57 protein-coding genes (1 of these 57 running past the window's edge) are annotated in these 55,595 nt (G+C 67.3%); 38 read left to right on the forward strand and 19 right to left on the reverse strand.

The genetic code is table 11. The features are described 5' to 3' along the window. Positions 1–329: 329 nt before the first annotated feature. On the reverse strand, positions 330–1,373 hold the full coding sequence (locus tag CG716_RS25670; protein WP_094483963.1) for an FkbM family methyltransferase: 1,044 nt from the start codon (positions 1,371–1,373) through the stop codon (positions 330–332). A 346-nt stretch (positions 1,374–1,719) separates the two neighbouring features. Further along, on the reverse strand, positions 1,720–2,568 hold the full coding sequence (locus CG716_RS25675) for a RecB family exonuclease (protein ID WP_094483964.1): 849 nt from the start codon (positions 2,566–2,568) through the stop codon (positions 1,720–1,722). A 77-nt stretch (positions 2,569–2,645) separates the two neighbouring features. On the opposite strand from CG716_RS25675, the gene CG716_RS25680 reads away from it, so the two are divergent. Then, positions 2,646–3,506 (forward strand): tRNA (adenine-N1)-methyltransferase, encoded by an 861-nt coding sequence (locus CG716_RS25680; RefSeq protein WP_094483965.1) that lies wholly within the window; start codon positions 2,646–2,648, stop codon positions 3,504–3,506. Here CG716_RS25680 and CG716_RS25685 read toward each other — a convergent pair. The 3 genes from CG716_RS25685 to CG716_RS25695 are packed head-to-tail and all read right to left on the reverse strand — an operon-like array spanning position 3,503 to position 4,893. Next, on the reverse strand, positions 3,503–3,796 hold the full coding sequence (locus CG716_RS25685; RefSeq protein WP_094483966.1) for a DUF503 domain-containing protein: 294 nt from the start codon (positions 3,794–3,796) through the stop codon (positions 3,503–3,505). The genes CG716_RS25680 and CG716_RS25685 overlap by 4 nt on opposite strands. Next, positions 3,797–4,387, reverse strand: coding sequence for a lipoprotein LppK (gene lppK / locus CG716_RS25690; RefSeq protein ID WP_094483967.1), 591 nt, complete (start codon positions 4,385–4,387; stop codon positions 3,797–3,799). It abuts the gene before it with no gap. Between the two features lie 14 nt (positions 4,388–4,401). After that, positions 4,402–4,893, reverse strand: coding sequence for an MTB12 family secreted protein (locus tag CG716_RS25695; protein ID WP_094483968.1), 492 nt, complete (start codon positions 4,891–4,893; stop codon positions 4,402–4,404). A 147-nt stretch (positions 4,894–5,040) separates the two neighbouring features. Here CG716_RS25695 and arc point away from each other — a divergent pair, with 147 nt between their 5' ends. After that, positions 5,041–6,852 (forward strand): proteasome ATPase, encoded by a 1,812-nt coding sequence (arc, locus tag CG716_RS25700; RefSeq protein WP_165774303.1) that lies wholly within the window; start codon positions 5,041–5,043, stop codon positions 6,850–6,852. A 160-nt stretch (positions 6,853–7,012) separates the two neighbouring features. Here the strand turns inward: arc and CG716_RS25705 are convergent, their stop codons facing one another. Both CG716_RS25705 and CG716_RS25710 read right to left on the reverse strand, forming a co-directional pair. Next, entirely contained in the window at positions 7,013–7,417 is a 405-nt protein-coding gene (locus CG716_RS25705; RefSeq protein WP_207760779.1) for a hypothetical protein, read from the reverse strand. 20 nt (positions 7,418–7,437) lie between these two features. Further along, a complete protein-coding gene (locus CG716_RS25710) occupies positions 7,438–8,658 on the reverse strand; it encodes a hypothetical protein (RefSeq protein WP_094483969.1) in 1,221 nt (406 codons plus the stop codon). Between the two features lie 115 nt (positions 8,659–8,773). On the opposite strand from CG716_RS25710, the gene dop reads away from it, so the two are divergent. From dop to CG716_RS25735, 5 genes are all read left to right on the forward strand, one after another. Next, positions 8,774–10,282: a depupylase/deamidase Dop gene (gene dop, locus CG716_RS25715; protein WP_094483970.1), complete on the forward strand. Its 1,509-nt coding sequence runs from the start codon at positions 8,774–8,776 to the stop codon at positions 10,280–10,282. A 104-nt stretch (positions 10,283–10,386) separates the two neighbouring features. Continuing rightward, the gene (locus CG716_RS25720; protein WP_094483971.1) at positions 10,387–10,581 is read left to right on the forward strand and encodes a ubiquitin-like protein Pup; all 195 of its coding nucleotides are present in this window, start codon (positions 10,387–10,389) and stop codon (positions 10,579–10,581) included. Beyond that, positions 10,578–11,456: a proteasome subunit beta gene (gene prcB, locus CG716_RS25725; RefSeq protein WP_094483972.1), complete on the forward strand. Its 879-nt coding sequence runs from the start codon at positions 10,578–10,580 to the stop codon at positions 11,454–11,456. Before CG716_RS25720 ends, prcB begins: the two co-directional genes overlap by 4 nt. Continuing rightward, positions 11,457–12,239 (forward strand): proteasome subunit alpha, encoded by a 783-nt coding sequence (gene prcA / locus CG716_RS25730; RefSeq protein WP_094483973.1) that lies wholly within the window; start codon positions 11,457–11,459, stop codon positions 12,237–12,239. Positions 12,240–12,287: 48 nt separating this feature from the next. Then, a complete protein-coding gene (locus CG716_RS25735; RefSeq protein WP_094483974.1) occupies positions 12,288–13,169 on the forward strand; it encodes a chymotrypsin family serine protease in 882 nt (293 codons plus the stop codon). 9 nt (positions 13,170–13,178) lie between these two features. Here CG716_RS25735 and CG716_RS25740 read toward each other — a convergent pair whose 3' ends face one another. Both CG716_RS25740 and CG716_RS25745 read right to left on the reverse strand, forming a co-directional pair. Beyond that, positions 13,179–14,888 (reverse strand): alpha/beta hydrolase, encoded by a 1,710-nt coding sequence (locus CG716_RS25740; protein WP_094483975.1) that lies wholly within the window; start codon positions 14,886–14,888, stop codon positions 13,179–13,181. After that, positions 14,885–15,154, reverse strand: a complete 270-nt coding sequence (locus tag CG716_RS25745; RefSeq protein WP_094483976.1) for a DUF7162 family protein — start codon at positions 15,152–15,154, stop codon at positions 14,885–14,887. The genes CG716_RS25740 and CG716_RS25745 overlap by 4 nt, the downstream gene beginning before the upstream one ends. A 117-nt stretch (positions 15,155–15,271) precedes the next feature. Here CG716_RS25745 and pafA point away from each other — a divergent pair, with 117 nt between their 5' ends. The 7 genes from pafA (at position 15,272) to CG716_RS25780 (ending at position 23,577) form a co-directional block, all read left to right on the forward strand. Next, a complete protein-coding gene (pafA, locus tag CG716_RS25750) occupies positions 15,272–16,630 on the forward strand; it encodes a Pup--protein ligase (protein WP_094483977.1) in 1,359 nt (452 codons plus the stop codon). 48 nt (positions 16,631–16,678) lie between these two features. Then, the gene (locus CG716_RS25755) at positions 16,679–17,668 is read left to right on the forward strand and encodes a helix-turn-helix transcriptional regulator (RefSeq protein ID WP_094483978.1); all 990 of its coding nucleotides are present in this window, start codon (positions 16,679–16,681) and stop codon (positions 17,666–17,668) included. Then, positions 17,665–18,636: a helix-turn-helix transcriptional regulator gene (locus tag CG716_RS25760; RefSeq protein ID WP_094483979.1), complete on the forward strand. Its 972-nt coding sequence runs from the start codon at positions 17,665–17,667 to the stop codon at positions 18,634–18,636. Before CG716_RS25755 ends, CG716_RS25760 begins: the two co-directional genes overlap by 4 nt. Before the next feature lie 65 nt (positions 18,637–18,701). Then, positions 18,702–18,965 carry a Sec-independent protein translocase subunit TatA gene (gene tatA, locus CG716_RS25765; RefSeq protein WP_094484024.1) on the forward strand — a complete coding sequence of 88 codons (264 nt, stop codon included), beginning with the start codon at positions 18,702–18,704 and terminating at the stop codon, positions 18,963–18,965. Between the two features lie 117 nt (positions 18,966–19,082). Then, positions 19,083–19,946, forward strand: coding sequence for a twin-arginine translocase subunit TatC (gene tatC, locus CG716_RS25770; protein ID WP_420093228.1), 864 nt, complete (start codon positions 19,083–19,085; stop codon positions 19,944–19,946). Continuing rightward, positions 19,930–22,734, forward strand: coding sequence for a DEAD/DEAH box helicase (locus CG716_RS25775; RefSeq protein WP_094483981.1), 2,805 nt, complete (start codon positions 19,930–19,932; stop codon positions 22,732–22,734). Before tatC ends, CG716_RS25775 begins: the two co-directional genes overlap by 17 nt. A gap of 72 nt (positions 22,735–22,806) precedes the next feature. After that, entirely contained in the window at positions 22,807–23,577 is a 771-nt protein-coding gene (locus CG716_RS25780; RefSeq protein WP_094484025.1) for a DUF4333 domain-containing protein, read from the forward strand. Between the two features lie 81 nt (positions 23,578–23,658). Here CG716_RS25780 and CG716_RS25785 read toward each other — a convergent pair whose 3' ends face one another. Continuing rightward, positions 23,659–24,615, reverse strand: coding sequence for a 5'-3' exonuclease (locus tag CG716_RS25785; RefSeq protein ID WP_094484026.1), 957 nt, complete (start codon positions 24,613–24,615; stop codon positions 23,659–23,661). 29 nt (positions 24,616–24,644) lie between these two features. Between CG716_RS25785 and CG716_RS25790 the strand changes: the two genes are divergently transcribed. After that, a complete protein-coding gene (locus tag CG716_RS25790) occupies positions 24,645–25,037 on the forward strand; it encodes a VOC family protein (RefSeq protein ID WP_094483982.1) in 393 nt (130 codons plus the stop codon). On the opposite strand, the gene CG716_RS25795 is transcribed toward CG716_RS25790, so the two are convergent. Continuing rightward, positions 25,022–25,873 (reverse strand): hypothetical protein, encoded by an 852-nt coding sequence (locus CG716_RS25795; protein WP_094483983.1) that lies wholly within the window; start codon positions 25,871–25,873, stop codon positions 25,022–25,024. The genes CG716_RS25790 and CG716_RS25795 overlap by 16 nt on opposite strands. 35 nt (positions 25,874–25,908) lie before the next feature. Between CG716_RS25795 and CG716_RS25800 the strand changes: the two genes are divergently transcribed. Next, complete coding sequence (locus CG716_RS25800) at positions 25,909–27,030, forward strand: M24 family metallopeptidase (protein WP_094483984.1); 1,122 nt, start codon at positions 25,909–25,911, stop codon at positions 27,028–27,030. On the opposite strand, the gene CG716_RS25805 is transcribed toward CG716_RS25800, so the two are convergent. Both CG716_RS25805 and CG716_RS25810 read right to left on the reverse strand, forming a co-directional pair. Beyond that, a complete protein-coding gene (locus tag CG716_RS25805; RefSeq protein WP_094483985.1) occupies positions 27,027–27,440 on the reverse strand; it encodes a F420-dependent biliverdin reductase in 414 nt (137 codons plus the stop codon). The two genes, CG716_RS25800 and CG716_RS25805, sit on opposite strands and share 4 nt — an antisense overlap. Positions 27,441–27,498: 58 nt before the next feature. Beyond that, the gene (locus CG716_RS25810) at positions 27,499–28,716 is read right to left on the reverse strand and encodes an RNA-guided endonuclease InsQ/TnpB family protein (protein WP_094483986.1); all 1,218 of its coding nucleotides are present in this window, start codon (positions 28,714–28,716) and stop codon (positions 27,499–27,501) included. A 176-nt stretch (positions 28,717–28,892) separates the two neighbouring features. Between CG716_RS25810 and CG716_RS25815 the strand changes: the two genes are divergently transcribed. From CG716_RS25815 to CG716_RS25830, 4 genes are read left to right on the forward strand one after another with little or no spacing between them, the layout of a single operon-like run. Next, on the forward strand, positions 28,893–29,642 hold the full coding sequence (locus CG716_RS25815) for a decaprenylphospho-beta-D-erythro-pentofuranosid-2-ulose 2-reductase (protein WP_094483987.1): 750 nt from the start codon (positions 28,893–28,895) through the stop codon (positions 29,640–29,642). Beyond that, complete coding sequence (gene cbiE / locus CG716_RS25820; protein ID WP_094483988.1) at positions 29,639–30,844, forward strand: precorrin-6y C5,15-methyltransferase (decarboxylating) subunit CbiE; 1,206 nt, start codon at positions 29,639–29,641, stop codon at positions 30,842–30,844. The genes CG716_RS25815 and cbiE overlap by 4 nt, the downstream gene beginning before the upstream one ends. Further along, positions 30,841–31,596, forward strand: a complete 756-nt coding sequence (gene cobM / locus CG716_RS25825; protein WP_094484027.1) for a precorrin-4 C(11)-methyltransferase — start codon at positions 30,841–30,843, stop codon at positions 31,594–31,596. The genes cbiE and cobM overlap by 4 nt, the downstream gene beginning before the upstream one ends. Beyond that, complete coding sequence (locus tag CG716_RS25830) at positions 31,596–32,324, forward strand: cobalt-precorrin-6A reductase (RefSeq protein WP_094483989.1); 729 nt, start codon at positions 31,596–31,598, stop codon at positions 32,322–32,324. The genes cobM and CG716_RS25830 overlap by 1 nt, the downstream gene beginning before the upstream one ends. Here CG716_RS25830 and CG716_RS25835 read toward each other — a convergent pair. The 3 genes from CG716_RS25835 to cobG are packed head-to-tail and all read right to left on the reverse strand — an operon-like array spanning position 32,312 to position 35,512. After that, positions 32,312–33,769: a precorrin-2 C(20)-methyltransferase gene (locus CG716_RS25835; RefSeq protein WP_094483990.1), complete on the reverse strand. Its 1,458-nt coding sequence runs from the start codon at positions 33,767–33,769 to the stop codon at positions 32,312–32,314. The genes CG716_RS25830 and CG716_RS25835 overlap by 13 nt on opposite strands. Beyond that, complete coding sequence (locus CG716_RS25840; protein WP_094483991.1) at positions 33,766–34,392, reverse strand: precorrin-8X methylmutase; 627 nt, start codon at positions 34,390–34,392, stop codon at positions 33,766–33,768. The genes CG716_RS25835 and CG716_RS25840 overlap by 4 nt, the downstream gene beginning before the upstream one ends. Positions 34,393–34,408: 16 nt before the next feature. After that, positions 34,409–35,512 carry a precorrin-3B synthase gene (gene cobG, locus CG716_RS25845; protein ID WP_165774308.1) on the reverse strand — a complete coding sequence of 368 codons (1,104 nt, stop codon included), beginning with the start codon at positions 35,510–35,512 and terminating at the stop codon, positions 34,409–34,411. Between the two features lie 39 nt (positions 35,513–35,551). Between cobG and CG716_RS25850 the strand changes: the two genes are divergently transcribed. From CG716_RS25850 to CG716_RS25875, 6 genes are read left to right on the forward strand one after another with little or no spacing between them, the layout of a single operon-like run. Further along, positions 35,552–35,803, forward strand: a complete 252-nt coding sequence (locus tag CG716_RS25850; protein WP_133067023.1) for a hypothetical protein — start codon at positions 35,552–35,554, stop codon at positions 35,801–35,803. After that, entirely contained in the window at positions 35,804–36,745 is a 942-nt protein-coding gene (locus tag CG716_RS25855) for a DUF4129 domain-containing protein (RefSeq protein WP_094483994.1), read from the forward strand. It abuts the gene before it with no gap. 8 nt (positions 36,746–36,753) lie between these two features. Then, positions 36,754–37,215: a hypothetical protein gene (locus CG716_RS25860; RefSeq protein ID WP_275987860.1), complete on the forward strand. Its 462-nt coding sequence runs from the start codon at positions 36,754–36,756 to the stop codon at positions 37,213–37,215. Beyond that, positions 37,212–38,180, forward strand: coding sequence for an AAA family ATPase (locus CG716_RS25865; protein WP_094483996.1), 969 nt, complete (start codon positions 37,212–37,214; stop codon positions 38,178–38,180). The genes CG716_RS25860 and CG716_RS25865 overlap by 4 nt, the downstream gene beginning before the upstream one ends. After that, positions 38,180–39,421 (forward strand): DUF58 domain-containing protein, encoded by a 1,242-nt coding sequence (locus CG716_RS25870; RefSeq protein ID WP_094483997.1) that lies wholly within the window; start codon positions 38,180–38,182, stop codon positions 39,419–39,421. The genes CG716_RS25865 and CG716_RS25870 overlap by 1 nt, the downstream gene beginning before the upstream one ends. Beyond that, positions 39,418–39,837, forward strand: coding sequence for a hypothetical protein (locus CG716_RS25875; protein WP_094483998.1), 420 nt, complete (start codon positions 39,418–39,420; stop codon positions 39,835–39,837). The genes CG716_RS25870 and CG716_RS25875 overlap by 4 nt, the downstream gene beginning before the upstream one ends. Here CG716_RS25875 and CG716_RS25880 read toward each other — a convergent pair. Next, positions 39,834–40,775, reverse strand: coding sequence for a TauD/TfdA dioxygenase family protein (locus tag CG716_RS25880; protein ID WP_094483999.1), 942 nt, complete (start codon positions 40,773–40,775; stop codon positions 39,834–39,836). The genes CG716_RS25875 and CG716_RS25880 overlap by 4 nt on opposite strands. Before the next feature lie 96 nt (positions 40,776–40,871). On the opposite strand from CG716_RS25880, the gene cobN reads away from it, so the two are divergent. From cobN to CG716_RS25915, 7 genes are all read left to right on the forward strand, one after another. Continuing rightward, entirely contained in the window at positions 40,872–44,474 is a 3,603-nt protein-coding gene (cobN, locus tag CG716_RS25885) for a cobaltochelatase subunit CobN (protein ID WP_094484000.1), read from the forward strand. A gap of 29 nt (positions 44,475–44,503) precedes the next feature. Then, complete coding sequence (locus CG716_RS25890; RefSeq protein WP_094484001.1) at positions 44,504–44,884, forward strand: PPOX class F420-dependent oxidoreductase; 381 nt, start codon at positions 44,504–44,506, stop codon at positions 44,882–44,884. 3 nt (positions 44,885–44,887) lie between these two features. Next, positions 44,888–45,271, forward strand: a complete 384-nt coding sequence (locus tag CG716_RS25895; RefSeq protein ID WP_094484002.1) for a PPOX class F420-dependent oxidoreductase — start codon at positions 44,888–44,890, stop codon at positions 45,269–45,271. Between the two features lie 67 nt (positions 45,272–45,338). Beyond that, positions 45,339–45,824 (forward strand): FxsA family protein, encoded by a 486-nt coding sequence (locus tag CG716_RS25900; RefSeq protein ID WP_094484028.1) that lies wholly within the window; start codon positions 45,339–45,341, stop codon positions 45,822–45,824. 4 nt (positions 45,825–45,828) lie between these two features. Beyond that, complete coding sequence (locus CG716_RS25905) at positions 45,829–47,460, forward strand: amidohydrolase (RefSeq protein WP_207760781.1); 1,632 nt, start codon at positions 45,829–45,831, stop codon at positions 47,458–47,460. After that, positions 47,453–49,189 carry an apolipoprotein N-acyltransferase gene (gene lnt / locus CG716_RS25910; protein ID WP_094484003.1) on the forward strand — a complete coding sequence of 579 codons (1,737 nt, stop codon included), beginning with the start codon at positions 47,453–47,455 and terminating at the stop codon, positions 49,187–49,189. The genes CG716_RS25905 and lnt overlap by 8 nt, the downstream gene beginning before the upstream one ends. Beyond that, positions 49,186–49,959, forward strand: coding sequence for a polyprenol monophosphomannose synthase (locus CG716_RS25915; protein WP_094484004.1), 774 nt, complete (start codon positions 49,186–49,188; stop codon positions 49,957–49,959). Before lnt ends, CG716_RS25915 begins: the two co-directional genes overlap by 4 nt. Before the next feature lie 3 nt (positions 49,960–49,962). Here the strand turns inward: CG716_RS25915 and CG716_RS25920 are convergent, their stop codons facing one another. After that, complete coding sequence (locus CG716_RS25920) at positions 49,963–50,301, reverse strand: RNA polymerase-binding protein RbpA (protein ID WP_094484005.1); 339 nt, start codon at positions 50,299–50,301, stop codon at positions 49,963–49,965. A 142-nt stretch (positions 50,302–50,443) separates the two neighbouring features. On the opposite strand from CG716_RS25920, the gene CG716_RS25925 reads away from it, so the two are divergent. The 5 genes from CG716_RS25925 to CG716_RS25945 all read left to right on the forward strand — a co-directional run bounded on the left by CG716_RS25925 (position 50,444) and on the right by CG716_RS25945 (position 54,596). Beyond that, positions 50,444–50,773: a hypothetical protein gene (locus tag CG716_RS25925; RefSeq protein WP_094484006.1), complete on the forward strand. Its 330-nt coding sequence runs from the start codon at positions 50,444–50,446 to the stop codon at positions 50,771–50,773. A 122-nt stretch (positions 50,774–50,895) separates the two neighbouring features. Continuing rightward, the gene (locus CG716_RS25930) at positions 50,896–51,714 is read left to right on the forward strand and encodes an ABC transporter permease (RefSeq protein WP_420093227.1); all 819 of its coding nucleotides are present in this window, start codon (positions 50,896–50,898) and stop codon (positions 51,712–51,714) included. Then, on the forward strand, positions 51,711–52,448 hold the full coding sequence (locus tag CG716_RS25935) for an ABC transporter ATP-binding protein (protein ID WP_094484008.1): 738 nt from the start codon (positions 51,711–51,713) through the stop codon (positions 52,446–52,448). The genes CG716_RS25930 and CG716_RS25935 overlap by 4 nt, the downstream gene beginning before the upstream one ends. A gap of 23 nt (positions 52,449–52,471) precedes the next feature. After that, on the forward strand, positions 52,472–53,488 hold the full coding sequence (locus tag CG716_RS25940) for an ABC transporter substrate-binding protein (RefSeq protein ID WP_410430764.1): 1,017 nt from the start codon (positions 52,472–52,474) through the stop codon (positions 53,486–53,488). A gap of 10 nt (positions 53,489–53,498) precedes the next feature. Further along, the gene (locus CG716_RS25945; RefSeq protein WP_094484010.1) at positions 53,499–54,596 is read left to right on the forward strand and encodes an LLM class flavin-dependent oxidoreductase; all 1,098 of its coding nucleotides are present in this window, start codon (positions 53,499–53,501) and stop codon (positions 54,594–54,596) included. On the opposite strand, the gene CG716_RS25950 is transcribed toward CG716_RS25945, so the two are convergent. After that, positions 54,593–55,595: the 3' portion of a polyamine aminopropyltransferase gene (locus tag CG716_RS25950; RefSeq protein WP_094484011.1), read on the reverse strand. Its footprint extends 581 nt past the window's final position; the window shows 1,003 of its 1,584 coding nt (coding positions 582–1,584); its start codon lies beyond the right edge, outside the window; the stop codon is at positions 54,593–54,595. The two genes, CG716_RS25945 and CG716_RS25950, sit on opposite strands and share 4 nt — an antisense overlap.

Here is a 55,595-nt window from a genome sequence, read left to right on the forward strand (position 1 = left end):
GAATACGAAGCAATCATGACCACACCGGCCAGTCAGGCCGCGTGACCGTAACTGTCACCTGATCGTGCAGCAGACCCGTGCGTGCGGTTTCGGGCGGCGTCGACACATGAGTGGTGCTCGGCTGTGGTCTAGCGGGCTGTGCCCTACGCCGGACGGTGATCTCAGCAAGCCGTGGGGAGTGGGTCGCTAGTCCTTGGTTGTGTCGCGCTGGCGCGGACACGCGAAGATGTCTACGGCACGTTGCTGCCGGTGACCCTGAGCGCGATGTGGGGTGGGCTCTGGGTTGTGTTGCCTTGGAACTGCTTTCGGGCGCGAGCTATGGGACGGTATCAGCGGTGTTGGGCTTCGATGTCCAGGGAGTCGCCGTTGTGGCGGGATAGTACGAGGTCAAGTCGTGCGACTCGCTTGGTGAGGTAGTCCTCGTGCACGCGGGTGGGGTTCTTGACGTCGTTCGGCCACAGGTATCGCCACGGCGAATAGTCGTTAGTCATCTTGTAGACGTTGAAGCCGGCCGAGATGAACGGGCGCAGCACGTCAATGGGTTCTACGTCGGGGTTGGGCCACCATTGAGGGGAGAGTTCGATGGCGATCTCGGCGTCGGGGCGAAGCGATTCGATCAGGTTGCTCATCCCGGCCAACACGTCGGGCTCAGCGCCTTCGACGTCGATCTTGATGATCCGAGTTGCCGCGATCTCATCGATGGTCAGAATCTGGTCGAGCGGCATGGCCTCGACAGTCGATTCGGCGTGCAGACCACGGGTGGGCAGTGTTGTCGACATGCCGACGTTGTGGCTCGGGCCGCTGAAAACCGTCACCGTCCCGGATGTCGCGGCCGCGGCTTTATTCACCAGGCGGACGCGATCACCGAGTGCGTCGGCCTGGGTGTTGGCACTCAGATCGTCGAACATCGCAGGGGAAGCCTCCACCGCGACCACGGCGCCCCTGCCGCCCACCGACCGTGCGGCCAGCATTGAGTAGTAGCCGACGTTCGCCCCGACGTCGATGAAGACGTCACCGTCGCGCAGTCGGCTGGCGATGAAACGGGTCAGGTCGGGCTCCCACTCGCCGAAAATCCAGATGTAACCGCCGATCATGTCGGTAATCCGACACATCATCGCGAACCCCAGTTGCGTCGACCTAGGCAGAGTCGTCGAGATGTTAAGGCGCGCAGCACCTCTCAGGATAAGCGCGGCTGGTATGTAAAGCGGAAGGAACAGTGCGGTGCGGATCAGTTTCTCCAGCACTGGGACGCGGCGCTTGGAGGTGCGCAGCCGCATGACCGCGGCGCGCGTGAAGTGCAGGCAAGTCACGACGAAGCGCAGAACGACACTCCGTTCCCACGGGTCGGCTACGGCCAAGTGTGGAGACACCATTCAGATATGTATCCGTCCCTGAATATCAACGTGTGTGCGACGGCCAGTACTGGAGTCAGTAGTCATCGATGTGTTCCCGGCAGATCTGGCGAACGCGGATCCAAGCTTGACCCGCAGACCAGCCTGATGGGAATCCGCCAGTTGGCTACGAGCGACATCCATCCGGCCACAACGGCCTTCGCTTGCGGACCGGTCTGGTTTGGCTGGGCACCGTCCGGGATGGGGTCGCGGTGATGGTGATAGCGGTTCGCCTGCTTGGTCTTTCGCTGGTGCCGGCACGCTGCCGCATCGTTTGGGCTGTCAGTGCCGAGTAGCCCCTAGTAACACTCGTTCGTGCTCGAGGCGCTCATGCGGCCGGCTCACGGCCGAGTTCTTCGGGCCAGCCAGGATACGGCGGCGGCGTGCCACCGTAAGCCGGGCACAACGACTGGTGACTGCACCAGCTGCACAGCCGTGACGGGTTGGGCCGGAAATCGCCGGTGGCGCCCGCAGATTGGATTGCCCGCCAGATCGCCATCAACGTCTTCTCGAACCGCAGCAATTCGTCGAGCTCGGGCGTGTAGTCCAGCAGCTGACCGTCGGCCAGGTAGATGAGCCGCAACCGGGTCGCCAGCACGTCACGGGAGCGCAGCAGCGCGACGGCGTAGAACTTCATCTGGAACAGCGCCTTGAACTCTGCCAGTGCCCTTGCCGCGGGCGGCGCCTTACCTGTCTTGTAGTCGACGACCCGAAGCTCGCCGGTACCGGCCACGTCGATCCGGTCGATGTACCCGCGCAGCAGCGTCCCGTCGGCGAGTTCCACTTCGATGCGCTGCTCGCAACTCTGCGGATCGAACTTCGTCGGGTCTTCGAGCCGGTAATAGCCGGTCAGCAAGGCCCGCGCCTCGGTCAGCAGCTGGCCGCGCTGCTGGTCGGTGAAGCCCTCGGCGAAGTCGGGGTGCTCGCCGAGAACGCGTTCCCACGCTTGGTCGACCAGCGACAACGCGGTCTCCGGACCGCGGTCGGCGGCCGGCATGCCATAGAGCTGCTCCAGGGCGGCGTGTACCACCGAGCCGCGCAGCTGAGCCGTCGAGGGCGCCTCGGGTAGCCGGTCGACCGCCCGGAAGCGGTACAGCAGCGGGCACTGCTTGAAATCGGCGGCCCGTGAGGGTGACAGCGCGGGCCGCGGTCGATCCGCAGGTCCGGCGTCACTCATGTCAGCAGCCTAGGACGGTGTGCCGACAACCAGACGGCACGTCCGGCGGCGAGTCCGCTATGGCAGGCTGAACGGCTGTGACTGACGACGTTGCCACCCCGCGAAGGACCGGTCCCTTCGTCGTGGGCGACCGCGTGCAGCTCACGGACGCCAAGGGCCGCCACTACACGATGCTGCTGAACCCGGGCGGCGAGTTCCACACCCATCGCGGAGCCATCGAGCACGACGCGGTCATCGGCCAGCCGGAAGGCAGTGTGGTCAAGTCGACGAGCGGTGACGCGTTCCTGGTGCTGCGGCCACTGCTCATCGACTACGTGCTCTCGATGCCGCGCGGCGCCCAGGTCATCTACCCCAAGGACGCCGCCCAGATCGTCCACGAGGGCGACATCTTCCCCGGTGCCAGGGTCCTTGAAGCCGGCGCCGGCTCGGGGGCGCTGACGTGCTCCCTGCTGCGTGCCGTCGGGCCCACCGGGCAGGTGATCTCCTACGAGGTGCGCGACGACCACGCCGTGCACGCCAAGCGCAACGTGGAGACGTTCTTCGGACAGGAGCCGGACAACTGGCGGCTGATCATCGGGGACATCGTCGACTCCGACCTTGCCGAGGCCTCGATCGATCGGGTGGTGCTGGACATGCTGTCCCCGTGGGATGTGCTCGACACCGTTGCCCGATTGCTGATCCCCGGCGGCGTGCTGATGGTGTACGTGGCGACCGTGACCCAGTTGTCCAAGGTTGTTGAGACGCTGCGCGAACAGCAATGCTGGACCGAACCCAGGGCCTGGGAATCGCTCCAGCGCGGCTGGAACGTTGTCGGCCTTGCGGTGCGTCCGCAGCACAACATGCGTGGTCACACCGCGTTCCTGGTGTCGGCGCGCAGGCTGGCGCCGGGCACTGTCACGCCGACGCCGCTGCGGCGCAAACGTCTGGCGCCGCCCTAGTCGTCGCTGCGCTGTAACCCGCGTCGCACCGACAGCAGCTCGATCTCGGGCCGCGCGGCCACCAGCCGTTCGGCGGCGTCGAGCACGTCGACAACGTGGGCGCGATCACCGGCCACCGCGGCCACTCCGATACCAGCCCGCCGATGCAGGTCAGTGGAGCCGGTCTCGGCCGCCGAGATCGAGAACCGGCGTCGCAGTTCGGCGACGATAGGGCGCACCACCGCCCGCTTTTCCTTCAGTGAGTGGACGTCGCCGAGCAGGACATCGAATTCGAGCCAGCCGACCCACATTCAGGGTGTCGGGGTCGGGCTCGCCGGGCCAGGCGGTGGCGCCGGGCTCGCGGGACTGGCTGCGCTGGTCGGGCTGCCGCCCCTGGCATTGCCGAACGCCATCAGCATGTTCGCGGTTTCCCGGGATAGCTGCCAGCCGCCGCCGTCCTGGTGGAACTCCATGGGGAAGGTGAAGCCCCCGGGGTTGGCCGGATTCGACGTACTCACACTGACCGAGGCCAGAGCATCGGCGGGCTGACGGTCTGACCAGCGGATTTCGGTGGCGGTGAACGTCAGCGGGGTGAAGCCCCCGTCGCGCAGCGCGGTCGCGAACTTGTCGATGGTCGCGGCGTCGTCGGGCGTCGTGGACTCGACGAGCTGCAGCTTGTCCGCGCCTTTGACCGCCGGGTCGGAGAGCCGGTAGAGCACGTCGGTCAACGCATCGGGGGTGGGCAGAGTGGCCGCGGCGGGTACCGGCGGTGCCGGCGCCGCTGACGATTGTTGGAAGGGGCTCTGAGCCGACTTCGATTCGTCGTGGTCAGAACACCCGGAGAGGCTGAGCGCCACCACGATTGTGGCGGCGCTCAGGACTCCGAACAGTGGATGACGCATCCAGTGGCAGTGACTCAGCTGGCGCCGGACATCAGCGCAAGCGCCGACTGCTTCGTCAGCTGCCAGCCGGTGGGGCTGGGGCCCGCGATGAACTGAATGTTCTGGGTGGCGGTTTGGCCGTTGGCCGCGGTCGCGGTGACATCGGCCGTCGCCGTCGGGCCTTCCTGGTCGATGTTGACCACATTGAAGCTCAGCGGGAACAACCCCTTGGCCGAGGCGTTGTTGAACGCCCGGTCAGCGGTGATGCCCTCGATGCGCCCCAGCCCGCCCTCGATGTAGGAGGCCTTGGAGCCAGAGAACGATCCGCCCCCCTGAAGGCCGTTGAGGGTGGCGACAAGCTGGCCTTGGAGCTCAGGTGCCGGCGTCTGCGGCATCGGTGCGCCGAAGACGACGGGCTGCACCGCCGGCGCCACCGGCGAGCTAAATGCAACCGACGTCACACCGGCGGCGGCGCCGCCGACGATCGCGGCGGCGGCAACGCCCGTGGCTAGCAGTTTCAAGGTCACGGCTGTCCTCTCGTTCGGCCCGACTCATTAGAAAGATTAACAGTGTTGCCAGTGTGTCGACATTCCCTGAACGCACATGATCGTGGTTGGGCCGGTAGCGTTGAGGTATCCGCCGCACCAACTCTCGGTGTGGGAGAGGAGCGCAACATGAGTGAGGCACAAGACCCCCAACTGTCGAGCGAGGATGCTGCCGAGCTTGAAGAGCTGCGCCGTGAGGCGTCAGTCCTTCGCGAGCAGCTGGAAAATGCAGTGGGACAAGGCGGTGCACGCAGCGCTCGTGATGCGCATCAGCTCGAGGCGCGCATCGACTCTCTCGCAGCGCGCAATGCCAAGCTGATGGACACCCTCAAAGAGGCTCGTCAGCAACTCCTCGCCCTGCGCGAAGAGGTCGACCGGCTGGGTCAGCCGCCGAGTGGGTACGGGGTGCTGCTGGGCTCTCATGAGGACGACACCGTCGACGTGTTCACCTCCGGCCGCAAGATGCGGCTCACCTGCTCGCCGAACATCGACGTCAAGTCGCTCAAGCAGGGCCAGACGGTTCGGCTCAACGAGGCGTTGACGGTGGTCGAGGCCGGCAACTTCGAATCCGTCGGCGAAATCAGCACGCTGCGCGAGATCCTCGCCGACGGTCATCGCGCGCTGGTCGTGGGGCATGCCGACGAAGAACGCATCGTGTGGCTGGCCGAGCCGCTGGTGACTCAGGAAGATCTGCCGCCGGAACTCGCTGCCGGCCTGTCCGAGGCGGAGCTGAACCAGCGGCCCCGCAGACTCCGGCCGGGCGACTCGCTGCTGGTCGACACCAAGGCCGGGTACGCCTTCGAACGTATCCCGAAGGCCGAGGTCGAGGACCTGGTGCTGGAAGAGGTGCCCGACGTCGCCTACAGCGACATCGGCGGCCTGACCCGCCAGATCGAGCAGATCCGCGATGCCGTCGAACTGCCGTTCCTGCACAAGGAGCTCTACCGCGAATACGCGCTGCGGCCGCCCAAGGGCGTGCTGCTCTATGGCCCGCCCGGCTGCGGTAAGACGCTGATCGCCAAGGCGGTGGCGAATTCGCTGGCCAAGAAGATGGCTGAGGTCCGTGGTGACGACGCCCGCGAGGCGAAGTCATACTTCCTCAATATCAAGGGCCCCGAGCTGCTGAACAAATTCGTCGGCGAGACCGAGCGGCATATCCGCCTGATCTTCCAGCGCGCTCGCGAAAAGGCTTCCGAGGGAACGCCCGTGATCGTGTTCTTCGACGAGATGGACTCGATCTTTCGCACCCGCGGCACCGGCGTGAGCTCTGACGTGGAGACGACGGTCGTGCCTCAGCTGCTCTCCGAGATCGACGGTGTTGAGGGCCTGGAGAACGTCATCGTGATCGGTGCCTCGAACCGCGAGGACATGATCGATCCGGCGATCCTGCGGCCCGGCCGCCTGGACGTCAAGATCAAGATCGAACGCCCGGATGCCGAAGCGGCACTGGACATCTTCAGCAAGTACCTCACCGAAGAGCTGCCGGTGAACGCCGACGATCTGGCCGAATTCGGCGGTGATCGCGGGCAGTGCATCAGGGCGATGATCGAGAAGGTCGTCGACCGGATGTACGCCGAGATCGACGACAACCGGTTCCTGGAAGTCACCTACGCCAACGGTGACAAGGAAGTTATGTACTTCAAGGACTTCAACTCCGGCGCCATGATTCAGAACGTCGTCGACCGGGCCAAGAAGTACGCGATCAAGTCGGTCCTGGAAACCGGGCAGCGGGGTCTGCGGATCCAGCACCTGCTTGACTCGATCGTCGATGAGTTCGCTGAGAACGAGGACTTGCCCAACACCACCAATCCGGATGACTGGGCTCGGATTTCGGGCAAGAAGGGCGAGCGGATCGTTTACATCCGCACGCTGGTCACCGGCAAGAGTTCAAGCGCCAGCCGGGCCATCGACACCGAGTCGAACCTGGGCCAGTACCTGTAGCGGTACCGGCTTCAGGTCCCCTCGGCGTCAGTGTCCGCAGAGCTGCGTCCCGCGGCTCGACGCCGGGCACGCCGGCGGCGATATCGCTGCAAATGTGCTGGCCCAGCGCCAGTGCGGTGGCGGCCGGTCCATGCCATCCGTCGTTCGCCACTAGGAATGGCTAAAGCTCCAGAGAATAGCTATTTGCGAAATTGTCCTGCGTGACGTGCGCGTCGCGGGTGGTGGTGTCCACGCTCAATCGCTCGACCAGGATGCGGGTCTCGTAGCGCCAGCCCTCCGGCAGCGTTAGACGCGCGGCCAGATCCGGCAGGCCGGCCAGGCTGAGGCCGGCATCCACACCCTGGCTGTAGGTCTGCATGACCCAACGTTGTCCCTGCGGATCGACGAGCTCGAAAACAGGTCTGCCGGCGTCGAAGTTGAAGATCGTTTTGCGGTCCACCCGATTGACGCTGTAGGGCGCCGGGTTCATCGACGACAGCTTGACGGTGGCCTGCCGCATCATCTCGATGCCGCCGAACGTCTTGGTGTCGCGATGGCCATCGGTCACCTTCTCGATGCTGCTCATCAGCCAGTGCCGCGGGCCGTTCAACAAGGCGGCGACTGCGCCGTTCTCCTTGGCGATCGCTTCGGCGTCGAGCTTGTCCCAGAGCTCGGCCGGGCAGTCGTTGAGCGGGAAGCTGCGGAGCGGTACCGGTCCCGCGCCACCAGCGTGAGGCGCAGGTCATCCAGCAGGGGATCGAGGAATTGCGAGCGGTACTCCTTGTCGGTCACCGCTTTTGCCGCCAGATACATGAAGGTGATGGCCGTCAGCATCATCGTGGTCTGAATCAGCGGGTCGGGGATCGGCAGGATCATCCCGAGGATGTGGCCGTCGTTTCTGCCTGCGCCGCGCGTCCACGAGTCCAGCAGCGGCGGACTGACCACGATCAGGCCGAGCACCAGGAAGATCGCGCCGGTGGCCAGCGCAACGGTCAGCACCTGACCCACCTGCGAGGCCGCGACGATGAACACCACGTTTGCGCGTTCGCCTCTGGACAGCGGGTCGGCGCCCGGCTCGTCGACGATATCCGCGAACGGTGTTGCGGCCAGGCGATCCTGGTCGTCCAGCGCGGGTTCGGGCGCCTCGATGATCGGGCGGACGCGCTCCATGGTGCTCGAGATGAGGAACGCCGAGGCGATCAGGAACAGAAAGCTGATGGCCAGCCACAGTCGCTCGCGGCTGACGATCGCCGCCATGAGCCAGACGTAGGTGTTGAAGAACACCAGGAATGTGAGCAGCACGACCGGTAGCGCCCGAACGAACATGCCGCTGGCCAGGGCGAGATTCGACATGGTGTCGCGGGCTGCCCAGCCCAGGATCGAGCCGACACCGGTGGCCGTGGCCACCAGGATGACGCCGATGGTGATCAGGGACATCACCAGATTCACGAACACCCGCGGGCTGGGACCACCGAATATGCAGCCGAGGATGATCACCACCAGGCACACGTTGGCGGCCACGACCCGCTTCAGCGGGGTGTCGATCCGGGACACCAGCCAGCCCGCCAGCGACGCGACCGGGACCACTAGGACGACCAGCGCCAACAGGAAGCCTTCGGTCACCGTCGGATGGCCGTCGATGTCGATGGTGTGCTTGCCCGACAACGCCACCACCAGAATGGAGTTGGCGGCCACTACCGCCAGGCCGGCCAACGCGGGCGCCGAGCGGCCCCACACCCGCCGCAACAGCGCCCCGCGGCGTACTACCGCCGGCAGCCCGCGAACGAGAAACCAACGCTCTTCGGCGTAGCGGTCGGGTGTTGTCATGGCTGCACGGCTCCGCTGTGGAGGCTGTCGGGTGAGGTCACCCTAGCGGGAAGTGGCCCCGTTCACGTGAGAGGCGCGCGCTGCGGACAGGCCCAGGCCCCGTACGCTGGCGGCCATGCAAAGGATCATCGGAACCGAGGTCGAATACGGCATCTCTTCGCCGTCCGATCCGACCGCCAATCCGATCCTGACCTCGACTCAGGCGGTGCTGGCCTATGCCGCAGCCGCCGGTATCCAGCGGGCCAAGCGCACCCGGTGGGATTACGAGGTGGAGTCACCGCTGCGTGACGCCCGTGGATTCGATCTGAGCCGGTCGTCGGGGCCGCCGCCGGTGGTCGACGCCGACGAGGTCGGCGCCGCCAACATGATCCTGACCAACGGCGCCCGGCTCTACGTCGACCACGCCCACCCGGAGTATTCAGCTCCCGAGGTCACCGATCCGCTGGATGCGGTGATCTGGGACAAGGCTGGTGAACGCGTGATGGAGGCCGCGGCCCGGCACGTGGCCAGCGTCCCCGGCGCGGCGAAGCTGCAGCTGTACAAGAACAACGTCGACGGCAAGGGCGCGTCCTACGGGTCGCACGAGAACTACCTGATGAGCCGGCAGACACCGTTCTCGGCAGTGATCTCGGGCCTGACGCCCTTCATGGTGTCCCGGCAGGTGGTGACCGGTTCGGGCCGGGTCGGAATCGGGCCGTCTGGCGACGAACCGGGCTTTCAGCTGTGCCAGCGCGCCGACTACATCGAGGTCGAGGTCGGCCTGGAGACGACTCTCAAGCGCGGCATCATCAATACCCGTGACGAGCCGCACGCCGACGCCGACAAGTACCGCCGCCTGCACGTCATCATCGGCGACGCCAACCTCGCCGAGACTTCGACCTACCTGAAGGTGGGCACCACCTCACTGGTGCTGGACCTCATCGAGGAAGGGGCCCAGTACGGCCTGGACCTCTCGGATCTGGCACTGGCCCGGCCCGTGCACGCAGTGCACGTGATCAGCCGGGATCCGTCCCTGCGGGCCACGGTGGCACTGGCCGACGGCCGCGAACTGACCGCGCTGGCCATGCAACGCATCTACCTGGACCGGGTGGCCAAACTGGTCGACGCCCGCGATCCCGATCCGAGTGCGTCGGCTGTGGTCGAAACCTGGGCGCACGTGCTTGACCTGCTGGAACGTGATCCGATGGAGTGTGCGGAGCTGCTGGACTGGCCGGCCAAGCTGCGGCTCCTTGAGGGTTTCCGGCAGCGGGAGAACCTGGGCTGGTCAGCGCCGCGTCTGCACCTGGTCGACCTGCAGTACTCCGATGTACGGCTCGATAAAGGGCTGTACAACCGGCTGGTCGCGCGCGGCTCGATGAAACGGCTGGTCACCGAGCAGCAGGTGATCGACGCTGTCGACAACCCGCCCACCGACACCAGGGCGTACTTCCGCGGTGAATGCCTGCGCCGGTTCGGGGCGGACATCGCCGCGGCGAGCTGGGACTCGGTGATCTTCGATCTGGGCGGCGATTCGCTGGTCCGGATTCCGACACTCGAGCCGCTGCGGGGCAGCAAAGCCCATGTCGGTGCCCTGCTCGATTCGGTCGACAGCGCAGCACAACTCGTGGAACAACTCACGACCTGACATTCGTTAGAAGGGGCAATACCGGTCTCGACCGGTAGTGTGAAGGAACCGGCGGCCCGGCCGAATGGCACGACACAGTCGCCGATAACGAGCAGGAGGCAGCGATGGCTCAAGAGCAGACCAAGCGCGGTGGCGGCGGCGGCGAGGACGATGACGTCTCCGACAACGGCGCCGGTGGCCAGGAGCGTCGCGACAAGCTCGCCGAGGAGACCGACGATCTGCTGGACGAGATCGATGACGTCCTGGAAGAGAACGCCGAGGACTTCGTGCGCGCATACGTCCAAAAGGGCGGACAGTGACCTGGCCCTTTTCTGATCGCCTGGCCACCAGTTCACCCCTCACCGATCTCTCCTCGTTTTCCGATTTTCTGCGGCGAGAAGCCCCGCAGTTGCTGCCGACCAGCACCGGCGCAACCGGTGTGCTGCCCGGTGATGCACTGCCGCACGGCACCACGATCGTCGCGCTGAAGTACCCGGGTGGGGTCCTGATCGCCGGTGATCGTCGCTCGACGCAGGGCAACATGATCGCCGGCCGCGACGTGCAGAAGGTGTACATCACCGACGACTACACGGCCACCGGCATTGCCGGCACCGCGGCTATCGCCGTTGAATTCGCCCGGCTCTACGCGGTGGAGCTGGAACACTACGAGAAGGTCGAGGGCGTCCCGCTAACGTTCCCCGGCAAGGTGAATCGCCTGTCGACCATGGTGCGCGGCAATCTCGGTGCGGCATTGCAGGGATTCGTCGCACTGCCGCTGCTGGTCGGTTACGACCTCGACGATTCGAACCCGGTAGGGGCGGGACGGATCGTCTCGTTCGATGCCGCCGGCGGCTGGAACATCGAAGAAGAGGGCTACCAGTCGGTCGGCTCCGGTTCGATCTTCGCCAAATCGTCGATCAAGAAGCTCTATTCCAGTGTCACCGACGCGGATTCGGCGCTTCGAGCAGCCGTCGAGGCCCTCTACGATGCCGCCGACGACGACTCGGCGACAGGCGGCCCGGATCTGGTGCGCGGCATCTTCCCGACCGCCGTCACCATCGAGGCCGAAGGTGCGGCCGACGTGCCCGAGCAGCGGATTTCGGCACTGGCGCGTGAGGTGATCGAAAAGCGTTCCAGGGCAAATTCATTCGGGCCCGGTAGCGGCCCCAGCAACGAAGCACCGCGGGTGGACTAAGTGAGTTTTCCATATTTCATCTCGCCTGAGCAGGCGATGCGTGAGCGTTCCGAGCTCGCACGCAAGGGTATTGCCCGGGGTCGCAGTGTGGTCGTGCTCGCCTATGACTCCGGGGTGCTATTCGTCGCGGAGAACCCGTCGCGCTCACTGCAGAAGGTCAGTGAGCTCTACGACCGGGTGGGTTTCGCGGCCGTCGGCCGGTTCAATGAGTTCGACAACCTGCGTCGGGGCGGTATCCAATTCGCCGACACTCGCGGTTACGCCTACGACCGTCGCGACGTGACAGGCCGTCAGCTGGCCAACGTCTACGCGCAGACACTGGGGACGATCTTCACCGAACAGGCCAAGCCCTACGAGGTGGAGCTGTGTGTGGCCGAGGTCGCCCACTACGGCGAGACGAAAGCCCCTGAGCTGTACCGCATCACCTATGACGGCTCGATCGCCGACGAACCACATTTCGTCGTGATGGGCGGCACCACCGAGCCGATCATCACCGCGCTCAAGGAGTCCTATTCCGAGAACGCCGCACTGGGCGACGCGGTCCAGATCGCCGTCGAGGCGTTAAGGGCGGGCATCAACGGCACCGGCAGCGGCGGCAGCAGCAGCAGCACGCCACCCGCCGAGCCTCGCGTGCTCGGCCCCGCCACGCTCGAAGTGGCCATCCTGGATGCCAGTCGGCCGCGGCGGGCGTTCCGGCGCATTACCGGCCCGGCCCTGGACGCGCTTTTGCCCAAAGCCGCGATAGCCCCTGCTGATGAGCCTGCCGCGGGAGAAGACTCCTGACCCAACTCGGCCGTCGGTGCCGCCCGGCCGCACGATTCTTCGTCGAGCATGGGTAGCCGGATACAACTGGCCGCGGCCGCAGCGGCGGTTATCGTCGTGCTGGCCGGTTGCGCGGGCCGAACCGATCCGCCTGCGCCGAGTGCGCAGCCCCCGCTGGCCACGCCGTCGGTCGCCGAGGCCGATCCACCAGCCGTGGAGTCGCCGGTTCCTGCCAATGTGCCGGTACCTGACATTGACGCGTCGGCCTATGTGAGTGGCGGATTCGCCGCCGACGGCGCGGGCGGGTTGGGCACTATCGGCTACGGGTGGGCTGACGATTCCGGTGCGGTCATAGGCCACTTGACCGTCGATCATCTGGTCCGCGACACCAGTACCCCGGATGCGGTGGAGAGTGACCATGTGGACTTCCACGCGACCGACAACTTCCCGATGCCGCCCAACCCCCGGGTTCGGGTGCTGAAAACGACCGGCAACGTCGACGTCGCCATCGTCGCCCCCGTCGACGACAATCTGGCGCCGGTGGTCGAGTTGTCGGACGGCACCCGCCTGATCGCGACCGACTACGCCGACGCCGGCGATATCACGGTGGGACAACGTGTTTGCCACAGTGGGCAAAACGAACGCACGGCGACCATGCATGAAGTCTGCGGTCGTGTGGTCGAGGTCGGCGCGACGACGCAGTGCGTGCCGAACAATGGGTCCAGCACATGTGTGGTGTCGATACGGTCCGACCGGTCCGACGGATATCCGGGCGACCATGGTGATTCGGGCGCCGCAGCCTACACATACAACCCGAACGGGACGATCACGATCGTCGGCACGTACAAGAGCGCCAACGACGACACCGGCATCGGATCCTTCGAACCGACGTATGCGGCGATGGAAGCCTTCGGTGGGCATCCCTTCACGACTCGGGATCTGCCCCGCTAGCAAGTTGTTTCATTTCGTTCGAATATGTTCGCGGTCGCCCGTGATGACCGCCAGGATGTTGTGCCAGGCATCCGACGGCTCGTTGAGTACATCGCTGTGCGTCGACGGTCCCGCCATCGGCGCACCGGTGAGGCGGCGTCCCGAGGCCAGCCGGATGACCCCGGGTATCCGGTCGGGATCGGCGCCGTGCGGGCCGAACGGCACGCCCTGGACCAGACCGATCGGATCACCGGGCGCGGTGATGGAGAATCGCAGCACCGCGGGGTTGCGGTTGTGCCAGTCCGACGAATTCTGCACGCCCACACCGGCTCCGGCGGCCTCCACGTAGACCACCCGGTCGGCGGTCAGGCCGAACCGCTCGGCGGTGCCCAGGACCGACCCACCGTAGGAGTGGCCCAGGTAAGTCACCGGCATCGCACCGGCGCGGCGTTCGACGTCCTCGCTGAATGCGACCAGTCGCGGGGCCATCTGCAGGGCGTAGCGAGGGTCGGCGGCGGCGGCGATCCCGGCGGCCAGCCGACCGGTCGGGAAAGGCCCACCGAGATAAGTGATCATCGCCACGTCGCCGCCGGAGCCGGCGACGAATCGTCGTGCGGTTGCGACGTCGTCGGTCGCGTCGTCGAACGTCGTGTTGAGGCCGGGCACCAATACTGCCAGCGCGTGCGCCTGGTCGAGGTCCCCGGACAGTTCGATGAAGGAGTGCCGCTCGGGATCGAACGCCAGGATCTGTCGCGGCACTCGACGGTTACGGTCCAGTGGATCGGGGACGTCGGCGAGCAGGCTCTCGTAGTACTCGATGCGGTGACGGGCGTCGCGGTCGGTGGCGGCGAGGGTCGCCGACCGCAATGCCGGATCGGCATGCAGTGTCGCCCAAAGCCGTTCGGCGTCTCCCGGATCGGTTAACGTGGCGACGGCGGCGCGCAGCTTCACCTCGTCGGGTACATCGAGGCGGCGACGCTCGTCGAGGATCGCGGCGGCGATGTTGACGCGGTTGGCCGCAATTCGCGTATCCCACGGAACGCCGTCGGTGTTGCCTGCCTCGCGGGGATGCTCCTCGACCAGGCGCTGCCGCTCGGTCTGCGGCATGGCGGCCACCTGGGCGGCGATGCTGTCCTGGCCCATGTGTGGCCAGTCGGTGACCGGATCCCCGGTCAGCGCGGCGGGCCGCACCGCCGTTGACGTCGTAGGCCGGACGCCGAACGCCGCATCGATCGCCCTGGCGGCGTCGGCGTCGGCCGTGCCGACCCCGTTAAGCGCGGCCTGCAGCTCCCGGGTCAGCTCTGCGGCGCGCACGTCGAGCATCTGCCGCGCCGCCGGCTCGGCGCCGCCGCTGCAGATCACGAGCAGCGCGGACGGCTCGGGGGAGGGCCCCACTGTTCCGTCGTCGGCGACTGGGCAGCCCTCGCTGCGCGCCTCGGCCAACGCGGCCAAGACCCGGTCTCGGCCGCGACCGATGACGACGGCGGCGTCGCGCGCCTCCGCGGCGGCCAGGATCAGTCCCCGGCAGACCCGCCGTAAACCGCGGGCAGTGGAACCAAGTTTCTTCCGGGCGACGTCGGCGGCCGACCCGGTGAACACGCTGGTACCGCCATTGACCACGTCGTCGACCGTGTCGGCCTGGACCTGCAATCGACCCGCGGCGTTGTCCCATTCGGTGGCCAGTTCGGTGAGTGCCTCCGGTCGCCAGGCGAGCACCTGCGGGACGCTCGGCGTGGTCATGACATTCGGAGGCGCGCGGCGGCGTCGTCGGCAGCGGCCAGTTCGTCCACCGATCGGCGCGCCACGCAAACCCACTCTTGTACGTCCGTACCGAGTCGGCGCACGTCAGCGGTGACCCGGCGGGATGCATCTGAACTGCCCAGCGCAGAACCGGGTAACGCGTCAAGACGCGCAATCTGGACGGCCGAAAGTTCGGCGGCAGTGCGGGTCAAACGGTCCAGCAGCGCGGCCAGGGTGGCGGTATCGACGACGACCGGCTCGGGCACGGCTCATGCTGGCATGCCTGGAAACTCGAGGTTTTCGGCAATCCACAGGGATCGAAGAAGGCGTTTCGCGCGCCGCTTGGCCACCACGGGCGCAAACGAACCAGTAGGCTCGGTGTCGTGCAGCGGAGAATCATGGGCATCGAAACCGAATTCGGTGTCACCTGCACGTTCCACGGCCATCGTCGGCTCAGTCCGGACGAGGTCGCCCGGTATCTGTTCCGCCGGGTGGTGTCGTGGGGCCGCAGCTCGAACGTGTTCCTGCGCAACGGCGCGCGCCTGTATCTCGACGTGGGTAGCCACCCGGAGTACGCCACCGCCGAGTGCGACAACTTGGTGCAGCTGGTCACGCACGACCGCGCGGGTGAGCGGGTGCTGGAAGACCTGCTGATCGACGCCGAACAGCGCCTGGCCGACGAGGGCATCGGCGGCGACATCTACCTGTTCAAGAACAACACCGATTCGGCCGGAAACTCCTACGGCTGCCACGAGAACTATCTGATCGTGCGCGCAGGCGAATTCTCCCGGATCTCCGACGTGCTGCTCCCGTTTCTGGTCACCCGCCAGCTGATCTGCGGTGCCGGCAAGGTGTTGCAGACGCCCAAGGCCGCCACGTTCTGTCTGTCGCAGCGCGCCGAACACATCTGGGAAGGGGTGTCCAGCGCGACGACCCGCTCCCGCCCGATCATCAACACCCGCGACGAACCGCACGCCGACGCCGAGAAATACCGCCGGCTGCACGTGATCGTCGGCGATTCCAATATGTGCGAGTCCTCGACCATGCTCAAGGTCGGCACCGCCTCGCTGGTGCTGGAGATGATCGAAGCCGGTGTGGCGTTCCGTGACTTTTCGCTGGACAACCCGATCCGCGCCATCCGCGAAGTCAGCCACGACCTGACCGGGCGCCGGCCGGTCCGGCTCGCCGGCGGACGGCAGGCCAGCGCGCTGGACATCCAACGGGAGTACTACGCGCGGGCCGTGGAGTACCTGCAGACTCGCGAGCCCAACACTCAGATCGACCAGGTGGTCGACCTGTGGGGCCGCCAGCTGGACGCCGTCGAGAGCCAGGACTTCGCGAAGGTGGACACCGAGATCGACTGGGTGATCAAGCGCAAGCTGTTCCAGCGCTACCAGGACCGCTACAACATGGAGTTGTCCGACCCGAAGATCAGCCAGCTGGACTTGGCCTACCACGACATCAAGCGCGGCCGCGGCGTGTTCGACCTGCTGCAGCGCAAGGGCCTGGCGACCCGGATCACCACCGACGAGGAGATCGAGGCCGCCGTCGACACGCCGCCGCAGACCACCCGAGCCAAGCTTCGCGGCGAGTTCATCAGCGCGGCGCAGGAAGCCGGCCGGGATTTCACTGTCGACTGGGTGCACCTCAAGCTCAATGACCAGGCGCAGCGCACCGTGCTGTGCAAGGATCCGTTCCGCTCGGTGGACGAGCGGGTCAAGCGGCTTATCGCCAGCATGTGACGAGCGCGCCGCACGAGCGGCGCGCCCATCCCGGCTAAGGTCTTCCGAGTGGCGACATCCAAGGTCGAGCGGTTGATGAATCTCGTCATCGCGCTGCTGTCCACGCACGGCTACATCACCGCCGAACGCATCCGGGCCAGCGTCGCCGGTTACGCCGACAGCCCCAGTGATGAAGCGTTCTCCCGGATGTTCGAACGCGACAAGAACGAACTGCGCGATCTCGGCATCCCGTTGGAGACCGGCCGGGTCTCGGCGTTCGACCCCACCGAGGGATACCGGATCAACCGCGACGCCTACGCGCTGCCCGACATCGAACTCACCGACGAGGAAGCCGGCGCTGTGGCGATCGCCACCCAGCTGTGGGAGTCGCCCGAGCTGATCACCGCGACCCAGGGCGCCCTGCTGAAATTGCGGGCCGCCGGTGTCGACGTCGATCCGGATGCCGCCGTCGCGATCACTACCGCCTCCGGGCCGCCGGGGCTGCGCGGATCCGAGGATGTACTGGGAAACCTGTTGTCGGCCATCAACTCTGGTAAAGCAGTACAGTTCCGGCACCGTTCCCTGCCCACCGATCCGTACACCGTGCGCACCGTGGAACCGTGGGGTGTGGTCACCGATCGCGGCCGCTGGTACCTGGTCGGTCATGATCGGGATCGGAATGCCACCAGGACATTTCGGTTGTCCCGCATCGATGCCGACATCACAATCGTGGGGCCGCCGGGAGCGGTGATTCGCCCCGACGGGGTCGACCTGCGGGTGATCGTGGACCAGGTCATCGGTGAGACACCCAGTGGCGTGAAAGCCTCGGTGTGGGTGGCTGACGGGCGGGCGATGTCGTTGCGGCGCAACGGCAGAGCGGCCGGCCCACGCACCATCGGTGGACGTGCCGGGGAGATCATCGAACTCGACATCGGCACCAGGGACCGCCTCGCCCGCGAGGTTGCGGGGTATGGCGCCGACGCGCTGGTTCTGGAACCGGCCGCACTGCGCGACGACGTGCTGGCCCGGCTGCGGGCGCAGGCGGGGGAGAGCGCATGAGTCCCGTGTCGACGCGGCTGGTGCGGCTGCTGAACATGGTCCCGTACCTGAAGGCCAACCCCAGCATCACTTACGCCGAGGCCGCCGCCGACCTGGGCGTGACCCGCAAGCAGCTTCAGCAGGATCTCGATCAGCTGTGGATGTGCGGTCTGCCGGGCTATGGCCCCGGCGATCTGATCGACTTCGAATTCTCCGGCGACACCATCAAGGTGACGTTCTCAGCGGGCATGGACGAACCGCTGCGGCTGACCTCGCCGGAAGCCACTGGCCTGTTGGTCGCGTTGCGCGCGCTGATCGACATCCCCGGGGTCGTCGATCCACAGGCCGCGCTGTCCGCGATCGCCAAGATCGAGTCGGCGGCGGGCACCGTCAGTCCCGACCACACCCACGCCGTCGCCGCGGTGGAGGAGCGGGCGCCCATCGAAAGTGACACCGCCGCTGCCGTGCGCGCGGCGGTCCGTGATGGTCGCGCGCTGTCGATCGAGTACTACTCGGCGTCGCGCGACCAGTTGTCCAGCCGCGTCGTGGACCCCATCCGGGTGGTGCTGGTCGGCGATCACAGCTATCTGAACGCATGGTCACGCGACGCAGAGGGGGTGCGGCTGTTCCGGTTCGACCGCATCGTGGAGGCGACCGTGCTCGACCAGGCCTCGGTCCCGCCGGAACCGGCCGTCCAAGCCCCGCCGGACACCTCGCTTTTCGACGCCGATCCCGCCCTGCCGGCCGCGACGCTGCTGGTGGCCCGGGCGGCGTCGTGGATGCTCGAGTACTACCCGATGCGGATCCTCGAGGAGTTGCCCGACGGCACCTACAAGGCCGTGATGACCTACGCGTCGGAGGAGTGGATGACCCGGCTGCTGCTGGGATTCGGCGGCGACGTGCGGGTGCTGGAGCCCGAATCGCTGGTGACCCGGGTGCGCCAGGGCGCCGCGGCGGCGCTGGCGGCTTACGGCGACTTGGCTGGCTGACCTGCATCCGCGCTCGTCACGGGGCTGGTGGGGTAGCATCGAGACAACTTCTGGAGGTGACCAAATTGGGTGCTCTACAACCGTGGCACTGGCTGATTCTCATCGCCGTGGTCGTGCTGCTCTTCGGGTCGAAGAGGTTGCCTGACGCTGCCCGCTCGTTGGGCAAGTCGATGCGCATCTTCAAGTCAGAGGTCAAGGAGCTGCAGAGCGAGAGCAAGACGGACACTCCTGTCACGCCTGCGCAGCCTCCCACCCAGGTTCAGTCCGAGCGCGTCGAGGCCCCGGTCACACCGCCGGCCCAGAGCCACACCGACGCCAAACCGGCCTGAACCCGCCGACGATCAGGCGCCCACGCGCCGTAGTTAGATGCTGCCGTGCGCACCCCTAAGATTCTGTCGCAGCTTGATCCGCGACAACGTCGTAGCCGCACCAACCCCGACGGGACGATGTCACTCGTCGACCACATCCGGGAGTTGCGGACCCGCTTGTTGATCGCCATGGGTGCCGTCGCGTTGACCACCATCGTGGGTTTCCTTTGGTACAGTCACGGCTTTTTCGGCGTCGAGAGCCTGGGGGAATGGCTGCGCGAGCCCTATTGCTCGCTACCCCAGTCAGCGCGCGCCGACATCAGCGCCGACGGCGGCTGCCGCCTGCTGGCCACGGCGCCGTTCGACCAGTTCATGCTGCGCCTCAAGGTCGGCCTGACGGCGGGCATCGTGCTGGCGTGCCCGGTGTGGCTGCACCAGTTGTGGGCGTTCATCACTCCCGGGCTGTACCGCAACGAGCGGCGCTTCGCGTCGGTGTTCGTCTTCTTCGCCGCGCTGCTGTTCGTGTCCGGCACGGTGCTGGCCTACTTCGTGCTGTCCAAGGCGTTGCACTTCCTGCTCACCGTCGGCAGCGACGTTCAGGTCACGGCGCTGTCCGGTGACCAATATTTCGGCTTCCTGATCAACTTGCTGCTGATTTTCGGTGTCAGCTTCGAATTTCCGCTGCTGATCATCATGCTCAACATGATCGGGATGCTGCCGTACGCCAAGCTCAAGGCGTGGCGCCGCGGCTTGATCTTCGGGGTGTTCGTCTTCGCCGCTTTCGCCACGCCTGGCTCCGATCCGTTCTCGATGCTCGCCCTCGGCATGGCGCTGACGCTGCTGCTGGAATTCGCCATCCAGATCACCAGGCTGCACGACCGGCGCAAGGCAAAGCGGGATGCGCAGGCCGAGATTCCCGACGACCAGGCCGCACCGATCGAGGCGCCGACGCCGGTGGCGGCTCCCGTGACATTCGCGGCACAGCATGACGACATCACCTGAGTCCGGTGGACTGGGGGCGGAACTGGCCCGGTTCACCGAGCTGCTGACGTTTCGGCTCGACCCGTTCCAGGTGCAGGCGTGCGAAGCATTGGAGCGCGGGCACGGCGTGCTGGTGTGCGCGCCGACTGGCGCGGGTAAGACCGTCGTCGGAGAGTTCGCGGTGCACCTCGCGTTGGCGGCCGGTCGAAAGTGCTTCTACACCACGCCGATCAAGGCACTGAGCAACCAGAAGCACAACGATCTGGTGCGTCGTTACGGCGCTGAGAAGATCGGCTTGCTCACTGGCGATCAGTCGGTCAACGGCGATGCGCCGATCGTGGTGATGACCACCGAGGTGCTCCGCAACATGCTGTACGCCGGTGCCGAAACATTGCGTGCGCTGTCCTTTGTGGTTATGGATGAGGTCCACTTCCTGGCCGACCGGATGCGCGGCGCGGTGTGGGAGGAGGTGATCCTGCACCTGCCCGAGGATGTGCGTCTGGTCAGCTTGTCGGCCACTGTGAGCAACGCCGAGGAGTTCGGCGGCTGGATACAGACCGTGCGCGGCGATACCACTGTCGTCGTCGACGAACATCGGCCGGTTCCCTTGTGGCAGCACGTATTGGTCGGCAAGCGGATGTTCGATCTGTTCGACTATTCGGCTGGGACAAACACGGCGGGCAGAGAACACCTCGTCGACCCGGACCTGATCCGCCACATCGCGCACCGGCGGGAAGCCGAACGCCTGACTGACTGGGAGCCCCGTCGGCGCGGGCCTCGGCGCGGTGGGCCCGGCACCGGCTTGTATCGGCCTCCGGCGCGCCCCGACGTGATCGCATCCCTTGACCGCGAAGGCCTGCTGCCCGCCATTACATTCATCTTCTCCCGCGCCGGCTGCGACGCCGCCGTCAAGCAGTGTCTGCGCAGTCCGCTGCGGCTCACCGACGACGAGGACCGTAAGCGGATCGCCGAGGTGATCGACCGCCGCTGTGGCGATCTCGCCGATGCCGACCTGGTGGTGCTCGACTACTACGAGTGGCGGGAGGGCCTCCTTCGGGGGCTGGCGGCCCACCACGCCGGCATGCTGCCGGTGTTCCGGCACACCGTCGAGGAACTGTTCACCGCGGGCCTGGTCAAGGCTGTCTTCGCGACCGAGACGTTGGCCCTCGGCATCAACATGCCCGCCCGCACCGTCGTGTTGGAGAAGCTGGTCAAGTTCAACGGCGAACAGCACATGCCGCTGACGCCGGGGGAGTACACCCAGCTGACCGGCCGTGCGGGCCGACGCGGCATCGACGTCGAGGGTCATGCCGTCGTGTTGTGGCACCCCGGCGAAAACACAGCGGAGCCTTCAGAAATTGCTGGGCTGGCCTCGACCCGAACTTTCCCGCTGAGGAGCTCGTTCGCGCCGTCGTACAACATGACGATCAACCTGGTGAACCAGATGGGCCCCGAGCAGGCCCACCAACTGCTGGAGCGGTCGTTCGCGCAGTACCAGGCCGATCGGTCGGTGGTGGGCCTGGTCCGCGGCGTCGAGCGCGGCGAGAAGATGCTCGGCGAGATCGCCGCCGAACTGGGCTGGGACCGCCGCGCCAATCCCGACCGTGAGCCGGCGGTCCTCGGCTATGTGCGGTTGCGCGCCAAGATCAGCGAGCGGGAGCGGGCGCAGTCCCGGGCGTCGCGGCTGCAGCGCAGGCAGGTCACCGCGGACGCGTTGGCAGCACTGCGCCGCGGCGACATCATCAACATCAACCAGGGGCGCCGCGGTGGGCTGGCCGTGGTGCTGGAAGCGGCCAACGACCCGTCCGATCCCCGTCCCTTGGTGCTGACCGAAAACCGTTGGGCGGGAAGGGTTTCCTCGTCTGACTTCGCGGGGTTGACGGCACCGCTCGGGTCGATGTCGCTGCCGAAGCGGGTCGAGCATCGCCAGCCGAGGGTGCGACGGGATCTGGCGTCAGCGTTGCTGTCGGCGTCGGCCGGGCTCATGGTGCCCTCGGCCCGCAAGCGGCGCGGCGAATCCGACGAGCCTGCCGACATTGACCCGGAGCTGATGAAGTTGCGGGAGGCGATGCGTAAGCACTCCGCGCACGGGCTGCCCGACCGGGAAGTCAAGGTCCGCATCGGTGAGCGCTATCTGCGGGTGGAGCGCGACAACGAGCAGATTCGCAACAAGGTGAGCGCGGCGACCAATTCACTGGCCCGCACGTTCGACCGAATCGTCGGGCTGCTGACTGAGCGCGGATTCATCGAGGACAAGTCTGATGGCGATCCCCGGGTGACGGCCGACGGCCGGCTGCTGGCGCGGATCTACAGCGAGAGCGATCTGCTGGTAGCCGAATGTCTGCGTAAGGGCACCTGGAAGGGTCTGGCGCCGGCCGAGCTGGCCGCGGTCCTGTCGGCGATGGTGTTCGAGACCCGCGGCAGTGACGGGCCCACGCCGGCCCACGCGATCGACATGCCCACCCCGAACGTCCGCCGCGCGTTGGTCGAGACTCGGCGGCTGTCGGGACAGCTTCGGGCCGACGAGAGCCGGCACCGGATCGCGCCCTCCCGCCAGCCCGACGAGGGGTTCGTGGCCGCCGTCTACCGCTGGGCGACGACCGGCGACCTGGCTGCCGCCCTGGCGGCCTCCGATGTGGCGGGCGGCGGCACGCCGCTGCCGGCCGGTGATTTCGTGCGGTGGTGCCGTCAGGTGCTCGATCTACTCGATCAGGTGCGCAATGCGGGGCCGGAAGCCGGTCTGCGGACGACGGCGAAACGCGCCATCGAGGACGTTCGGCGCGGCGTCGTTGCTGTTGATGGCGGGTAGGGTTGTGCAAACGCTACGGTGGGAGCGGCGAAGCGCTACCAGATCAAAGCGCTACCAGATCAAGGAGAGACGATGAGCGGACCGCAGGGATCTGACCCCAATCCCTGGCAGGGCCAGCCCGCGCAGGGTCAGGATCAGCCCGCCCCCGGCTCCGAGCAGCCCACCCCGGGCGGTGAGACGCCGGCGTGGCAGCAGCCGACCGGCGAGCCTCCGGCCTGGCAGCCGCCCGCCTACACCCAGCAGCAGTACCCGCAATACGGGCAGCAGCCGACGCAGGGTTACCCGCAGCAGCCCTATCAGGCGCCCGCCGAGTACAACCCGGGCGCTTACGGCCAGCCGCAGTACGGGCAGCCCGGCCAGTACGGGCAGCCGCAGTACGGCCAGTACCCGCAGCAGCCCGGCCAGTACCCGCAGCAGCCCGGCCAGTACCCGCAGCAGCCGGGTGACCCTAACCAGCCTGGGCAGTTTGCTCCCTACCCGCAGCCAGATGCTGAAAAGGGCTCCAAGCGGTCCACGACCGTGATCTTCAGCGTCATCGGTGTGCTGGCCGCGATCGTCGTGGCGGTGGTGCTGGTGTTGGGCTTCTGGAAGCCCGGTTTCTTCGTGACCACCAAGCTGGACATCGGCAAGGCCCAGGTGGGCGTCCAGCAGATCCTCACCGACGAGACCAACGGCTACGGTGCCAAGAACGTCAAGGACGTCAAGTGCAACAACGGTCAGAACCCGACCGTCAAAAAAGGTGACACGTTCACCTGCGAGGTGAGCATCGATGGCACCAAGCGCCAGGTGACGGTGACGTTCCAGGACGACAAGGGCACCTACGAGGTCGGCCGGCCCAAGTAGCCGGCACAGCGTCGAGATAGCGCTCACGCATGGTCTACTCGACCTTTTGCTGCGTGGTTGCTATCTCGACGTGTATCCCGACTAATCGGGCAGTGCGTCCAGCGCTTTCTGCAGGCGTCCGATCGACGACGTAACGCCGTACGCGTGGGCCAGCTCGGCAACTCGGGCCGGATCGGCGGCAGCCAGCGGCAGCCGGTCGTCAGCAGTCGAGAACTCGACGGGCGCATCCTTGGCGACCAGCACCACGGGCCCGGCCGCCTCGATGTAATCGGTGGCCGCCAGCAGCTTGGCGCGAGAAGTCTTGGCCAACTTGGATTTCGGGTCGTGCGCAGCGGCCAGGATATCCGCCAGCGAGCCGTACTGCGCGAGTAGCGTTGCCGCGGTCTTCTCCCCGACGCCGGGCACCCCGGGCAGCCCGTCGGATGGATCACCGCGCAGCAGAGCCAGTTCGGCGTAGGCGAGCCCCGCCCGGTGGATGGGCACCCCGTAGCGCTCGGCGACCTCAGCCGGCCCGAACATGGTCGCGTTCGACAGCCCCCGGCCCAGATACAGCACCCGCACCGGCACCGGGTCGTCACCGACCAGCTGCAGCAGATCGCGATCACCGCTGACGACCACCACGGGATCGCGATTTTCGGCCGTCGCCAGCGTGCCCAGCACGTCGTCGGCTTCGAAGCCCTCCGCCCCCGCGGTAGCGATCCCGAACGCGTCGAGCAGCTCCATGATCATGTCGACCTGTGGGCTCAGATCGTCTGGTACTTCCTCCAAATCCGTTTCGCCACTGGGATTTTCCTCGGCAACTCGGTGTGCCTTGTACGACGGGATCGCGTCCACCCGGAACTGCGGGCGCCAATCCAGATCCAGGCACACCACCAGGCGGGCCGGGCGTTCCCGGGTGATCAATGTGGCCACACTGTCGAGGAACCCGCGCACAGCGTTGACCGGCCGGCCGTCGGGCGCGGTGATCGAGGAGGGCACGCCGAAGAACGAGCGAAACCACATGCTGGCGCCGTCAAGCAGCAACACCGGTGCAGACATGCCAGCCATCCTGCCAGTAGCGTTGGAGGATGTCGTTCGCCATTGAGCGCATCGACCACGTGGTGGTCAACTGCCATGACGTCGGCGCCGTCGCCGACTGGTACGTCCGTGTCCTCGGTATGCGCCTCGAAACGTTTTCCGGTGACAGGTTGGCGTTGCGATTCGGCGATCAGAAGCTCAACCTGCGGCCGACCGGCGCGCCGGACTGGACCACCGCGGACGTCGACGCCCCCGGGTCGCTGGATCTGTGTTTCATCACCACGTCGTCGCCCGACGACGTCGCGGCACGGCTGCGCGACGCCGGGGTGGCGATCAGCCAGGGGCCTGTCACCAAGACCGGGGCGCTCGGTTCGATGACGTCGTACTACTGCCGCGATCCCGAGGGCAATCTGGTCGAGATCGCGAGTTACCCAGCGCGGTAACGGAACACGTATGACCCGGCGGTGATCGCCTTGTTGCCGGCGCCCTCGTCGTACATCGTGGCGCGCGCCGCGATGGTGCCGTCGGCACCACGAATGGGCTGCGCATCGACCCGGAAGGGACCGAACTTGCCGCGCGCCAAAAACATCACGTGCGAGCTGACGCCCTGCAACTGATCGGTGCCCACCGCCTCGGCTGCTGCATCCATGGCGGCCGTCTCCAGCACCACGAACTGCGGACCGATGTGCAGCGCGGCGTCCGGGGAGGCCACCTCGACCGACAGTTCCGGCAGTGCCCAGACTCCGTCCGGCCGGCGGGCGGCCCCGAACACCTGCCACAACGGCGGCAGGTCGGGGGAGTCGACGACTTCGATCGGGTTGAGCTCCATCTTCTCCAGCCCCTCGGGCGGGACGCCGATGCTGACACCCTGGCCCTCGTTGAGCGCCAGCACACGAGAGGGGTTGTCGGCGTCGACGATCCGGGACCGGCTGTAGGACATCTGCCTGCCGCGCTTGAGATCCTCGGACTGGATCTCGATGCGGCGCACGTCGCGGCCGGGATCGAGCACCTGGATGGAGACGACCACCGGATTGGGCACTGCTTCCCGATCCGAGACCAGACCACTATCCGGCGAGACGATGCCGAGTACCGCGAGGAACAAGCCGCCGGTGGGATTGCGCATGTCGTGGCGGATGTCGACGGTGTCCTGCGCGCCGACATCCATGGAGGAGTAGCTGCGGCCCAGGTAGCGGTAGCTCAGCAGGCCGCCCCAGCGGCGGTTCAGTTCGGCGGCGTAGGCCGCGGGATCGTCGGCGAGCTCACGGATGTCACGCAGCATCGCGTCATCGTATGCGTGCCGCTAGCCTGGCTGGCATGAGTGCCAGCCGTTTCAGCAGCGATGTCTATGCCCGTCGGCTCGCCGCCGCGGCAACCGCGGCCGCCGACGCGGGACTGGCCGGGCTGGTCATCACGCCCGGCTACGACCTTCGCTACCTCGTCGGCTCGGCGGCCCAGACCTTTGAGCGGCTCACCGCTTTGGTCGTGCCGGCTACCGGGCAGCCGATCATGGTGGTGCCGCGGCTGGAACTGGCCTCTCTGAAAGAGTCCGCCGTCGTCGACCTCGGGTTGCCGGTGCAGGACTGGGTGGACGGCGAAAATCCCTACGACATTGTCGCGGTGGCCCTTGGCGGCCACGCTCGCGTTGCGGTGACCGACTCGATGCCCGCGCTGCACCTGCTGCCTTTGTCCGAACGGTTCGGCTCGGTCCCGGTATTGGCCACCGACGTGTTGCGGTCGCTGCGCATGGTCAAGGATCCGGCCGAGATCGACGCACTGCGTAAGGCCGGCGCCGCGATCGACCGGGTGCACGCCCAGGTGCCCGAATTCCTGGTGCCTGGCCGCACCGAAGCCGACGTCGCTGACGACATCGCCAAAGCCATTGTGGCCGAGGGGCATTCATCGGTGGCGTTCATCATTGTCGGCTCCGGACCGCACGGCGCAGACCCACACCACGAACACTCCGACCGCGTGCTGCAGGCCGGCGACATCGTCGTCGTCGATATCGGCGGCCCGTACGCACCGGGATACAACTCCGACTGCACCCGCACCTACAGCCTCGGGGAGCCCAGCGCCGAGATCGCCGAACAGTACGCCGTGCTGCAGCGCGCGCAGGCCGCCGCCGTCGCCGCGGTCCGCCCGGGCGTGACCGCCGAGCAGGTCGACGCCGCAGCCCGCGACGTGCTCGCCGACGCCGGGCTGGCCGAGTACTTCGTGCACCGCACCGGGCACGGCATCGGGCTCTCGGTGCACGAGGAGCCCTACATCGTCGCGGGCAACGATCTGCCGCTGGCCGAGGGCATGGCGTTCTCGGTGGAGCCGGGGATCTACTTCCCGGGCCGCTGGGGCGCCCGCATCGAGGACATCGTCATCGTCACCGCGGACGGCGCGCTGGCCGTCAACAGCGGCCCGCACGAGCTGACGGTGGTGCCGGTCTAGCTCTTCGAGTGGTCCAGCAGCCCCGAGGAGCCGAGAACCCTCGTCACGTGCACTTCGATAACGACGCGTTTCGGATTCACGCGCGGAGTGCGGTATCGCTGGGCGTAGCGCAGCTCGGCGTCGCGAACCGCCGCCGGATCGCGATTGACGCTGGCTTCGCCCTCCAGCGACAACCACCGGGCGCCGTCTACCTGGGAGAGCACGCCGACTTGGGATCGCTCGGCGTTGATGGCCTTCTGCGAGCCATCGCTGGTGATCACGCGGGCGATATGGGTCTTGGGATCAAAGGTGAAACCGACAGCCACCACATGGGGTGAGTTGTCCGAGCGCAGAGTTGTCAGCATAGCGAGGTGGCGTTCGGTGAGGAATGCCAGCGCGTCGCTGGTCAGCCGGGTCGTTGAGTTCGCCATCAACGTCCACGCTAGCGCATTGAATCCTCCCACCCGTGTATTGAGCGGGATTCCTGGCTCAGGCTGCCTGCCCGCTCGGTGAGCGTTCAGGTCTTATGCCATCGACACCAGCCGGGACGAAACCAGCCCGGTTGCGTATGACGGACGCGGAGTTCTTGTCGCGCGGTGCGACGTTTCCGCAGTAGTCGCACCGGTAGATGCGTTTCGACAGCGGCAGAAGGTGTTTGGCTCTCGCACCGCAGCTGCTGCAGTCCGTGGTGGTGTATTTCGGGTCGACAAGCACGAGGTCGCGGCCGTGCTTGTCGGCTTGCTCAATCAACCCACGTTTAGTGGCAGCGATCGCCCCGTCGGCGGCCTTGCGTGCCGTCCTCGATCGCGCGAGAAACTTGGGCCGGAAATTCTCGACGGCGATCTGATCGAAATCCGTCACGATCGACTTTGCCCATTTGCGCCCGGTATCAACGCGTTGAGCCGCGACATGAGCGTGCTGCTTGGCGGCGGCCCGCTTGGCCGCCTTGTACCCGCGTGAGGGGACGGCTCCTCTGGCGGGTTTGCGGCGCGCCATCATGCGTTGATAACGCGTTAATCGGGCCGCCGCCGCGCGGCCATGTTGCGGGTGTTCGAGATCGTGGTTTGCGCTGGTGGTTACTGCCAGATCAACTACGCCCCAATCGATCCCGATTGATTGGCCTGTCGTAGGCAGTAGCTCGGTGTCGGGCCGCGTCACGACGAACGAACACCACCAGCGGTCCAGCGCGTCGCGGTAGACACGGATACTCGACGGTGCAGCCGGTAGTTCGCGCGACCACAACGGGCGCACCACGATGCCGCCGGCCAACCTAATTACACGACCATCAAGAACGAACCCGCGCAACGTGTAGTTCAGACTCGGCGCGGCACGGTGCTTGGACTTGAACTTTGGCAGCCCACGCCGCTGTCGCGGCGACAGCCGTTTGTCTTTTCGGTCGCTGAGCGCCTTCGTACGAGCCCGGCCGAAATCCCGAATCGTCTGCTGCTGAGCAACACTCGATCCATCAGAGAGCCACTGATGCTCAGCACGCCATCCTGTCAGTAGCTTATCCAGCTGTGCTGGACCGCATTCCAGCTTCACGCCAGTCGTTATGGACGTCCGGTGCGCGGCGTCGGATGCCGCTACGCATTGATTCCACACCCACCGGCAGCGGTCCCACTCCGCCAGCAACAACGCCTTTGCAGTCGCCGACATCCGGAGACGGTACGCATAACGCACCTTTGCCCCTCGAGCTGACGAACTCATGTAGAGACGGTAACGCGGCCCACCGACAACTCGGCCATGACAGCGACCGCGCTGGCGGCAGTGTGGCAGCAGCCAGCACTGACCCGGTTGAGAGCATCCGCACGAGCGAGAGCGGTTTACTCCCCACCACGAGCGTCAGACTTTCGCCGCAGAACGCCTGGTGAATAATCACAGCCGTGAATGACACGGGGGCCGGTCCGGTCGTGATCTTCGGCGGCCGCAGCGAGATCGGCGTCGAAGTCGCCGAGCGGTTGGCGTCCGGCGCCACCGTGGTGCTCGCCGCCCGGCGCGCCGATCAGCTCGACGAGCAGCTCAGCGCGCTGCGTGCTGCAGGCGCGACGGCCGTGCACACCGTCGAATTCGACGCCGACGACCTGGCCTCGCACGGCCCCCTGGTGGACAAGCTGGTGGCCGCACACGGGCCGATCGGCACAGCCGTGCTGGCGTTCGGCATCCTGGGCGATCAGGCCCGCGCCGAGACCGACGCCGAGCACGCTGTCGCGATCGTGCAGACCGACTACGTGGCGCAGGTGAGCCTGCTGACCCATCTGTCCACCGCCATGCGCGCGGCGGACCGGGGCGCGCTCGTGGTGTTCTCCTCGATCGCCGGGGTGCGTGGGCGCCGCGCCAACTACGTCTACGGCTCGGCCAAGTCCGGGCTCGACGCGTTCGCCAACGGACTGGCCGACGCCCTGCACGGCAGCGGGGTGCAGCTGCTGATCGTGCGGCCCGGGTTCGTCATCGGGCGGATGACGCAGGGCATGGATCCCGCACCGCTGTCTCGGACGCCGGCTCAGGTAGCCGACGCTACGGTGCGCGCCTTGGCCAAGGGGCGCGGCACAGTGTGGGTGCCGGCGCCGCTGGCTCTGCTGGCGTTCGCGTTTCGGCTGACGCCCCGGTTCGTCTGGCGGAGGATGCCGAGATGATATTCGTGGTCGGTATCGGCGCCGACGGGATGGCGGGGCTCGCGCCGGCATCCTGCACTGAATTGCACCGGGCGACAGTCATTTACGGGTCGCAACGGCAGCTCGACCTGCTCGACGTCTCGGTGAGCGCGGAGCGCAAGGAATGGGGCCGGCCATTTGTGGACGGGCTGTATGCGGTCCGCGACTTCGACGGGGACGTGCACGTGCTGGCCAGCGGTGACCCGATGCTGCACGGTGTCGGCGCATCGCTGATTCGACTGTGTGGCCCCGACCGTGTGACGGTGCTTCCGCATGTGTCGAGTGTGACGCTGGCGTGCGCCCGGTTGGGCTGGTCGGTTCAGGACACCGAAGTGATCAGCCTGATGACCGCGCATCCCCGCACGATCGTGCGGCGCGGCGGGCAAGCGATCGTGCTGTGCCGCGACGGTTCCGAGCCCGCCGAGCTGGCCACCGTGCTCGTCGAAGCGGGCCTCGGCGGCTCGCAGATGACGGTGCTCGAACAGCTCGGTGGTCCAGCCGAACGTCTGCGTGACGGCACCGCACAGGACTGGTCTGTTGCACCGCCACTCAGTGTTGACGATCTGAACGTGGTCGCCGTACGTTATCTGCCCGATGACCGGCTGCTGTCGGTGCTGCCCGATGATGCGTTCGCCCACGACGGGCAGCTCACCAAACAGTCAATGCGCGCGGTCACGTTGGCGGCATTGGCTCCCCGCCCCGGGGAGCTGCTGTGGGATGTCGGCTCCGGTTCCGGAAGTATCGCGGTTGAGTGGTGCCGAAGCGGATCAGATTGCGCGGCAGTGGCATTCGAACGTGATGAGCAGCGACGTGCCCGGATCGCGTCGAACGCCATGCGATTCGGGGCGAACGTCGAGGTGCGTGGTGCGGCACCCGAGGCTTTCGCTGAGGCCGTACTGACCGACGGCGGCGTCACCGGCGTGCAGACTCCGGCGGCGGTGTTCATCGGCGGTGGCCTGACGACGCCCGGGTTGCTGGATTCGTGCCTGCAGCGGCTGCCTAGTGGTGGCCGATTGGTTGCCAACACCGTCACCGCAGAATCGGAAGTCGTTCTTCTGCAATATTATTCGAAACTCGGCGGCCAGCTACGGCGCTTTCAACACTATCGTGGCGAGGCGGTGGGCGGTTTCACCGGCTGGCGGCCCGCTATGCCCGTTACCCAGTGGTCGGTGCGCAAACCGTGACCGTCTATTTCATCGGCGCCGGACCTGGCGCGGCCGACCTGATCACCGTGCGCGGACAGCGGCTGCTCCAACGCTGCCCGGTGTGCCTATACGCCGGGTCGATCATGCCCGACGACCTGCTGGCATTGTGCCCGGCCGACGCCAAAGTCGTGGACACGGGCCCGCTCACTCTGGAACAGATCATCGGCGAACTGGCCGATGCCGACGCCGCCGGGTACGACGTCGCGCGCCTGCACTCCGGGGATCCCTCGATCTACAGCGCGCTGGCCGAACAGTGCCGCAGGCTCGACGCGCTCGGCATCGGCTACGAAATCGTGCCTGGCGTGCCGGCATTCGCGGCCGCAGCGGCCGCGCTCGGCCGTGAACTCACGGTGCCCGGCGTAGCGCAGACCGTGACCCTGAGCCGGGTGGCGACCCTGTCGACCGCCATGCCCGACGGCGAGGACCTGATCACGCTGTCCCAGCCCGGCGCGACACTGGTGCTGCACCTGGCCGCGCACCGGATCGACGTCATCGTGCCGCAACTGCTCGAGGGCGGCTACCGCTCGGATACGCCGGTCGCCGTCGTCGTCTTCGCCAGCTGGCCCGAGCAGGTTGTGTTGCGTGGCACGCTGGCCGATATCGCCGGGCAGATGCACGAGGCGCAGATCACCAAGACCGCGGTGATCGTCGTCGGCGATGTGCTTGCTGCAGAGGGGTTCACCGACAGCTACCTGTATTCCTCGGGCCGAACCCGGGGAAGCCAGCACTGATGCGGATCCTGCTGCTCGGCGGTACCGGCGAGGCTCGAGCGCTGGCCGCCCGGCTGCATCCGGAATACGACATCGTCAGCTCGCTGGCCGGGCGGGTGCCCGACCCGGCGCTGCCACAGGGGCCGGTCCGCATCGGCGGTTTCGGCGGCGTCGCCGGTCTGCGACAGTGGCTGGACGACAACGAGATCGGCGCCGTGGTCGACGCTACCCACCCGTTCGCGGCGACCATGACCGCGCACGCCGCGCAGGTGTGTGCCGAACTGGGCCTGCCGCACCTCGTGCTCGCCCGGCCCGCCTGGGACCCGGCGGGCGCCGTGCGGGTGGCCTCTGACGTCGAGGCCGCGCAGGTCGTTGCCAATCAACACTATTCACGGGTATTCCTCACCACTGGGCGTTCCGGGGTGGCGCCGTTCACCTCGAGTCATGCCTGGTTCTTGATCCGGGTGGTGACACCGCCCGATGCGACAGTGATGCCATGCAACCACGAGGTGCTGCTGTCCCGCGGGCCGTACGGCTATGCCGACGAGTGTGCGCTGTTGCGGGACAAAAGAATTGACGTGCTGGTGACGAAGAACAGCGGGGGAGAGCTCACCGAGGCCAAGCTCAAGGCAGCAGCCGACCTCGGCGTCGCCGTAGTGATGATCGACCGGCCGCCGCTGCCCGTCGGCGTGAACGTCGTGAGCACCGTCGACGAGGCCGCCGACTGGGTGCAGGCTCAGGTCGGATAGCGGCGCGGCGTGAACACCGTGTCGCCGTACCACTGCGTCTGCGACGAGCCGATGATCAGCAGACAGCGCATGTCGACATCGGCGGGGTCCAGGTCGCCTAATCGTACGACCGTCACCGACTCGCGGGGGCCGGCGACGTCGCGGCCGATCACCACCGGGGTGCCCGGTTCGCGGTGCTCCAGCAGCAGGTCGCGCATCGCGGCGACCTGCCAGGTGCGGCTCTTCGACGCCGGGTTGTAGATCGCCAGCACCAGATCGGCCTGTGCGGCCGCGGTCAACCGGGTCGCAATGACGTCCCACGGCTTGAGCCGGTCGGACAACGAGATCACCGCATAGTCGTGACCCAGCGGCGCGCCGACCCGGCTGGCGACCGCCTGCGCGGCCGTCATCGCCGGGATCACCCGGACTGCGACGTTCGGCCACTGCTTGGCCTCCTCGAGCACCGCGGTGGCCATCGCGAACACACCCGGATCGCCGGAGGACACCACCGCGACGGCGCGGCCCTGCTCGGCTAGCTCGCACGCCAGTCGCGCCCGAGCGGGTTCGTCGGTGTTGTCACTGGGGTGGCGGCGCTGCCCGGCCTGTGCTGGCACCCGATCCAGATATGGCCCGTAGCCGATCAGGTCGGTGGCCGCGGTGAGCTCCTGGCGGCTCTGCGGCGTCATCCAGTCCACATCGCCCGGCCCAAGCCCGACGACGGCGACACCAGCAGTGGTCGGTTTGACGCGTCCACCACCCGGAAGGATGGCCAGCGAGAAGTATGGCACCCCGTCGGCGTCGACTTCCCCGGCCGGCAGCACGCGCTGCGCCTCGGTGCTGGCGCGTTCGACATAGAATGCCTCATCGAGCCTACCGGCCATCGAAAGCGCTTCCCGCACTTGTGGATATGACCGACCAAGCTTGAGCACCACCGCGGCGTCGGCATCGGCAAGGCGTCGCGCCAGCTCGTGTACCGGCATGGTGCCCGGCAGCACGGACAGCACCTCGTCGCCGGTCACCAGGGGAGTGGCGATCGCCGCCGAGGCGGCGCTCACCGATGTCACGCCGGGGATGATCACCGCGCTGAACCGCTCGGTCAGCCGAGTGTGCATATGCATGTAGGAGCTGTAGAACAGCGGATCGCCCTCGGCCAGCAGCGCGACATCACGGCCGGCATCGAGATGGGCGGCAATACGTTCGGCCGACTCGCGGTAGAAGTCCTCCATCGCGCCGGCGTAGCCGCCGGGATGTTCGGTGGTCTCGGTGGTCACCGGGTAGACCAGATGCTCCTCGACCTGGCCGTCGCGCAGATACGGCTCGGCGATGCGTCGCGCGATGCTGCGACCGTGCCGCGCGCTGTGGTACGCCACCACATCGGCGGCGCCGATGATCCTGGCTGCCTTGACCGTCACCAGCTCGGGATCACCCGGGCCCAGACCGACGCCATACAACGTGCCGTGGGTCATTCGCGTTCACTCGCGATCGCGTTCACCGCAGCCGCCGCCATCGCGCTGCCACCACGACGCCCCGTCACCACCAGGTAGTGGATCCCGCGGGGCCGGTCGATCAACTCCTGCTTGGACTGCGCCGAGCCCACGAACCCGACTGGGCCACCCAACACCGACACCGGGGCGGGCACCCCCTCGTCGACCAGTTCCAGCAGCCGGAACAAGGCGGTCGGCGCGTTGCCGATCGCCACCACCGCACCGGCCAGCCGATCGGCCCACAGCTCAACACCCGCGGCCGAACGAGTCGTCTCACGGCGCTGGGCCAGCTCGGGCGCCCGCGGATCGGCGACCAGCGACACCACCTCATTGCCGGCCGGCAGCCGAGCAGCGGTGATTCCTGCCGCGACCATCGACGAATCGCACAGAATCGGTGCACCGGCCTGCAGCGCGGCACGCGTTGCGCTCACCACACCGGGGGTGAACGCCACATGTTCGGCTACGTCGACCTGCCCGCAGGTGTGGATCAGCCGGACGACCACCCGCGCGACATCCTCGGGGAACGGTGTCAGGTCGGCTTCGTCGCGAATGGTCGCGAACGACTGCCGATAGATCTCGGCGGCGTCGCGAATGTAGTCGAGCACCCGCTCACCCTACGACCTAGCGTGATGTCCGCCGGAACCCCTCTTCGGTCGCCACGAAGACCTGACCAGTCGGGGGACTCCCGCAGGCTCGTTCGCAGCCCACGTAGTGCACATGGCCGTCAACATCCTCTTCGGCCACCACGCGCGCCGCCTCGGCTCGCACGTCGGCCAGCGACTTCTCGCACCCGGGGCTGCCCACACACGCGGTCACGTCCAGCCAGGGCGAGTTCTCGTCGAAGACCAGGCCCATCGGGGCGAGTACCCGCAGCGATGTGTCAGCCACCGCTTCGGTCAGATCGCAGATCAGCAGCGATCGCCACGGGGTGACGACGATCGGCGCGTCGATGGCGGCGACGAACTCGGCCTGCCTGGCCGCCAGCACGCCCAGTGGGATCGCCGTACCCAGCGCCACCGCGCCGTCGTCCTGCGCGATCCACCCGACCGGCGGACGCAGCACCGGGAGATGGGTGGCACCGGCGGGCGCGGTCACCTGGAATCCTGCGACCAACGAGGACTGATCATCCAATTCCGTTATTCGCCAGCACTTTCCACGAATGTCGACGAACCGGCGGGCAACCTCGACCAGTGCCGCGATCACCTCGCCCGGCGCGAGCCTTATCCCGGTGTCGTGGCCGGCGAGCATCAGCGCCACACCGTCGGTCAGGACATGCGCACCGATGTCGGCGCCCAGCCCGGAAATATCGCCGCGGCCGTCGTCGAGGCCGAACAGGAACCGGCCCGGCAGTCGCGCCAGATCCGGGTCGGCCTGGATGGCCGCGTCCAGTTCGGTGACCCATGGCCGAATATCGGCCAGCCCGCCGACCCGGCCGGACAGGGGAGAAGCGACGATGTTGCGCACTCGTTCGTGGGTGGGCGACGGCAGCAGACCGGCGCCGGCCACCGCGTCGGCGACGGCAGCGGTATCACCCACGCCGCGCAGCTGTAGGTTCCCCCGTACGGTCAGCTCCAGCGTGCCGTTGCCGAACGCCGACGCCGTGTGCGCCAGCGCTTCCAGCTGTGCCGCGGAGATCATCCCGCCGGGCAGCCGCAACCGGGCCAGTGCGCCGTCGGCGGCCTGGTGCACCTGCAGGGCACCGGGGCAGGCGTCGTCGTCGCGCATTCGCTCCACCCGTCCACCGTACGGGCGTATGTTCAGGCGATGGCGACGGCTGCCACACCGCAGGTGGGAATCATCGGCGCCGGGGTGTCCGGCCCGTGTATGGCGACGTGGCGGATCGAACAAATGCGGGCAGGCCGGGTCGCTTGTGCGGCACCCACCGAAGTGGCGACGAAGAGCTACAACGAGGACATCAAAGCGGCTCTCCCCGAGGTCTTTCCGTTGGATTCGGGCCAGCACCAGGAGCTGCTTCAGGGTCCGGTGGTCGCCGACTTCGAGGTTCGTAGCCCCTAAATGCAGGGCACCGGGCAGGCGAGAGTGCGGGTGGCCGCACTGGTCGCCTTGGTCCTGCTGCTCGGGGTCTCGCTGCGCGGGCATCTGCCCGGTGCGCAACCGGCCAACCGCGAGCCACCGGGCGACAACTCCGCGAGTCTGCTGGGGATGCTGGCCCTGGTAACGGTGTGCCTGCTGGTGATCATCGTGTCGATCGTGGCCTCGCTGCGCGACCCGCGGCGAGCCAAACAGGCTGCCCGCGAGCACGTCCCAGGCGGCGCAGGCGGCGGGACGCGACGGAGTTGGCGCTTCGTGCTGGTGATCGTCGGCGTGATCTTGGCCTGGATATTGGTCGTCGCGCTGCTTGCCCAGCTGCGCATGCCGCAGCTCGGGGGGCCGGCCCCGCCGAGCACATCGCCTCCTGGCAGCAGACCGCCCGGCGGCGAATCCGTTCCGCGCCCACCGCCACCCCAGCCAGGCGATGGTGACGTGGTCTTCTGGTACCTCGTGATCGCCATGGCCGTCCTGCTGGCGGTCGTCTTGGCCGGAACGGTCGTGCTCCGGATTCGCGGCCGACGCGCTCCGTCGCCGGTCCCGCTGGTTGCCGCTGGTGCAGAACCGGCGGCGCCCGGGCCGGGATCGCTTGCGCTGGCGGCCGAACGGGGGCTGGCCGAGGTGGGCGATCTCAGCCGTGAACCGCGGGAGGCCATCATTGCGTGTTACGTAGCGATGGAACGCGCACTGGCCGACGCGCCCGGTGCGGCACCGCAGGAGTCGGACACCCCCTCGGAGGTCCTGGCTCGCGCGGTCGAGCACGAGGCGATTCACGCCGGCAGCGCAACCGAACTCGTCATGCTATTCGCTGAGGCCAGGTTCAGCACCCACGTGATGAACGAGGGGCACCGCGAGACTGCTGAACGTGCGCTTCGTCTCGTTCTCGACGAGCTGCGGAGCACCGTGTGATCAGGCTGATGGCCGGCGGGCTCGTCCTGGTCGCGGCGGCGGAAGTCCTGGCGATGGTGCTGACAGCAGGGCGCTGGGTGATGCCGATCGCCGGGCTGGCGCTCGCGGTATTCCTGCTCGCTGCCCGCCTGAGCTTCGGCGCGGCACCTCATCGTCTGCCGGCAGAGTCGGCCGATGATCCCGGGGAAGCGTTGCAGCGCTGGCGATCCCGGACCGAATCGACGATTCAGTGGGCCGACTCCACCCGGGACGACTGGGACCGGCACCTGCGGCCCCGGCTGGCGCGTGAGTTCGTGCTCGCCACCCGTCAGCGCGATCCGGCGGCATTGCAGGCCACCGGGCGCATCGTGTTCGGTGACGACCTGTGGGTCTGGGTGGACCCTAACAACATCGTTCGAAGCCGGGGCCGCGAACCAGGACCGGGGTACGCCACGCTCGAAGAGATCCTGCGACGGATGGAAGACCTATGACGATGCCGGCGCCGGCGATGACGGCCTACTGCGAGGCCGTGCTTGACGAGATCGAGCGGGCGGTGGTCGGAAAACGCGCCGCGCTCACGCTGATCCTGACCACGGTGCTGGCCGGTGGGCACGTGCTGATCGAAGACCTGCCCGGCATGGGCAAAACCCTGATCGCGCGGTCGTTCGCGGCCGCGCTCGGCCTGCGCTTCACCCGTGTGCAGTTCACACCCGACCTGCTGCCCGCAGACCTGCTCGGCTCCACGATCTACGACATGCAGTCCGGCCGCTTCGAGTTTCGGCCGGGCCCGATCTTCACGAATCTGGTGATGGCCGACGAGATCAACCGGACCCCGCCCAAGACGCAGGCCGCTCTGCTGGAGGCGATGGCCGAACGTCAGGTCAGCATCGACGGCGAAACCCACAGACTCCCTTTGCCGTTCATCGTGCTGGCTACCGACAACCCGATCGAGTACGAGGGCACCTACCCGTTGCCCGAAGCCCAGCTCGACCGATTTGCCGTCAAAGTCGCATTGAAGTACCTGTCCGAGGCAGAGGAGGCGTCGATGTTGCGGCGCCGCCTGGACCGGGGTTCAGCGGAGGTGACCATCAAGCAGGTGGTGGACGCCAAAGACCTTCTGGCGATGCGGGAATCGGTGGAGCACGTCTCGGTGCACGACGACGTCCTGCACTACGTGGTGTCCCTGGCGACGGCTACCCGCAGCCACCCGCAAGTGGCTGTCGGCGCCAGCCCGCGCGCCGAGCTGGACCTGGTCCAACTCGCCCGCGCCCGCGCGCTGGTGTCAGGCCGGGACTATGTGATCCCCGAGGATGTGAAAGCGCTTGCGGTTCCCGCGATCGCCCATCGGATCAGCCTACGGCCGGAGATGTGGGTGCGCAGCGTGCATGGTTCCGACGTGGTCGACCAGCTGCTGCGGCGGCTGCCGGTCCCACGGGCACGCGGACAGGGCCAGTGATGGCTGACACCCGCAGCACCGAAGCCGTATTGCGTTGGAGCGCATCGCCATTGACTCGTTCGATTGCCACCTGCGTCGGTGTCGTACTTGCGATCGCTGTGATCGGCGCGCGGTGGCAGCTGATCGCGTTCGTGGCGCCGATGCTCGGCCTGCTGTCTTCGATCGATTGGCAGCGCCGCCCGGCGACCACGTCAGTGCTCGGATATCCCGGCACGGCACGCTGTTTCGAGAACGAGCAGATGCAGCTGAGCGCCGAGCTGGCTGAGGAGACCCCCGTCGGGACCCTGCACGTCTGCGCGATACCCGGACTGCAGACCGAGGTGATCTCCGGCGATGACGCACGCACGACGGTCTCCGCCGGAGCGCCGCGGTGGGGCCGATACCCGCTGCGCACCCAGGTCGAGGTCGTCGCGGCCGGCGGGCTGCTCACCGGCACCGCGACCATCGACGCCGCCGACCTGTTCGTGTTCCCAGTCGCGCCGCCGCAGCCGACCGGGATTCCGCGGACGGAATTGCCCGACCGGCTGGGCACCCATCTGACCCGCCACATCGGCCCCGGTGTGGAATTCGCCGATATTCGCCCCTATCTGCCCGGCGATCAGCTCCGCACCGTGAACTGGTCGGTCAGCGCCCGCCGCGGCACCCTGCACGTCACCGAACGGCTGACCGACCGTGCCGCCGACGTGGTGGTGCTCGTGGACATGAGTGCCCAGCCGGCCGGGCCCGCGACCGCGGCCACCGAGCGGGCGCTGCGCGGTGCCACCCAGGTGGTGCAGACGGCGCTGCGCAATGGTGACCGGGCCGGGATCGTCGGGCTAGGCGGAAGCCGGCCGCGCTGGCTCGGCGCTGACATCGGCCGCCGCCAGTTCTACCGGGTACTCGACGCCGCGCTCGGCGTCGGCAGCGAATACCTCAACACGGCAGGAACATTGGCGCCGCGTGCCGCCATTCCGCCCGGCGCGGTCGTCGTCGGATTCTCGACGATGCTCGACACCGGCTTCGCACTGGCCTTGATCGACCTGTGCAAGAGGGGGCACACGGTCGTGGCGGTCGACGTCTTGGAGGGCTGGCCCTTCGCCGACAGTCACGATCCGATCCTCGAGCGGATGTGGGCACTGCAGCGTTCGGCGATGTACCGCGACATGAAGGTGATCGGTGTCGACGTGGTGCCATGGCCCGGCGGGATCACCCTTGACCAGGCGATGAGCCTGGTACCTGACCGGGCCCGGCGCTCGTCATGACATCCCAGCGGCTGGCGGCCGCAGCGTTCGGGGTGGCGATGGCCGGCGCGGCGGCGGTCGGTGCCGATCAATGGGCGCTGATCGCGGTGGCGGTGGCGCTGATCGCTGTGCCGGCCGGGCTCTACCTGCGGGCCGCGGCCACCGCTGCCGTGCTCGTGGTGGTCGGCGCCGTCGCGCTGAGTCCGTCGCAACCGATGCTGGCCGCGGTGTCCGGCGTGTGCGCGACGGCGTATCTGGTGTTGACGCACGCTGCGATCACCCGACCGACAGCGATCGGGATCGTCGGGTTCGCCGCGATCGGGGTACTGGCCACCGCGGTACCGGCCGGACTTCCCTGGCTGGCGCTGCTGGCCCCGGTGGCGGCCGTCGTTGCCGTCGGCGTGGCACTGGGCCCATTCTTCGGCGCTGAGGACTAGCCGATCGGAAGCGGCTGCCCGGCTACCACATTGGGGGAGACCACGTCGGAATAGTGTGACGCGTCGCCGGTGATCGCCCGGCTGGGCAGGCCGTGCACGTCGATCGGGACGTCGCCGGCCAGCGTCACCCGGCGCAGGAACCGCGGCTGGTCGTCGTAGTCGGCCACGCCGTAGTGCTGGGTGGCGCGGTTGTCCCAGAGCGCGAGATCACCTGACTGCCAATTCCACCGGACGGTGTTCTCCAGCCGGGTGATGCGGTTCTGCAGTACCGAGAACAAGCTGGCGGACTCGCTGGTGCCCAGACCGACGAAACGTTTGACGAAATGCCCGAGCAGCAGCACCCGCTTACCGGTCTCGGGGTGGATCCGCACCACCGGATGTTCGGTCTCGTAATAGGCGGATTGGAACTCGGCGCGGTATTCCCGGGTCTCGTTGGTGATCGCCTCAGGGTTCTCGGCCCCGTCGGCGGCGTAGTCGTAGAGGTTGGTGTGCGTCGCCCACAGGTTCTCGGCCAGCGCCCGCAACGCGGGGGGCAGTTGGTCGTAGGCGGCTTCGGTGGACGCCCACGCGGTGCTGCCGCCGTAGGTGGGCAGCGTCACCGCCCGCAGCAGCGACGCTTTGGGTGGCCGGTCGACGAACGTGACGTCGGAGTGCCAGGAATTGGCTCTGCCGAATCGGGAATCGACGGGTAGGACCGTATCGCCGCGCGACGTGACGGTCGGGTGGGCGATGGTCGGCACCCCGATGCGTCCGGCGAACGCCACTTGACCGTCGTCGTCGAGGTGGTGTTGGTCGCGGAAGAAGATCACCTTGTGTTCCAGCAGCGCCGCGCGGATGGCGTCAACGGTGTCGGGGTCGAGATCGCCGCCGAGGCGCACCCCGGAGACCACCGCACCGATGTGGGCGCCGAGCTTGGAAACATCGAGTGAGAGGGGCATGACCTCGATGGTCTCGGTCCGTCACACCGTCGTACACCCTTCGGCTAGCCACGATCCGAATAGGGAGGGAGGGCTGCCGTACGGTACGAATGGTGGGTGCCTCCCACTGTGTTGTTGCTGTCAACCTCGGACACCGACCTGATCACCGCCCGTGCCAGCGGCGCGGACTACACGTGGGCCAACCCGGCACGGCTGATCGACGGCGAGCTGGCCGACCTGCTCGACGGCGCCGACCTGGTCGTGGTGCGCATCCTGGGCGGCTATCGGGCCTGGCAGGACGGTATCGACGCGGTGGTGGCCAGCGGGCGTCCGACCGTCGTCGTCAGCGGCGAGCAGGCTCCCGACGCCGACCTGATGGAGCGCTCCACAGTGCCCGCCGGCATCGCCGTGCAGACCCACATCTATCTGGCGCAGGGTGGGGTGGAGAACCTGCGGCAGCTGCACGCGTTCCTGTCCGACACCCTGCTGATGACCGGATTCGGCTTCACCCAGCCATCGGCCATGCCGTCGTGGGGCGTGCTGGAACCCCGCTGCGAGGGTTGCGATGGCTGCGGGCTCGAGCGCGGGATGGATTCCCGTCCCACGATCGCGGTGCTGTACTACCGCGCGCAGCAATTGGCTGGCAACGTCGCCTACATCCGCGCGATGTGTACAGCGATCAAGCAGGCTGGTGGTCGCCCGCTGCCGGTGTATTGCACCTCGTTGCGCACCCCGGAACCGGAGTTGCTCGACCTGCTGGGCACCGCAGACGCGATGGTGGTCACGGTGCTGGCCGCCGGCGGGGCGCGCCCAGCGACAGCCGGCGCAGGAGAAGACGACGACAGCTGGAGCGTCAAACACCTTGCCGCCCTTGATGTCCCGATCCTGCAGGGATTGTGCCTGACCAGTTCGCGGTCGACCTGGGCGGACAACGACGATGGTCTGAGCCCGCTGGACGTCGCCACCCAGGTGGCGGTACCGGAGTTCGACGGGCGCATCATCACCGTTCCGTTCTCCTTCAAGGAGATCGACTCCGACGGGCTGATCTCGTATGTGCCCGACCCGGAACGGTGCGCCCGGGTGGCAGGCCTGGCGGTCAAGCACGCCACCCTGCGCCGCGTCGCCCCGGCCGATAAGCGACTGGCCCTGGTGTTCTCGGCCTACCCGACCAAACACTCGCGGATCGGCAACGCGGTAGGGCTGGACACCCCGGCCAGCACCGTTGCGCTGCTGCACGCGCTACGCGATGCCGGCTACCGCATCGGCGACATTCCCGGCGTCGACGCATCCGACGGGGATGCTCTGATGCATGCTCTCATCGAGCGCGGCGGCCAGGACCCCGACTGGGTCACCGACGGCCAGCTGGCCGGCAACCCGATCCGGATTCCGGCTGCGCAGTACCGCGAGTGGTTCGCGACGTTGCCCGCCGAGCTCACCGACGCGATGGTCAGTCACTGGGGCCCGCCGCCGGGCGAGCTGTTCGTCGATCGCAGCCGCGACCCGGACGGCGAGATCGTCGTCGCCGCAATCCAATCCGACAACATCGTGATCTTGGTCCAGCCGCCACGCGGCTTCGGCGAGAACCCAGTGGCCATCTACCACGACCCCGATCTGCCGCCCAGCCACCACTACCTGGCCACCTACTTGTGGCTGCGCAACGGGTTCGGCGCACACGCTGCGGTGCATCTGGGCAAGCACGGCAACCTGGAATGGTTGCCCGGCAAGACCGTTGGCATGTCTGCCGCCTGCGGCACCGATGCGGCGCTGGGAGACTTGCCGCTGATCTACCCGTTCCTGGTGAACGACCCGGGGGAGGGCACCCAGGCCAAGCGCCGCGCGCACGCCACCCTGGTCGACCACCTCATCCCGCCGATGGCACGCGCTGAGAGTTACGGCGACATCGCCCGGCTGGAACAGCTGCTCGACGAGCACGCCAACATCGCCGCGCTCGACCCGGGCAAGCTGCCCGCGATCCGCCAGCAGATCTGGACCCTGATGCGCGCGGCCAAGATGGACCACGATCTGGGCCTGGCCGAACGGCCCGAGGACGATTCCTTCGACGACATGCTCTTACACGTCGACGGCTGGCTCTGCGAGATCAAGGATGTCCAGATCCGCGACGGGCTGCACATCCTGGGTGCCGCGCCGGCCGGTGAGGCCGAACTCGACCTGGTGCTGGCGATCCTGCGAGCCCGCCAGCTCTTCGCCGGTGAACAGCACCTGCCCGGCCTGCGTCAGGCCCTCGGGTTGGCTGAGGATGGCACCGACGACAGGGTCACCGTCGATGAGGCCGAGCAGCGGGCCCGCGCACTGCTTGCCGGCCTGCAGGCCACCGGTTGGGACGCCGGCCGTGTCGATGAACTGACCGATGACGAGGGCGTCGCGGCGATCCTGCGATTCGCGGCGACAGAGGTGGTACCGCGGCTGGCCGGCACGTCCGGTGAGATCGACCAGGTGCTGCGGGCGCTGGACGGACGGTTCATCCCCGCCGGACCGTCGGGTTCGCCGCTGCGCGGCCTGATCAACGTGCTGCCCACCGGTCGCAACTTCTATTCCGTCGACCCCAAAGCCGTCCCGTCCAGGCTGGCCTGGGAAACCGGTGTGGCCATGGCGGATTCGCTGCTCGAGCGGTACAGAGCCGACCATGGAGACTGGCCGAAATCGGTCGGGCTGTCGGTCTGGGGCACCTCGGCAATGCGGACCTCCGGCGACGATATCGCCGAAGTGCTTGCGTTACTGGGTGTCCGGCCGGTGTGGGACGACGCTTCGCGACGCGTCGTCGACCTCGAGGCCATCACGCTGGCCGAGCTGGGCCGGCCCCGCATCGATGTGACCGTGCGGATCTCCGGATTCTTCCGCGACGCCTTCCCGCACGTCGTCACGATGCTCGACGATGCGGTGCGCCTGGTCGCCGGGCTCGACGAGCCTACCGAGCAGAACTTCGTGCGCGCGCACGCCGAGGTGGATCTGGCTGAACACGGCGACGAAAGGCGCGCCACCACACGTATTTTCGGCTCCAAGCCCGGCACGTACGGGGCGGGCCTGCTGCAGCTGATCGACAGCCGCAACTGGCGCGACGATGCCGACCTCGCCGAGGTCTACACCGCGTGGGGCGGGTTCGCCTACGGCCGCGAACTCGACGGCAGGCCGGCCGCCGACGACATGTCGACCCAGTACCGACGAATCGTGGTGGCCGCCAAGAACACCGACTCCCGCGAGCACGACATCGCCGACTCCGACGACTACTTCCAGTACCACGGCGGCATGGTCGCGACCGTGCGGGCGCTGACCGGCAAGGCGCCGGCTGCCTATATCGGCGACAACACCCGCCCCGACGCGGTACGCACCCGCACGTTGTCCGAGGAGACCACCCGCGTGTTCCGGGCCCGCGTCGTCAACCCGCGGTGGATGGCCGCCATGCGCAAGCACGGTTACAAGGGCGCCTTCGAGATGGCCGCGACGGTGGACTACCTGTTCGGCTACGACGCCACGGCCGGAGTGATGGCCGACTGGATGTACGAACAACTCACCGAGAAGTACGTCCTGGACCCGGAGAACCGCAAGTTCATGAACGAGTCCAATCCCTGGGCGCTCCACGGGATGTCGGAGCGGCTGCTGGAGGCCGTCGGCCGTGGCATGTGGGAGAACCCGGATCCGGCCACGCTCGATGGCCTGCGCCGGGTGCTGTTGGAAACTGAAGGCGACTTGGAAGCGAGATAGGTTCGCCGGGCACCAGATACATTGGTCAGATGGCTCCCAGCTTCGGCGAAGTGATCAAGTCCCAATACGTCTCGCTGACCACCTTCACCAAGGACGGCAGGCCGAAGCCGACGCCGATCTGGATCGCTCCCGACGGCGATCGCGCACTGGTGATCACCGGCAGGGACTCCTGGAAGGTCAAGCGGATTCGGCACACCCCGCGGGTGACCCTGGCCGTCTGCGACCGCAGCGGCAACGTCAAGGGCGAACCGGTGGAGGCGGTCGCGAGCATCCTCGACGACGCGCAGGTCGAGCGGGTGTATCAGGCGATCGGCAACCGGTACGGGCTGCTCGGCCGGGTGTTCAATTTCTTCTCGAAGCTGCGTGGCGGCACCAAACGCAACGTCGGACTGGAACTGCGGGCCGCCTGACACATGGCGCCCACCTTTCACGACGTCGCCCAGTCGAAATACCTTCAGCTCATCACGTTCACCAAGGACGGCACCCCCAAGCCGACGGCCATATGGGGCGTCCCGGACGGCGATCGTCTGCTGGTGATCACCGACCGGGCGTCCTGGAAGGTCAAGCGGATCCGCAACACCCCACGGGTCACGATCGCCGAATCCAACGCCCTCGGAAAACCGAAGGGCGCCGCCGTCGAGGCGACAGCGCGGGTGCTGCCGGACTCGCAGACCCGCGACGTCTACAACAAGGTGCTGCGCCGCTACTGGCAGCACGCGGCGTGGTTCTACCTGCATAGCCTGGTCCGTGGCGGCATCGACAAAGTGCACGTCGCCCTCGTGATCACCCCGCAATAAAACTCACAGGCTCCTATCAGGCCTGCCGGAACCCGTCGCCGAGCCGACTCGTTGCCAATGCATGGTGATGCGGACGTTCTTTCTTTACGTCTTGGTCGAGCTGGCGGTCCTGGCTGCCCTGACCTGGTCTGTCGGACTTGGTTGGACTCTGCTCATCCTGCTGGCGACATCGGTGGTCGGAGTCGCGTTGGCCGGGTCTCAGGTCAAGCGCCAGATCCGGCGGCTGCAGGCCACCCGCACTGATCCGCAGGCCGTGGTGGCCGACGGCATGCTCGTCGCGCTCGGCACCCTCCTGGTGTTCATCCCCGGCCTGGTCACCACCGCGCTCGGTGCGTTGATGCTGCTGCCACCGACCCGCAGTGTGGTGCGACCACTGGCCGGGATGATGCTCACCCGCGGTATCGCCCGCCGGGTCAGCGTCGTGAACCTGACCGCGCCCGGCTATCCGGGGCGCGGCGACTACATCGACGGCGAGGTCGTCGAGGAGCAGGTATACGGCCGGGTCCACGAAGCAAACATCGTGCCGCGCTCGACGGTCTATCGCGACTTCTGACCCCATGCTCCGGTCCGCCGGAACCGGGGCAGACTCTCCTTTCGTGACCACACTGCTGCTTGGCGGGCGCATCCATAGCCCGTCGCATCCCGACGCCACCGCGATGGCGGTGCGCGACGGCGTCGTCGCCTGGCTGGGCAGCGACCAGGTGGGGCGTTCGCAGTTCGGCAGTGCGCAGGTCATCGACCTGCAGGGGGCGTTCGTGTCACCGGCATTCGTCGACAGTCACATCCACCTGACCTCCACCGGCCTGCTGCTGACCGGCTTGGACCTGACCGCGGCAACCTCCAAACGGCACTGTTTGACCCTGGTCGCCGAGCACGTCGCGGCCCATCCCGGCCGCCCGATCTGGGCGCACGGCTGGGATGACACCGCCTGGGCTCGCGACGAGGCGCCGAGCACCGCGGAACTGGACGCCGTCGCCGGCGCGGTGCCCGCCTATCTGGCTCGTGTCGACGTGCACTCGGCAGTGGCCTCGACCGCCCTGAGGGACCTGGTTCCCGGGCTGGCGGCGGTGGCCGGATACGAGTCGCAGCGGCCGCTGTCGGCCGACGCCCACCATCTGGTCCGCGGCGAGGCCCGCCGGTTGCTCACCACCGGGCAGCGTGCCGACGCCCGGATCGCCGCGCTGGATGCGCTGGCCGCGGCCGGCATCGTGGCCGCGCACGAGTGCGCCGGCCCCGACATCGGCGGAATCGACGACTGGCAGGAGCTGCGCGCCACCGAGCACGGTGTCGACGTAATCGGCTACTGGGGCGAAGCGGTATCCAGTGCCGCACAGGCCCGGGCGCTGCTCGAGACGACCGGCGCCCGCGGCCTGGCCGGTGACCTGTTCGTCGACGGCGCGCTGGGCTCGCACACCGCCTGGCTGTGCGAGCCGTACGCGGACGCACCGGGCAGCACGGGAAATTGCTATCTGGACCCTGATGGCATCGCCGATCATCTGTTCGCCTGCACCGAGGCGGGCGTGACGGCGGGATTCCACGTGATCGGTGATGCCGCTGTGCGTGCGGTGGTCGACGCCCTGGCGCGGCTGGTTGAACGGTTCGGGTCACGTGCCGTCGCGCGCTGCGGGCACCGGCTCGAACATCTGGAGATGGTCACCGCAGAACAGGCAGCCATCCTCGGCCAGTGCGGAGTCACCGCCAGCATGCAGCCCAATTTCGACGCGCTCTGGGGTGGCAGCAACGGGATGTACGCCCGCCGGCTCGGTTCTGGCCGAGCCGCCCTGCTCAACCCGTTATCGCTGTTAGCATCGGCAGGCGTGCCCATGGCGTTCGGTTCAGATGCCCCGGTGACCGGCATCGATCCCTGGGCGATAGTCCGGGCGGCCAGCCATCATCAGACTCAGGGAAGCGCGATATCCGCGCGGGCGGCCTTTGCCGCCGCAACCAGGGGTGCCTGGCGGGCCGGCGGGGTGCAGGACGGGATCATGGGCACGCTGGTGCCGGGTGCCCCGGCGTCGTACGCGGTGTGGGACACCGGGGAGACGGAAGTTGCATCCCCCGCCGACACCGTTCAGCGCTGGTCCACCGACCCGCGGTCCCGTGTACCTGCTCTGCCTCGGCTGGAAGTCGGCGATCCGCTGCCGCACTGCCGCCAGACCGTGCATAGAGGTGTCGTGCTTCATGGTTAGCCGGCTGCTGACATGGTTCAGCACCGCTTTGCCCCCGCGGATGATGCGACTGCTGGCCGCGGTCACCGCCGGGCTGCTGCTGTGCGTCGCCTTCCCGCCGATCGGCTGGTGGTGGTCGGCGGTGCTGAGCTTCGCGATGCTCAGCTGGGTCCTGGTGCATTCCAAGACCACGCCGGCCGGTGGGTTTGGTTACGGGTTCCTGTTCGGGCTGGCGTTCTACATCCCCCTGATTCCCTGGATCAGCGGGCTGGTCGGCCCGGTGCCCTGGCTGGCGCTGTCCGCCATGGAGGCGCTCTTCCCGGCGCTGTTCGGGTTGCTCGCGGTCGTGGTCCGGCGGCTGCCGGGCTGGCCGCTGTGGCTGGCCCTGGTGTGGGTGCTGCAGGAATGGCTGAAATCTAATGTGCCTTTCGGTGGATTTCCTTGGGGCGTGGTCGGATTCGGTCAGACCAACGGTCCCTTCCTGTCGCTGGTTCAGCTCGGCGGGGTGCCCCTGTTATCGTTCGCGATTGCGCTGCTCGGCACGGCGCTGGCCGCACTGGCACTGGAGATCGTGCGCTGGTTGCAGCGTGGCGACCCGGCCGCGACCACCGAGCACGTGTCGCTTCCGGGCGTGTTGCTGCCCGGGTTGTGTATCACCGCGGTCCTGCTCACCACAGCGGTGGCCGCCCCACAGGTGCGCCGCGCTGCCGGCGGCGCAGGCAATGAGCCGACGGTCACGGTGGCCGCGATCCAGGGCAACGTGCCGAGGCTCGGCCTCGACTTCAACAGCCAGCGCCGCGCGGTGCTGGACAACCATGTCCGCCAGACCGTGCAACTGGCCGAGGACGTGCGCGCGGGCAAGGCGCCGCAGCCGCAGTTCGTGGTCTGGCCCGAGAACTCCTCGGACATCGACCCGTTCACCAACGCCGACGCCGCCCAGCAGATCGCCGTGGCCGCACAGGCGATCGGCGCCCCGATTCTCGTCGGCACCGTCGTCGCCCGCCCGGACTGGACGCCGCAGAACCCGGCGGCGTCGAACACCGTCGTCGTCTGGGATCCGGTGGCCGGACCGGGGGAGCGCCACGACAAGCAGATCATCCAACCGTTCGGCGAATACCTGCCGTGGCGGGGCTTTTTCCGGCATCTGTCCTCGTTCGCAGACCGGGCCGGGTATTTCGTGCCGGGCTCCGGCTCGGGCGTCGTGCACGCCGCGGGGGTGCCGGTCGGGGTCGCCACCTGTTGGGAGGTCATCTTCGACCGGGCGCTTCGGGAGTCGGTCCGCAACGGCGCCCAGCTCCTGGCCGTTCCCACCAACAACGCGACGTTCGACCAGAACATGAGTGAACAGCTGCTGGCGTTCGCGCGCGCCCGCGCCGTCGAGCACGATCGCTACGTGGTGGTGGCCGGCACCACCGGGATCAGCGCGGTCATCGCGCCGGATGGCCACGAGGTGGCCCGGACGGAGTTTTTCACGCCGGCCTACCTCGACGTCGCGGTGCGGCTCAAGACCAGTGAGACGCCGGCCACCCGATGGGGGCCCTTGGTGCAATGGGTGCTGGTCGGAGCCGCCATTGCCGTTGTCATGGCCGTCATACTGCACAATGGTTGGTTCATACGGCTGTTTCGTCGCAGAAAGCGGGAACGGGACGCAGGCGGCACGTCCGGGGGCGGAGACGAGAGCAATAACCCGCCGGAGCTGGGCGAATCCTCCTCAGCCCTGGCTGGACAGCACGACAAAGGAGAGTCATGACCGACCGGGGCAAAACGGGCGCTGAGCTTCCCAGCCAGCGCACCCTGGTGATCATCCCCACATTCAACGAGCTGGAGAACCTCCCGCTGATCGTGGGCCGCGTGCACAAGAGCCGCCCGGACGTCCACGTGCTGATCGTCGACGACGGCAGCCCCGACGGCACCGGTGAGCTCGCCGACGAGCTGTCGCTGGCCGATCCCGACCGCGTTCACGTAATGCACCGGGACGCCAAGGACGGCCTCGGCGCGGCCTACCTCGAAGGGTTCGCGTGGGGACTGGGCCGGCAGTACAACGTGCTGGTGGAGATGGATGCCGACGGCAGCCACGCCCCCGAACAGCTGTATCGGCTGCTCGACGCCATCGACAACGGCGCCGATCTGGCCATCGGCTCTCGTTATGTCCACGGCGGAACGGTCCGCAACTGGCCTTACCGGCGTCTGGTGCTGTCCAAGACCGCCAACACCTATTCGCGGGTCTTGCTCGGCGTCGGCATCCACGACATCACCGCCGGTTACCGCGCCTATCGCCGCGAAGTCCTGGAGAAGATCGACCTGTCGGCCGTCGACTCCAAGGGCTATTGCTTTCAGATCGACCTGACCTGGCGCACCATCAACAGCGGGTTCACCGTCACCGAGGTGCCCATCACATTCCGCGAGCGCGAACTCGGGGTGTCGAAAATGAGCGGCTCCAACATCCGCGAAGCGATGGTCAAGGTTGCCCAATGGGGCATCGGCGGGCGCGTGGACCGCGCCCGCGGCGTCGTTCGCTAGAGGTCAGCTGCCGCGACGCTTGGTCTTGATCAGGTCAAGGCGTTCCTTGAGCAGCTCGTCGAGTTCCTCGACGGAGCGGCGCTCCAGCAGCATGTCCCAGTGGGTGCGCGGCGGCTTGACCTTCTTGGGCTCCGGCAGGTTGCCCTCGATCAGGGTGCCTTCCAAGCCGTTGCGGCACAGCCAGGTGCCAGGGATCTCGGCGTCGTCGGCGAACGGGACGTCGAATTCCTCGCCGTTCTCAGTGCGGTACCGCGCGATCTGACGCGGCGCCAGGTCGTGGTTGCGGTCGGTCTCGTAGCTCACGGCTCCGAGCCGGCTGCCTCTCAGGACACGATCAGCCATCGACAACTCTCCTCACAACGCTTTGACGTACAAAGCTGTATATAAAGTCCGGATAGTGAACGCAAGACCACACTCTGCGGTTCCCGACTCGACCTCCTATGCTACCGGGCTTACTGTCCCACGCCGTCTACAGTCACAAGGCGTGACGCGTCGTGCCCGCTCTCAGCCGTGCCGGTGGTGCGGCCGCGAGGTGGCCGACGCTGGGTTGGGCCGGCGCAGGCAGTACTGCCGGCAATCCTGCCGCCAACGCGCGTACGAACAGCGTGCCCTCGTCAAGGGCACTGCGATCCCGGAGGACGCGGTGGTGCTCTCCGCCGACGAGGCCGCCGAATTGTCCGATCGGGTCTATCAGGTGCGTTGCGCAGCCGAGGACGTCGCCACCGCAGTCGACGAGGGAGCCGCCACCCACGAGCTGCGGGAACTGTGCGATGCCCTGGTCCAGGCCGCCAAAGCAGCCGACGGCTGGCGCTGACGCCCGGTTAGCGTCACCGCGAATCAAACCCTTAACCGGTGGGTTGTTGATTCCTAAGGTCGGTGGACGCGACTCCCATGTGGTGTTGCGTGTCCAGCCCAGCCACCCAGAGGACCAATACCGTGACCACGCCCGTTGCGCCGGCCACCGCCGTGGTCCTGCCGGCGGGATCCCGCACACCGGCCCGGCGTCGGCAACGGAAATGGGCGATTGTGCGGTGGGCCTCGCCGCTGGTCTTGCTGGCCTTGTGGCAAGTGGGCAGCGCCATCGGGTTGATCTCCCAGGACGTCCTGCCCGCCCCCTCGCTGATCGCGGAGGCCGGCTTGGAGCTGATCCGCAACGGTCAGCTCGCCGATGCGCTGGGTGTCTCGGGTTGGCGGGTGGTGCAGGGGCTGCTCCTCGGCGGGCTGATCGGCATCGGGTTGGGCACGGCCGTAGGCCTGTCCCGCTGGACTGAGGCGACCGTCGACCCACCCATGCAGATGTTGCGGGCGTTGCCGCACCTGGGTCTGATCCCGCTGTTCATCCTGTGGTTTGGTATCGGCGAGCTGCCCAAGGTACTGCTGGTGGCCCTCGGTGTCAGCTTTCCGCTCTACCTCAACACCTACTCCGCGATCCGGCAGGTCGACCCGAAGTTGTTCGAAACCGCTGATGTGCTTGGCTTTTCGTTCCGACAGCGGTTCAGTCACATCATCCTGCCCAGCGCTGCTCCGCAGGTCCTGGTGGGCCTACGCCAGTCGCTTGCGATCGCGTGGCTCACGCTGATCGTCGCCGAGCAGATCAACGCCGACAAGGGTATCGGCTACTTGATCAACAACGCGCGTGATTTTCTGCGTATCGACATCATCATCTTCGGTCTCGTTGTCTATGCACTGCTTGGCATTACGACCGACGCCATCGTGCGCGCGTTGGAGCGCCGAGCATTGAGGTATCGGTCGTGACCGTGACATCCGAGCGCAAAACCGGGGTGGCCGCCGAGCTTCGGCACATCGACAAGTGGTACGGCGAGCATCAGGTGCTGCGGGACGTGTCGCTGACGGTCGGTGCCGGTGAGATCGTCGCACTGGTGGGGCGAAGTGGCTCCGGCAAATCCACCGTGCTGCGCGTGCTCGCCGGCTTGTCGCAGGATCACACCGGCGAGCGGTTGGTCACCGGGCCGCCCGCGTTGGCGTTCCAGGAGCCCCGGCTATTCCCTTGGCGCACTGTGCGGACCAACGTCGGCTATGGTTTGACGCGCTCTCGGCTGCCCCGCAATGAAGTGACAACGCGGGCCGACAAGGCGTTGGCTGACGTCGGTCTCGCCGATCGCGCCGGCTCTTGGCCGCTGACCCTGTCAGGTGGTCAGGCGCAGCGAGTGTCCTTGGCGCGTGCTCTGGTAGCCCAGCCGCAGCTGCTGCTGCTCGACGAACCGTTCGGCGCGCTGGACGCTCTCACCCGGCTCAGCATGCACGCGCTGTTGCTCCAGCTGTGGCGCATTCACGGGTTCGGGGTGCTGCTGGTCACCCATGACGTGAATGAAGCTGTCGCACTGGCGGACCGCGTTCTGGTCCTGGAGTCCGGCGAGGTGGTGTTCGAGACTGAGATCACCGATCCGCGTCGGCCACCGGGTGGCACTACGGCGTCGGCCGAACGTCACCGGGTCGAGTTGCTCGAGCAACTCGGCGTACAACTCTGACAGGAGTGACCTTGTATTCCAGATTGTTTCGCCGCTTCATGGTGCTGCTGGCGGTGTTCGGCCTGCTGCTGACGGGCTGCGTGTCGCGGCAGCAGAACACCGGTGCATCGCAGGCGCCGTCGACGGTTCCGTTGAGCGACTTGTCCGGTTTGGTGCTGCAGGTCGGCGACCAGAAGGGCGGCACCGAGTCGCTGCTGCGCGCCGCAGGCGCCCTGGACAATCTGCCGTACCAGATCGCGTTCTCCACCTTCACGTCCGGGCCGCCTCAGGTCGAGGCCGCGACCGCAGGCAAGATCGACTTCGCCATCACAGGCAACACCCCGCCGATCTTCGGTGCGGCGTCGAACGCGAAGGTGAAAGTGGTCTCCGCCTACAACGGTGGCGGTGTCGGTGACGCGATCCTGGTTCCCGCGGATTCGCCGATTCAGTCGGTGAGCGATCTTCGGGGCAAGAGCATCCTGGTGGGGAAGGGTAGCTCGGGCCACGGCAACGTGCTCGGTCAACTGGACAAGGCCGGCCTGACGACAGCTGATGTGAAACTCGTGTTCCTGCAGCCCGCCGACGCCCTGTCGGCGTTCCGGGCCGGTCAGGGTGACGCGTGGGCGATCTGGGATCCGTTCACCGCGCAGGCCGAGCAGCAGCTCAAGGTCCGGTCGATCGCTCAGGCCAAGGGCGTGACCAACGGGTACTGGTTCGGGGTGGCCTCGGATGCGGCGCTCGCCGATCCGAAGCGCAATACCGCGCTGGCCGACCTTCTGGTCCGATTCGCGAAGGCCGCCAAGTGGGCGCAGGATCACCCGCAGGAATGGGCCGAAAAATACGCTGCTGCAGTCGGATTGGACCCGAAAGCGTCCGAGGTGTCGCAAGCACGCAGCCTTCGGCTGCCGACGGCCCTGAGTGACGAAGTGGTAGCGTCAGAACAGAAGATCGCTGATCTGTTCGCGAAGTCGGGGCAGATCCAGTCCGCGCCGGATTTCTCCAAATGGGTGGACCGTCGATATGCCGGCGTGCTCGAGCCCTTTTTGATCAGCGCCAACTAAGGAGGGCGTTTTGCCTGCGAAATTCTTCTGGTTCCTGCCCACCAACGGCGACAGCCGCTCGATCGTCGGTGCATCGCACGCGTCGTCACACCACACGATTCCCGACGGATACCGGGCACCGACCCGCCGGTATCTAGCCGAGGTGGCCAGGGCTGCCGACCGGCTCGGCTTTGAAGGGGTGCTGACCCCAACCGGAACATGGTGCGAGGACGCCTGGTTGACTGCGTCGGCGCTACTGGCCGAGACGGAGCGGCTCAAGTTCCTGGTGGCGTTCCGGCCGGGGCTGGTGCCGCCGACTCTGGCCGCGCAGCAGGCGGCGACGTTCCAGCGGTTCTCCGAGGGGCGCCTGCTGCTCAACATAGTCAGCGGCGGGGACGACGTCGAACAGCGCCGTTTCGGTGACTGGCTCAATCACGACGAGCGGTACGCCCGGACCGGAGAATTCTTGCAGATCGTCAAGTCGGTATGGGGTCAGGATTCGTTCGACTTCGACGGCGAGTACTACAAGGTTCGCGACGGTCGGGTGTCGGCGCCGCCGAACCCGTTGCCGGAGTTCTACTTCGGTGGTTCCTCCGCTGCGGCGTTGCCCATCGCCGCCGAGCACGTCGACGTGTACCTGACCTGGGGTGAGCCCCCGCAGGCGGCGGCCGCCAAGATCAACGAGGTGCGCAAGCTGGCGCAGGCCCGCGGCCGCAACGTGCGTTTCGGTATCCGCCTGCACACCATCACCCGCGACACGTCAGAGGCCGCATGGGCGGTGGCCCAGGAGTTGGTGGACCAGCTGTCCCCGGAGCAGATCGAACAGGCCACCAAGCTGCACGCGAAGTCGGAGTCCGAGGGGCAGCGCCGGATGACCGCGCTGCACGGCGGCCGGATCGACAAACTGGAGATCTACCCGAACCTGTGGGCCGGCGTCGGCCTGGTCCGCGGCGGCGCCGGGACCGCGTTGGTCGGCAGCCACGAAGAGGTCGCCAACCTGATCTGGGAGTACCACTCCGTCGGGTTCGACGAGTTCATCCTGTCGGGCTATCCCCATCTGGAAGAGGCCTACTGGTTCGCCGAGGGGGTCTTTCCGATCTTGCGCGCCAAGGGAGTGCTGGCTGCTTAGTCGTACCCGTGGCGCATATCGTCCACGATCAGCGGGTGCTCCAAGGTTGACGGCTCGAGTGTGCGGGGCGCCATGTCAGGCGAGAACACGGCTGCGGCGTCGAGAACCTGTTGGTTGAGGAAGCGAAGCGGGGGTGGACCTTCCGGCAGCGCGAGACGGGGTGGAATGGTGCCGCGCCGCGCCAGCGCGAAACCCCAGTCGCCAAAGGTAGGCACGTGCACGTGGTAGGGCGTGACGGCGTATCCGGCGGAGGCCACAGTGGAGATGGTGCGCCAGAACGCGTCCGGCGTGGAGTACGGGCTGCCGGATTGCACGACCATCAGGCCGTGTGGCGAAAGCGCATGGGAGATCAACGCATAGAACTCTGTTGAATAGAGACGCCCGAGCACGGGGGTGTCGGGGTCGGGTAGGTCGACGATGACCGCGTCGAAGCCGCCGGGCGGGATGACGTCAGGGTGCGGCTCGCGCAGCCAGGTCATCGCGTCGGCGGTGATGACCTGCACGCGGGGGTTGTCGAGTGCGCCGCTGTTGGCGTCGTGAAGGACGGTGCGCGCCATCGCGATCATCGCAGGGTCGAGTTCGACCTGGACTATCCGATCGATGCCGTTCTGGCGCAACAGTTCTCGGTCGGCCAGTCCATCGCCACCGCCGATCACGAGCACGGAGCGCGCGTTGGCTGCCAGAGCGGGGTACACCAGGCTTTCGGTGTAGCGGTATTCGTCTCGGGTCGAAAACTGCAGTCCGCCATCGAGATACAGCCGTGTGTCGCCGTCGCGGCGGGTCACCACGATCTCCTGGTAGGCCGAGTGCTGGTAGGCGATGATCGGGTCTGCGTAGAGCCGTTGTCTGCTCGTTGTCTCGATCGTGCCCGCCGCGGTGATCAGGCAGAGCAGCACCGCCAGGGCGGCGGCCAGCACGCCCAGTGCGACAGCCAGCGCGCGTGCTTTGATGGTGTGCCGCAACAGCAGAACGGCGACCACCGCCGCCGCCGCCAGGTTG

The sequence above is a fragment of the Mycolicibacterium sphagni genome, assembly GCF_002250655.1.
GTDB lineage: Bacteria > Actinomycetota > Actinomycetes > Mycobacteriales > Mycobacteriaceae > Mycobacterium > Mycobacterium sphagni.

Excerpts from the sequence above, each read along its gene's own strand:
- CG716_RS25675 (WP_094483964.1), bottom strand. The coding sequence starts at position 2,568 with ATGAGTGACGCCGGACCTGCGGATCGACCGCGGCCCGCGCTGTCACCC.
- CG716_RS25875 (WP_094483998.1), top strand. The coding sequence starts at position 39,418 with ATGACATCCCAGCGGCTGGCGGCCGCAGCGTTCGGGGTGGCGATGGCC.
- CG716_RS25710 (WP_094483969.1), bottom strand. The coding sequence starts at position 8,658 with ATGACAACACCCGACCGCTACGCCGAAGAGCGTTGGTTTCTCGTTCGC.
- CG716_RS25895 (WP_094484002.1), top strand. The coding sequence starts at position 44,888 with ATGGCGCCCACCTTTCACGACGTCGCCCAGTCGAAATACCTTCAGCTC.
- CG716_RS25780 (WP_094484025.1), top strand. The coding sequence starts at position 22,807 with ATGAGCGGACCGCAGGGATCTGACCCCAATCCCTGGCAGGGCCAGCCC.
- CG716_RS25865 (WP_094483996.1), top strand. The coding sequence starts at position 37,212 with ATGACGATGCCGGCGCCGGCGATGACGGCCTACTGCGAGGCCGTGCTT.
- CG716_RS25720 (WP_094483971.1), top strand. The coding sequence starts at position 10,387 with ATGGCTCAAGAGCAGACCAAGCGCGGTGGCGGCGGCGGCGAGGACGAT.
- CG716_RS25805 (WP_094483985.1), bottom strand. The coding sequence starts at position 27,440 with ATGGCGAACTCAACGACCCGGCTGACCAGCGACGCGCTGGCATTCCTC.
- CG716_RS25860 (WP_275987860.1), top strand. The coding sequence starts at position 36,754 with ATGGCCGGCGGGCTCGTCCTGGTCGCGGCGGCGGAAGTCCTGGCGATG.
- CG716_RS25920 (WP_094484005.1), bottom strand. The coding sequence starts at position 50,301 with ATGGCTGATCGTGTCCTGAGAGGCAGCCGGCTCGGAGCCGTGAGCTAC.
- CG716_RS25850 (WP_133067023.1), top strand. The coding sequence starts at position 35,552 with ATGGCGACGGCTGCCACACCGCAGGTGGGAATCATCGGCGCCGGGGTG.
- dop (WP_094483970.1), top strand. The coding sequence starts at position 8,774 with ATGCAAAGGATCATCGGAACCGAGGTCGAATACGGCATCTCTTCGCCG.
- CG716_RS25785 (WP_094484026.1), bottom strand. The coding sequence starts at position 24,615 with ATGTCTGCACCGGTGTTGCTGCTTGACGGCGCCAGCATGTGGTTTCGC.
- lnt (WP_094484003.1), top strand. The coding sequence starts at position 47,453 with ATGGTTAGCCGGCTGCTGACATGGTTCAGCACCGCTTTGCCCCCGCGG.
- CG716_RS25915 (WP_094484004.1), top strand. The coding sequence starts at position 49,186 with ATGACCGACCGGGGCAAAACGGGCGCTGAGCTTCCCAGCCAGCGCACC.
- CG716_RS25800 (WP_094483984.1), top strand. The coding sequence starts at position 25,909 with ATGAGTGCCAGCCGTTTCAGCAGCGATGTCTATGCCCGTCGGCTCGCC.
- CG716_RS25870 (WP_094483997.1), top strand. The coding sequence starts at position 38,180 with ATGGCTGACACCCGCAGCACCGAAGCCGTATTGCGTTGGAGCGCATCG.
- CG716_RS25890 (WP_094484001.1), top strand. The coding sequence starts at position 44,504 with ATGGCTCCCAGCTTCGGCGAAGTGATCAAGTCCCAATACGTCTCGCTG.
- CG716_RS25705 (WP_207760779.1), bottom strand. The coding sequence starts at position 7,417 with ATGAGCAGCATCGAGAAGGTGACCGATGGCCATCGCGACACCAAGACG.
- CG716_RS25855 (WP_094483994.1), top strand. The coding sequence starts at position 35,804 with ATGCAGGGCACCGGGCAGGCGAGAGTGCGGGTGGCCGCACTGGTCGCC.
- CG716_RS25760 (WP_094483979.1), top strand. The coding sequence starts at position 17,665 with ATGAGTCCCGTGTCGACGCGGCTGGTGCGGCTGCTGAACATGGTCCCG.
- CG716_RS25835 (WP_094483990.1), bottom strand. The coding sequence starts at position 33,769 with ATGACCCACGGCACGTTGTATGGCGTCGGTCTGGGCCCGGGTGATCCC.
- CG716_RS25810 (WP_094483986.1), bottom strand. The coding sequence starts at position 28,716 with ATGAGTTCGTCAGCTCGAGGGGCAAAGGTGCGTTATGCGTACCGTCTC.
- tatC (WP_420093228.1), top strand. The coding sequence starts at position 19,083 with ATGTCACTCGTCGACCACATCCGGGAGTTGCGGACCCGCTTGTTGATC.
- CG716_RS25685 (WP_094483966.1), bottom strand. The coding sequence starts at position 3,796 with ATGTGGGTCGGCTGGCTCGAATTCGATGTCCTGCTCGGCGACGTCCAC.
- CG716_RS25670 (WP_094483963.1), bottom strand. The coding sequence starts at position 1,373 with ATGGTGTCTCCACACTTGGCCGTAGCCGACCCGTGGGAACGGAGTGTC.
- CG716_RS25830 (WP_094483989.1), top strand. The coding sequence starts at position 31,596 with ATGCGGATCCTGCTGCTCGGCGGTACCGGCGAGGCTCGAGCGCTGGCC.
- CG716_RS25880 (WP_094483999.1), bottom strand. The coding sequence starts at position 40,775 with ATGCCCCTCTCACTCGATGTTTCCAAGCTCGGCGCCCACATCGGTGCG.
- CG716_RS25905 (WP_207760781.1), top strand. The coding sequence starts at position 45,829 with ATGCTCCGGTCCGCCGGAACCGGGGCAGACTCTCCTTTCGTGACCACA.
- CG716_RS25790 (WP_094483982.1), top strand. The coding sequence starts at position 24,645 with ATGTCGTTCGCCATTGAGCGCATCGACCACGTGGTGGTCAACTGCCAT.
- cbiE (WP_094483988.1), top strand. The coding sequence starts at position 29,639 with ATGATATTCGTGGTCGGTATCGGCGCCGACGGGATGGCGGGGCTCGCG.
- arc (WP_165774303.1), top strand. The coding sequence starts at position 5,041 with ATGAGTGAGGCACAAGACCCCCAACTGTCGAGCGAGGATGCTGCCGAG.
- CG716_RS25900 (WP_094484028.1), top strand. The coding sequence starts at position 45,339 with ATGCGGACGTTCTTTCTTTACGTCTTGGTCGAGCTGGCGGTCCTGGCT.
- CG716_RS25740 (WP_094483975.1), bottom strand. The coding sequence starts at position 14,888 with ATGACCACGCCGAGCGTCCCGCAGGTGCTCGCCTGGCGACCGGAGGCA.
- CG716_RS25795 (WP_094483983.1), bottom strand. The coding sequence starts at position 25,873 with ATGCTGCGTGACATCCGTGAGCTCGCCGACGATCCCGCGGCCTACGCC.
- cobG (WP_165774308.1), bottom strand. The coding sequence starts at position 35,512 with ATGCGCGACGACGACGCCTGCCCCGGTGCCCTGCAGGTGCACCAGGCC.
- lppK (WP_094483967.1), bottom strand. The coding sequence starts at position 4,387 with ATGCGTCATCCACTGTTCGGAGTCCTGAGCGCCGCCACAATCGTGGTG.
- CG716_RS25775 (WP_094483981.1), top strand. The coding sequence starts at position 19,930 with ATGACGACATCACCTGAGTCCGGTGGACTGGGGGCGGAACTGGCCCGG.
- CG716_RS25735 (WP_094483974.1), top strand. The coding sequence starts at position 12,288 with ATGGGTAGCCGGATACAACTGGCCGCGGCCGCAGCGGCGGTTATCGTC.